Consider the following 57171-nt stretch of genomic DNA (forward strand, 5'->3'; position numbering starts at 1 on the left):
TTATGAAGAAATAGTCGAACAGGTTTCGCAAGCGTGGAATAAATTCATTTCTGTTCCTGATACGGTTAAAAGCATATGCTCTAGAGACTGGATAAAATTGACTTAATCTTTATGCAGATTGGTATTATACGTATAATACCAATCGACTTAAATATTTAACCATTCTAGCGAGCTAAATAAAGCGCTAACTGCGTTATAAATTAACAACTACATGTCAAAATTTATGCCTTGCTATCACTCTATTTATCTGTCGCTATAAATGGTCAGTAACTTAACACGATTGGTATAAGATCATTTTATTGTTTTGAAAAACTCGCAAACTCACTATAAAACTTGCGTTTAGGCCTCTACCTATGCGATAAAATCATTATATTTATCATACAAATAGTGGGGCTTCATGGCACGTAAAAAAACAACTAAATCAAAAGGTTCATCAGGACTCAATCGTAAAAACAGTGAAAGCTTCATAGTTAAATTTAGTAATCATGCTGATACTCAACTGTGTGCTTCTGGTTTGATGTATAAAGTAATAGATGAGATCTCTGGTGAGCGAGTAACTGACACAGATACCGTGGTCATCAATCAGCGTATTATGCTTGCTGATGGCAGCGTAATAGCTGATAGTTATAAAGCTGGAATGCCTGAAGTATTTACCTTAGATGAGGCAATCGAAGGATTACGAGAAGGTATTTTATTGATGTCGGTTGGTTCTCGCTATGAATTTGTAATTCCTGCAGAGCTGGCGTGGGGACGCAAGGGGAATGGTGGAAAAATAGGAGCTAATGCCGTTCTACATTTTGATGTGCGCTTAATCCGTTTAGGATGACCATTATGCTATAGTTAAAAGTACTTTTCTTTAATGTAAGAGGGTTTTATGCCGCCATTTTCTAGTCGCGTTTACTTATTACGCCATGGCGAATTGATTGAGCAAGGAGTCTTGGCCGGACAGACAGATTTTTTACTCAGTGAACTTGGCCGTGCGCAATTACATCAAGCGTGCAGTGAGCTAACTAATATTGAGCTTGTACAAAGTTCGACTTTGAAACGTTGTAGCGAATTTGCCAGATCTTTTAGCCATGCCCAGCAAATACCACTTTTTCTGACCGATCAGCTCCGAGAGTTTAATTTTGGTGATTGGGATGGCTGTAAATATGATGATTTGTGGCAACAGACGGACTCTCCTAGTATTGGCGATTTCTGGCAAAGCCCTTGGCAAGTAACCCCCCCTCATGGCGAAAGTATGAGGGATTTTTATCAGCGAATAGCAACGTGGTGGCAAACGTTACTAATTGATATTGCAAGTAATCGTACTCAAGCACAATTAGTTTTAACGCATGCCGGAGTGATCAAGCAACTATTAGGTATTATTTGTCAGTTACCAAAAGAGTCGAATCAGCAAAACATATTTTCAATCGGTTATGGGAAGCTCATTTGTATTGATATTTACATAGATGATAGCGATAAAGCATGGCCCAGAATTGTGTTTTAAAAGACTATTTTTAGCCGTCTAGAAAGATATTAATTGAAATATTTACTCACCCGCCCATAATAGAGCCTTATGTATTTTGGAATGGGGTGTAACTCCTCAACTGTTCCCGCAACTGTAAGTCGCAAGCGCGATAAGTCAGATACAAAATACGTTAATTTATTACCTATTGAGCGGGCTAACTCTTCTATTATCACCATGATCATAATGGTTTGTAGTGTATTGGGTTTAGCTATTGCTAGAGAGATAACACATTGCAAATACCAGCAGTAATTGATCCCCCTTTACTTGAAGTAGCTAATTTATCGTGGTCGGTGGCAAATACCGCCATTTTGCACGATATTAATTTTGCAATAAAACCAGGCCAATTTATTGGTTTGTTAGGGCCTAATGGCGCAGGTAAATCAAGTTTATTGCGTTGTTTATACCGTTACACTAAACCAGTGTGCGGTGAGGTTATATTTGCAGGGAAAAATATTTGGCAGCTAAGTGCGGATGAATATGCCAAGCAGGTTGCTGTGGTGCTGCAAGAAACACCTTCGCAATTTAACCTATCGCTTTTTGATGTAGTGAGTCTTGGCCTTACGCCGCATAAAAGCTTATTTAGTTCGACAACTAAAAATGATCAACAAATTATTTTTCAGGCGATTGAGCAAGTTGGCTTGAGCCATCATTTACAGCAATCGTTTGATTCCCTTTCCGGTGGCGAGAAGCAACGCGCATTGATAGCACGTTCAATTGTACAAAGCCCTCAATTATTAATTATGGACGAGCCTACCAGCCACTTAGATATTAAATATCAAATTCAATTAATGGAGTTGGCTAAATCGCTAAATGTAACGGTATTAGCGTCGTTCCATGATCTTAATCTTGCAGCAAGTATGTGTGATGAACTACTGGTGATAAAGCAAGGTGAGTTAGTTGCAACGGGTAGCCCGGAATATGTCATCACGGAAGAAATGCTCAGCGAAGTATTTGGTGTCTGTGCCGAAGTCTCGGCGCATCCACAGAGTAAACAATTAAATAAGGTCATTCCGCGTATTACCTATTTTTACGGTTATCAAGGTGGTGGCGTTGATGCAAAAAAATAATTATTTTGCAGTCAGCGTGGCGCTATTTTTTGCCTTGTCGAGCATTTTTATAGCACTTAGCTTTGGTGCTGCGCCCAGTAAATTCATTGATGTATACCACAGTATTATAGGTCAGGGAGATGACTCCTTTATAGCGCGGATCATATGGCAACTGCGAATGCCACGAACATTGTTGGCGTTTTTAGCTGGCTCTGGTCTAGCTATTGCTGGTTTAATTTTACAAACCGTAACCCGTAACCCGTTAGCCGATCCTTACTTATTTGGTATTTCATCGGGAGCCTCATTTGGTGTGGTATGTTTTATGACACTAACAGGAGCCAGCGCGGGAATAACAATGTCGGCCGCGGCATTTGTTGGTAGTTTATTGACTATGTTATTACTGGTTTTTATTGCCGGACGAGCAGGTCGCGGACAAGTTGAAAGCATGCTCTTGGCTGGGGTCGCTTTATCCTTTTTATTCAGTGCCTTTACCAGCTTACTTTTATATTTTAGTGATCCGCAGGCGATCACGGCTATTTTATTTTGGACGCTAGGCAGCTTTGCTCGCGCACAATGGTCAACGTTATGGTTACCCGCTTTAGTTATTATTAGTTGCACCGGGCTGATGATGGGTTTTCGTCGGCAACTAAATGCAATGTTACTAGGTGATGAAAGTGCTGCAACTTTAGGAATACCGGTACAGCGGTTTCGGTTATTAATGTTGGTATTGAGCTCATTGATCACTGCAGTGTTAGTGGCGATGTGTGGTGGTATTGGTTTTGTTGGTTTGATGATCCCGCATATAGTACGGTTTTTTGTGTCGCAAGGCACTATTACTGGTTTGATCATGACGGCTTTAGTTGGCGGTATATTTATGGTGTGGGTTGATGTGCTATCGCGTGTTTTACTTGCAAATCAAGAATTGCCAATCGGTGTTATTACTTCTGCAATAGGCAGTATTTTCTTTTTATCGTTACTTTATTTTCGCAAGCGAGAGAGTTAGTCAGATGTTTAATATACCCACAGTAACTAATCAATTTGGTCACCTCATCATTGATAAGATTAACCAAAAAACTAAACCGCTTGGTGCACTTGGACAGTTAGAACAATGTGCAATACAACTGGTTACTTTGTTTAGCCAAAAAGTGGCAAGCGAAGATGCTTTTAAAACCTTTGCACCTGCAATCAATAAGCCTACTTTGCTGGTATTTGCAGGAGATCATGGTGTTGCTGCACAAGGGGTATCGATAGCGCCCAGTGATGTCACCTCACAAATGGTAGCTAATTTTGTCAGCGGTGGTGCCGCTATTAATGTCTTTTGCCAACAGTTAGGTTGGCAATTAGAAGTGATTGATTGTGGTATTTTGCATCCAGTCACAGCGCCAAGTGTCCATAATTGCCGTCTAGGAAGTATAACAAAGCCACTTAATACAGACATGGCAATGAATACCGCGCAGGTACAGCAAGGCTTTAATAATGCTAAACAGCTGGTGCAACAGCTCAGTCATAGTGGTTGTAATACAATTGCCTTTGGCGAAATGGGCATAGGTAATACCACCAGTGCAGCAGCGATTATGGCAGCTATGCTGAATTTACCTGCACAGCAGTGTGTTGGCAAAGGCACGGGTGTTAGTGATGATATTGTTACGCGTAAAATAACAGTTGTAGAGCAAGCGCTGGTATTGCATCAGTTACATTTAGCAGATCCTATTTCACTACTTGCAGCGTTAGGTGGCTTTGAAATTGTGCATATTACGGGAGCTATGTTGGCTGCGGCTGAGCAAGGCATGGCTGTAGTAGTTGATGGCTTTATTTGTAGTGCTGCGGCAATGGCCGCAATTAATATTAACCCAGCAGTGAAAGATTATTTAATTTTTGCACATTGCTCAAATGAGCAAGGCCATCGACTGATGTTGAACGTACTCGATGTTAAGCCACTGCTGCAACTTGATTTACGCTTGGGTGAAGGCACTGGCGCTGCGTTAAGTTTACCATTATTGCAAGCCGCACTTGGTTTTTATAATCAGATGGCTAGTTTTGCTGATGCTGGTGTTAAGCAGGTTGTCAGTTAATGCCTAACCCAGAGGCAAATAAAGTAACGCAATGGCAGTTACTGTTATTAGCAATTAGCTTTTTAACCCGGCTACCGGTGCAGTTGCGCTTTAATGTAAGCGGTGCTCATTTAAATCAAGCAAGTCGCTATTTTGCTTTAGTGGGTTTACTGCTTGGTGGATTATTAGCACTCAGCTACGGCGTTTTTCAATTACTGTTACCAGCATCAATAAGTGTATTACTAATGATGGCGGCCGGGTTGTTATTAACAGGCGCATTTCATGAAGATGGCTGGGCCGATGTATGGGATGGTTTTGGCGGTGGTTGGCAGGTGTCGCAAAAGCTTGCCATTATGAAAGATAGTCGTCTTGGTACTTATGGTGCTGCGGCATTATTTATTATGCTGCTGGTTAAATTTCAAAGCCTACTCTTTCTTAGTGAGTCATTGATTACTGTATTGAGTGCAATTGTTATCGGGCAATGTGTAAGCCGAGTAGTGGCAACCAGTTTAATTATGGGGATGGAGTATGTAAGTGAAGATGCGACTTCAAAAGTAAAGCCGCTTGCTATGCACCTATCGGTCACTAGTTTAGTTACGTTACTTGTAACCGCCGCTACTTTACTGGTTAGCTTGATTGCTGTTGGTGTATTGTTATGGCAAACCGTATTCATTCTTGTAGCAGTATTACTGATCCTAAGAGTCATTTTGATCCGCTGGTTTAAACAGCAGTTAGGTGGTTACACTGGCGATTGTTTAGGTGCCGCGCAGCAGCTAAGTGAAATTGCCATTTACTTAACTTTTGTGAGTGTATTATGAACGCTAACCACACATTTATTTTAGGCGGCGCACGCAGTGGAAAAAGCCGCTTTGCTGAACAGCTTGCACAGCAAAGCAATAAAAGCGTTATTTACCTCGCAACGGCGCAAGCCCACGATACTGAAATGCAAGATCGTATAGTCCATCATCAACAACAGCGCCCTGTCGATTGGCCGTTAGTTGAGGAGCCAATTGCATTGGCTGAAGCGTTACAAACACACAGCAGCAAAGATAACTGTATTTTAGTTGATTGCTTAACCTTATGGTTAAGTAACTGTTTATGTCACGCCACAAGTGATTGTTGGGATGAACAGAAATCAGCACTACTAAATACCCTTGAAAATTTACCGGGGCAAGTGATTTTTGTCAGTAACGAAGTTGGCCACGGTATTGTGCCTTTGGGCGAGCTAAGCCGCCGGTTTGTAGATGAATCAGGCTGGTTACATCAAGCCATTGCCGCAAAAGCTGCGCGAGTTGAATTTATAATGGCAGGTCTTGCCTTAACACTGAAAGGGCAGTCATGATGAAAACATTAATGGTACAAGGTACTACTTCTGATGCAGGGAAAAGTACTTTAGTTGCAGCATTGTGCCGAGTATTTGTTGAACGCGGGATCAAAGTTGCTCCATTCAAACCGCAAAATATGGCCTTAAACAGCGCTGTAACAGAAGATGGCGGCGAAATAGGTCGTGCGCAAGCACTACAGGCGATTGCAGCTAAAGTGGCGCCACGGGTTGATTTTAACCCCATTTTACTCAAGCCCAATAGTGATACTGGCGCTCAAGTGATAATTCACGGTAAAGCCATTAGTAATATGGAAGCAGGTGCTTATCATGATTATAAAAAAGTCGCGATGGATGCGGTACTGGCTTCGCAACAGCGTTTAAGCGAAGAGTTTGAGCTACTGGTAGTTGAAGGTGCGGGCAGTCCGGCTGAAATTAATCTACGTGCGGGTGATATTGCTAATATGGGTTACGCCGAAGCGGTTGATTGCCCCGTGATCATTATTGCAGATATAGATAAAGGCGGTGTGTTTGCGCATTTGGTCGGTACTCTTGCGCTATTAAGCGAGTCAGAACAAGCCCGAGTAAAAGGCTTTGTGATCAACCGTTTTCGTGGCGATATAGGCTTATTGCAAGGTGGCCTTGATTGGCTTGAAGAGTACACCGGTAAACCAGTGTTAGGGGTGTTGCCGTATTTACATGATCTCGCCCTAGATGCTGAAGACGCGGTAGCGATAGATAATCAAGTAAGCCAAGCAAAAATAAAAATCGCAGTATTGCTACTTCCTCATATTAGTAACCACACTGATTTTGATGCGCTGCGTTTAAACCCGCAAATTGACATTAATTACATTCGCCATACTCAAGCAATTCCACACGTTGATCTGATCATCATTCCTGGCAGTAAAAATGTTATTAATGATTTAGCCTTTTTAAACAATGAAGGCTGGGGCGAGCAGATTCAGCGTCACTTGCGTTATGGCGGTAAGTTATTAGGTATTTGCGGAGGTTTGCAAATGCTCGGCACAGATATTTATGACCCTGAGGGTGTGGAATCAAGTAAAACACACTGTAAAGCTTTAGGGCACGCTGATTTTACCACTCATTTAGGGCAGCATAAAGTACTAACTCAAGCTGCTGGTGTGATCCATCTTGGCGGTCAACAAGCAAAAGTGGCAGGCTATGAAATACACGCCGGTTGCAGCGCTGGCCCAGCATTTAAAAAGCCTTTTTTACAATTTACTCAGCATCCACAGCATGTTGTGCAAGATGGTTTTATATCAGATGATGATTGTATAGCAGGTACTTACTTACATGGCTTATTTGATAGCAGTGCAGCTACGCAACTAATACTGGATTGGGTATTGCCAAATAGTGGTATTACCCAATTAATAGATATAGACACACATCGCGAGCAGCAATTAACGCGCTTAGCCACGATGTGTAAAGAACATTTAGATTTAGACAAAATAACGCAAATTTACCAAAACTGGGAAGGAGTTAATCATGAGCGACACACATAACGACAAGCACCAACAACGCCAACAAAAAGTAAAAGATAAAGTTGATGAGCGTATAGCCGCAGCACAAACTGAGAAAGGCGTTTTTCAGGTGATCACTGGTAATGGTAAAGGTAAATCAACCTCAGGGTTTGGCACGGTAACACGTTGTGTAGGCCATGGCATGAAAGCTGCTGTGTGCCAGTTTATTAAAGGTACTTGGCCGTGTGGTGAGCGTAATGTATTGCAAGGCGCAGGGGTTGAATTTGCCATTATGAACACAGGTTTTACCTGGGAGACGCAAAATAAAGAATCAGATACCGCAGCGGCGCAAGCGACTTGGCAAGAAGCAAAACGTATGTTGGCTGACGAATCAATTAATTTAGTATTACTTGATGAAATTACTTATATGATCACCTACGGCTACATTGATTTAGACGAAGCACTCGAAGTGATCGCTAATCGTCCGCCAATGCAATCTTTAATTATTACTGGCCGTGGTGCGCACCGCAAGTTAACTGACTTAGCTGATACTGTTAGTGAAGTGCGCAATGTTAAGCATGCATTTGATGCTGGTGTTAAAGCGCAAATAGGATTTGATTATTAATGGCTACGCTTAGGCTTGTACTCGTTTTATCGCTGGCTCTGTGCTGCTTTAAGCTCGTGGCTGATCCTAACAAGCAGCAATTAAGAATTATCGCCTTGGCCCCGCATATTGTTGAAAACCTCTATACCATCGGAGCTGGTGAGCAAATCGTGGGAACCGTGGAATATGCTGATTTCCCTGCTGCGGCCAATGATATCCCACGTATCGGTGGTCACCAAGGTATTCAAATAGAAAAGCTACTGGCCCTCAAACCTGATTTAGTTTTAGCATGGAAAACGGGTAGCAAAGCTGAGGATTTAGCACGTGTTAAAAGTTTTGGTATTGATATAATTTACAGTGACGCGAGTGAAGTAGATAAAGTACCCAATGAACTGCGCCGTTTAGGTGAGCTTACTGGACGTGAGCAATCAGCCGAGCAAGCCGCACTTGAATTTGAGCAAAAAATTGCTGTAATCAAAGCCAAGCAGCAAGGTAAAAGTAAGGTCGCGGTATTTTACCAGCTATGGGCAGAACCGATGATGACGGTGGGTAAAAATACCTGGATCAATCAGTTAATCGAAATTTGCCAAGGTCGTAATGTATTTGCTAGCAGCCGAACTGATTACCCTCTGATAAGTATTGAAAATGTGATCGTGGCAAAACCAGAGATCATTATATTGCCTAATGAAAAGTCACAAGCGCAGCAAACTGTGATTGATTGGACACAATGGCCCGAAGTACCCGCGGTAAAGCACCACCAGTTTATTAGCGTCAATGCTGATTTACTACACCGCTTTACCACGCGTATGTTGGATGGTCTTGCTGATATGTGTACTAAAATAGATGATTCACGCGTTGCAATTAAGGAGCCACAATGAGTGATTGGCAAGACTTTTTAAAAACCGAATGTGCAAAAACTTATATGCAGCAGACGTTGGATACAGTTGCTCAAAAGCGCAGCGAAGGTATTGCTGTATATCCGCCAGAGCAGTATGTATTTAGTGCATTTGATGCAACACCGTTAAGTAATATAAAAGTGGTTATTTTAGGACAAGATCCTTACCACGGCGAAGGACAAGCACATGGTTTGTGTTTTTCGGTATTACCAGAGGTTGGTAAACTTCCTCCCTCATTAAAAAATATCTATAAAGAGCTGGCTACAGATATCGATGGTTTTCGCGTGCCTACGCACGGTTATTTACAACGCTGGGCAGAGCAAGGGGTGTTTTTACTTAATACCGTACTGACTGTTGAGCAAGGCCAAGCCCATTCCCATAAACACTTAGGTTGGGAGCAGTTTACCGATAAGGTTATTGCCCATATTAATCAACACTGTGAAGGTGTGGTATTTATTTTATGGGGTGCTCACGCACAAAAGAAAGGTAAAGGCATTGATAGTACGCGTCACCATATTTTAAATGGCCCGCACCCATCGCCGTTGTCTGCGCATCGTGGCTTCTTTGGTTGCCAGCATTTTTCCGCTACCAATCAGTTATTAACACAGCAAGGGCAAACAGCGATCGATTGGCAAGTTTAGGAATTGTAGGTGCGAGTTTATCCCGCGCAGAATGTTAAGCTTGTCGCGATGTAAAATCGCAGCTACGGATCTAGGCGGGGGTTATTATTCTGCGCAGAATATACGTTAACTGATAAAAACAAAGGCCCTTACTTTATCGGTAAGGGCCTTTTAGTTGGTTAGTAGCTATTGCGAAATTAAAAATCTAATTCATCAATCGCAATATTGTCTGTAAAAAAGTCTAGTTCCTGTAGTTCTTTACGTAAACGTTGCTTGTCTTTTAAAGCTTCGATTTCGCGCCATTTTCTCTTTTTATTTTTTTGAGAGGTCTTTCTTGTTGTATCAGGACCTTCTAATATCTCTAAAATATCGTCTAGGCTATCCATGAACTTCTCCTATTGAATTTTTTGAACCTCGAAAATACCTATACCACAGGCCACACTAAAATAGAATAAAAAAGTGACATTTATGTTACAGGTAAGTGATAAATTAATGAATAGAGATTATTTTCAGGCATAAAAAAACGCCGCAAATGCGACGTTTAATTTAAACGATAAAAGCGATTACATTGCTTTAAAACGTGCTTCTAGTTGCTCTTGTGCATCAGCAAAAGAACGAATACCTTCAGCTAGTTTTTCTGTCGCCATGGCATCTTGATTATGTAACCAACGGAACTGAGCTTCAGTTAGTGGTGCAGGTTTAGGCTCTTTAGCAATATCACTTTCAAGTAAATACTCCTGTGCACCTTCAAGGTTGCCTAGCTCTTCTAAAAGGTTAGGACTGATGGTTAGTTTATCGCAACCAGTTAGTGCGATGATTTCACCGGTGTTACGGAAACTTGCGCCCATAACAACCGTTTTATAATCATGGCGCTTATAAAATTCAAAAATACTGCGTACTGATTGCACGCCTGGATCTTGTAATGGATCGGTTGGTTTTTCTAAGCCGTTAGCAACGTGCCAATCTAAAATACGGCCAACAAATGGTGAAATCAAAAATACGTTAGCATCTGCACAAGCACGGGCTTGAGCATCACTAAATAGCAGCGTTAAGTTACACTTAGTACCTTCTTTTTCAAGTTGCTCTGCGGCTTTAATACCTTCCCACGTTGAGGCAACTTTGATTAAGATTTTATCTTTGCTCACACCTTCTTTTTCATAAAGGCTTAGTAATGTGTGTGCTTTAGCAATTGTTGCTTGAGTATCAAATGATAAACGCGCATCAACTTCTGTTGAAATATAACCCGGCACAATGTCACTGATCTCTTTACCTAGTAATACAGCAAAGTAGTCACAGGCTAGTTCTAATTGTTTAGCAGCGTCTTGCTCGGTTTCTTTAGCATAACTCCACGCTTTATCTAAATACGGCTTATAGGCTTCAATTTCACTGGCTTTTAATAGCAATGAAGGGTTAGTTGTTGCATCTTCCGGTTGGTGTTTTTTAATCGCTTCAATATCACCAGTGTCGGCCACGATAGATGAATGTTGTTTGAGCCTTTGTAGAGCTGAAGTCATTTGCTTTCCTCATTCCAAGCAAGTTAAAAGAAAATCTACTGTAACTACCTTATACTGCAGCACTGTGACAGCGCTTAATAGGTCTTATGTCCGTATCAGTGAAGAACGAAGGTGCATAGCATAATTTGCTGTGCGAATAAGGTAGGTATCATACCAATCAATTCTAACTAATTGATATAAACAAAACGTGCTTTTCGTTTCATTTAATGTTGAAATTGACATTAAATAATTTCCAAGTCAATAGCTAACTATGATCACTGTTATTTCACCTGCAAAAAATTTAGATTTCGAGAGCCAAGCAAGCACTGATAAATTCACGCAACCTGAGTTACTTGAGCACAGCGAAGAGTTGATGACGGTGTGCCGCGAATTAACGCCGGCACAAATTGGCAGTTTAATGAAAATTAGCGATAAGCTTGCAGGCCTTAATGCTGCGCGCTTTAGTGAGTGGTCGCAACCGTTTACTACCGACAACGCTAAACAAGCCGTGATGGCTTTTAATGGCGATGTATATGGTGGTTTAGATGCAAACAGCTTAACTGCCGGGCAACTTGATTACGCGCAAAGTCACCTACGTATTTTGTCAGGCCTTTACGGGTTATTAAAACCACTTGATTTAATGCAAGCGTATCGCTTAGAAATGGGCACTAAGCTTGATAACAGCCGTGGTAAAAACCTCTATGAATTTTGGGGCAGTATTATTGCTGATAAACTAAATAGCGTACTCGCTGAGCAAGATAGCCAATATCTAGTAAATTTAGCATCAAACGAGTATTTTAAAGCGGTTGATAAAAAAGCCTTAAACGCGCAAATCATTACTCCACACTTTAAAGACTGTAAAAACGGCCAATATAAAATTATCAGCTTTTATGCTAAAAAAGCGCGCGGCTTGATGGCTCGCTACATTATTGAGAATAAAGTTACCCAGTTAAGTGATTTAAAAAAGTTTACTGTTGATGGTTACTACTACAGTAGCGAAGCGACCCAAAAAGAGCTGGAGCCAGTATTTCTAAGAGATGAACAAAACTAGTTATTAATCTGTTTAAAAGCCCTGCAATGCATGGCTTTTTAGTTTTGGCGCTTATTTTGCAATAACCTGACACTATTTATAAAATAATCAAGGTTAAGCAATGCTAAAAATACCTTCTATCAGCGATGCCGAAAAACTTATTGAAGAAAAACTCGGTGGCTGGTTTGATGTCGTAATAAGTCATATACCTAATTTTATAGTGGCGGTGATCATCGCCATTGTTTTCTCAATTCTCGCGCGTTTTTTAGGTTCGATGATGCGCAATGTTTTACGCCGCTCGTTAGACTCCCAACAAATTGCAGACTTAATGGCATCGATATTCAAGATGATAGTACTGTGTGTTGGGTTATTTGTTGCCCTCGATTTTATAGGGCTAAAAGGCACTGTAACGTCATTACTGGCTGGTGCTGGGATTGTTGGTCTAGCAATTGGTTTTGCCTTTCAAGATATGACCGAGAACCTAATAGCTGGTATTGCTATGGGTATTCGCAAACCCTTTAAAACAGGCGATGTTATAAAAACCGATGATGTGTTTGGCAATGTGCGCTCAATAAATTTGCGCAACACGCTTATCGAAAACTTTTATGGGCAATTGATTTTAGTGCCTAACAAAATACTTTTTCGTAATGTATTACGTAATTACAGTACCTTAGGTGTACGCCGCATTGAAGTGCCGGTGGGCATTTCATATGGTGATGACCCAGAGCTGGCAGCCGAGGTGATAGTTAAAAAAATCAATGAATTTGATTTTGTAATTAAACAAGACGAAACCGCTGTTTATGCCGAAGGGTTTGGCGACAGTAGTGTCAACTTACTGGTGTGGTTTTGGATCAAATATCCCGGCGAGGCAGACTTTATGAGCGTACGCCATAAAGCAATTGTGGCAGTCAAACAAGCGCTAAGTGACGCTGATATTAGTATTCCATTCCCAATTCGCACCCTTGATTTTGGTATTAAAGGCGGTGAAAAACTCGATGCGATGATCACTGAAAAGCGCCAGCACTCAGAACAATAAATGGTTCTATCAACAGGTAATATTTACCTGTTGATAGTGCTAATTTACACAAATTTACAGCTGGTAATACAGTTGTTGATTGGCGCATATTTACCAGTATTAAGTTTTCTACTGATAGACAGCATTTATGGCGAAGCATCAAAACAAGTAAAAGGCAGTGGTCATAGTTTAGTTATCGCTAGCCGATTATCGACTTTACTTATTAGACACTAGCTAAAACTAAGGCTAGTGTCTAATAAGTAAAGTCGAAGGTAAAATTAATGAATAACATTAAAGTGAGCAATGAAGAACCAAGTAGCCCATGTATTCGGCATTGTTGTTTAGATAAAAACGATACCTGTATCGGTTGCTTTAGAACCCTTGATGAAATTCTCGCGTGGCACAGTGCAAGCCCTGCGCAAAAGCTGCAAGTTCTTAATGAATGCCAAAATCGCAAAAACGCGCAACATAAATAATCACTTTGTAGAGCAGTCTGCAAAAGCTAACCACAAACTTCAAGATTAGTACCATTTAATTCGTAATAAAGATAAAAACCGTATACTAGTTTTTACCGCTCTGTACTGCCCGTTAATAAACACTCCAACACACACAAAGAATAAGTTAGCGATACACTCGTGCCACTGCATTTGTGCTAAGCATCCATAATCGATGGTGTTTTTGAATTTTTGATTGCATACGTATTCAATTTTCATTTTGTGAGAATCCCTCTACTGTTAATTCTTTGTAAATGAAGAATGCCTATTACTTGACAACACAACGGAACACACAATGAAAATTAAAAGAATAGTAACCACTATTGGGCTAAGCGTTGCCCTAAGTGCTACGTCGATTGCAAATGCAACACCAACAACATTCGTCCATCTATTTGAATGGAACTGGCAAGATGTAGCCCTCGAATGTGAACAATACCTAGGACCTAAAGGCTATGCTGCGGTACAGGTATCGCCGCCTAATGAACATATACAAGGCAGCCAATGGTGGACGCGTTATCAACCTGTCAGTTACCTATTGCAAAGCCGAGGCGGTAACCGCGAGCAGTTTATTGATATGGTTAATCGCTGTAATGCCGCTGGCGTTGATATTTATGTAGATACTTTAATCAATCATATGGCTGCAGGCAGTGGTACAGGTACCGCTGGTAATACCTATGGTAATAAACAATACCCAATTTATAGCCCACAAGACTTTCACACCAGTTGCACCATTAATGGCTCTGACTACGGCAACGATCGTTACCGAGTACAAAACTGTGAGTTAGTTGGACTCGCAGATTTAGATACCGCTGCAACGTATGTCCAAAACACATTAGCGGCTTACATTAATGAATTACAAGCCATTGGTGTTAAGGGGTTTCGGTTTGATGCCTCTAAACATGTTGCAGCCAGTGATATTCAAAGTTTAATGGCGAAAGTGAATGGCTCGCCAGTGGTCTTTCAAGAAGTAATTGATCAAGGTGGCGAGGCTGTTGGTGCCTCTGAGTATTTAGCGTCAGGTTTAGTTACGGAATTTAAATACAGCACTGAACTTGGCAATACCTTTAGAAATGGCTCGCTCGCATGGTTAAGTAATTTTGGTGAAGGGTGGGGGTTTATGCCAAGTGCATCAGCTGTAGTATTTGTAGATAATCATGATAATCAACGCGGTCATGGTGGTGCCGGTAATGTAATTACCTTTGAAGATGGCCGCTTGTACGACTTAGCAAACGTATTTATGTTGGCTTACCCGTATGGTTATCCAAAAGTAATGTCTAGTTACGACTATCATGGTGACACAGATGCTGGTGGTCCAAGCGTACCTGTGCATAACAACGGTAATTTAGAATGCTTTGCGAGTAATTGGCAATGTGAGCATCGTTGGGCATACATTGCAGGTGGCGTAGATTTTAGAAATAATACAGCTGATAACTGGGCAACAACCAATTGGTGGGATAATACTAACAATCAAATAGCCTTTGGTAGAGGAAGTTCAGGTCATGTTGCCATTAATAAAGAAGGCTCAACACTCAATACTACCGTGCAAACAGATATGGCTCCAGGGCAATACTGTAACGTGCTAAAAGGAGCGCTGACTAATGATGCAACAAGTTGTACTGGTGAAGTTATTACTGTTAATGCAAATGGCACTATAAACTTAAATGTAGCCGCGTGGGATGCAATGGCTATTCATAAAAATGCCAAGCTAACCACTAATTCAACCCCTGATCCTCAGAGTGATTGGCAGCGAACTGTGATATTTATTAACGCACAAACGCAAACTGGCCAAGATATGTTTATTCGCGGCGGGATTGACCATGTTTATGCGAACACAAATCTTGGGCGTAACTGCCAAACAAGCAACTTTGAATGTGCTATGCCAATTCGCCATAATAATTTGCAAAGTGCCACTACCAGTCCTTGGAAAGCAAACGATAATTACCTAGATTGGTATGGTATTGAAACGGGCCAAAGTAGTGAGGCGCAAGGGACCGCAACCGATTGGACAACTAATATTTGGCCAGCAACTTGGGGAGCAGAAAAAACCGTTGCTAATGATGGCTTTGGTGTTACACCACTGAATATTTGGGGGGAACATTACTGGCTGCTTGATGTTGATATGGATTGCAGCAAAGCGGTTAATGGATGGTTTGAGGTAAAAGCGTTTATTAAAAATGGTCAGGGCTGGGAGGGTAATATCGCGCAAGTAAACACCCCTTATGCTAGTACTAATCATGTTGCTCAATGCGGCAAAATTAATAAATTTGAGTTTAATAATTCAACGGTAGAAATACGCAATTTCTAATTTTATTACAGATAAATCCCAGCTAAACCATAAGTATGCGTTTAGCTGGGATTTTACTTTGTAAGTCATGTTTTGGAGATTTGCGTTTTCTGTGTTTTAAGTAAACCTAAGTTGAATCACCAGAAAATCAGTTGCTTTAACTCTTTAATCTTTAGCCTAGCAGCTTTAAACTCTTCAATCTCTCACCTGCATTTTATTTTCTATGATTGCTACACCTTGGGTGTTTTCTAAAAACTTTTGTGCCAGTGCGCGTTCAAAGCCGGTTTCGGTTAGACCATAAATGGCTACTTTGTTGCCATCAACGTGTACTCGCAGTTGCGAGAGGTTTAGGTTTGGATTGCTGCGCAGTTTATCAATTATAGTCTGCTGTAGTGTTGGTTGAGGAGAAACGCTGCTGATCATAATTGTACTAGTGGCTGCACTGACTTGCGTTGCGCAGGCGAGTAAAAATACACAGCATAGTGATACCAATGATACAGTTAATTTGAAGCGACTCATGATTTCCCTCATAACATCTATTGTATGTGTTTAGTGAATAGTAAGCCTACTGTTACAATATTTATTCCAACTTTAACGCATTGAAATTGAAGGGGTATTTTAAGTTCGGGTAATGTTTTTGGAATTTTTTACATTCAACTGAGTAAAAAGTACGGCGATTAGCTAACTAATTTAGATTTGTAGTTGTTGTTTAGTGCAGCTAGAGCGATGCAATATATTTTATTGCTAAGTGATGATCGTAGCTGCAAGATTGTAATGAGCAAGCTAAATGGGGGGCACAAGATAATTAATTTGCATGACTGCTATGAGAGGGTTTAATAATTTACTGCGAGTAGGTAAAACTGAATGTAAAAAGCCGAGACTATGATAAGTCTCGGCTTTTTATGTAGCGTCAAAGCAGATGAATTATTTCTTTTTCTTGGCTTTTGCTTTGGCCTTTTTACGGGCTTTGATTTTTACCGGATCTTTATGTTTTTTGATTGGCGCTTTAGCTTCTTTATGACGCGGCTCAAATCCTTTAACAACACGGCGTTTAAGGCGCAGCTCAATGTAGCGTTCAATTTTGGCTAATACTGCAATGTCATGGGCTTCTACTAACGAAATTGCAATGCCTTTCTTACCTGCGCGAGCAGTGCGGCCAATACGGTGAACATACACGTCTGCTGTGCGTGGCATATCAAAGTTGATCACATGACTAATATCAGCCACATCAATACCGCGGGCGGCAACATCAGTCGCAACTAATATTCTTGTACGGCCACTGTGGAAATTTTCCATTGCCTTCATGCGTTTGTCTTGTGGCATCTCGCCACGTAACCAGGCTGCGCGAACCCCAGCATTGGTCAGCTCGCCGACTAATGTTTCTAGGCGATCACGGGTTTTAACAAACACAATAGCTTTGCTTAAGTCTTCACTGTTTAGTATTTCAACCAACATTGCTAATTTATGGTTGTAATCATCAGCAATGTGTACCCATTGGTGGATTTTAGCTTTTTCTTTACGTGAAGATTCAGCTTCTAATAGGGCTGGATCTTTTAAAATTTGCTCTGCAAATCGTTCAACGCTATCGCCTTCAAGAGTGGCTGAGAATAAAAAGCACTGACGACGATTTTTTGCTTCTTCGCAAATACGCATCATTTCTTTACGAAAGCCCATGTCTAACATGCGGTCTGCTTCGTCTAAAATAAGCATCTCGACGTTTTCGGCATGAAAGTTTTCGGTTTCTAAATATTCCATTAATCGCCCTGGTGTGGCGATTAATATATCGTTATTTTTTTCAAAAATTTCTTTATGCGTACCGTAGTTAATACCGCCAGTAACAACACCAATTTTAAGGTTAGTGCCTTTAGCAAGTAGTTCACACTGTTCATGAATTTGATAAGCTAACTCGCGCGTTGGAGTCATGATCAAAACACGGGCAAAACCAGGCTCGCGACGCGGGAAATCAAGTAAGTATTGAATCGCCGGGATCAAAAATGCCGCTGTTTTACCAGTACCGGTTGGTGCAGAGGCTAAAATATCACGGCCTTGCAGCGCTTCAGGGATCGCTTGTTGTTGAATGCTAGTTGGGGTTTCGTAACCCATTTTAGCAACGGCTTGTAGTATCTTGTTATCAATATCAAAATCAGAAAATTGCATAGAGTGTCAAAAATAGAGGACAATTGCTGGTAATTATACGCGCTATCCGCCAGTTGGTGAATGAAAAGGTGAAAAAATGTCAGGCTTTGTGTTTAAACAATTTAAAGTAGCGCAAACGCGCAGTGCGATGAAGGTCTCGACGGATGGAATTTTACTCGGTGCATGGGCTGACTTAACTACTTCACAGCGGTTACTTGATATTGGCACAGGTACTGGGTTGTTGGCATTAATGTGCAAGCAACGCAAACCAACTATGCAGGTTAATGCTGTTGAAATTGATGCCAATGCATGTGCTGATGCGCAGCAAAATTTTACAAATAGCCCATGGTCCGATATTAAATTGATGCAAAAAGCTATTCAGCAAGTAACCACCACAACTGAGTTTGATGTTGTGATCAGTAACCCTCCGTATTTTAATGCCAGTTTAAAAGGGCAGGACTTAGCCCGTAATACCGCACGTCATACAGATAGCTTAAGTTTTAGTGAGTTAATCACTGCATTCAAACACCTTAGTCACCAAAATGCTTTTTTAAATGTGATTCTACCTTGCCCAGAAGCGCAGTTGTTTATTGCACAAGCGCAATTACAAGGTTTGTATTTAGTGCGCCATTGTTTAGTACAAACTACTGCCACTAAAGCGCCGAGCAGGAGCTTAATGTGCTTTGCTTATCAGATGCAAGAATGCGAGCTGACCAGCTTAACGATTCATGGTCAAGGGGCTCAATATAGCGATGAGTATATAGCTCTGTGTAAGGATTTTTACTTGAAAATGTAATCATCATTGAATAAAAGGTACATTTATCGCACACTGATGAAAAACCTGAGTGATAGATATGGATAATCAACTACCTAAACCTTTTATTTTTGTACTTTCCTTAGTGCAAGGCATTGTTCTTACTTTGTTATATCGTAGTGTTGAAAATCAGCTATGGCCTGCGACAGAGCCAGTTTGGTTGTTTTCTTTAGTTACTTTTACCATTAGTTTTGTGCTACTGACTTTACTTGCTGTAGAGCAAGCTAATATTAAAAAACTGCTTAGTTACTTGTTACCATTTAGTCTGTTGTTATCACTCCTTGGTGCTTATATTGGTGCTCAGCAATACCCTATTGCGCTGGTTAATAACGATGCTTTAACGGCCATTTTTATATTCACAGCCTTAATTGCCAGCTTTAAAGCACTTATGTATATCCAACAACTGATTGGTAATGAAGCAATTAGTTATAGCCAATTATTCAAGCTCTCATGGCGAAACTTTATTTTATTTGCAGAGTGTTGGTTATTCGTTTTAATTTTCTGGGGAATTTTGCAGTTAGGAGCGGCGCTATTTAATGCGTTAGAGATTACATTTTTCTCTGAGCTACTCAAAAAAGACTGGTTTTGGATCCCAACTTTAACCTTAGCGTTCGGTTTTGCCACGGTGATCTTTAGAGGGGTTATGCATATAGAAGATAACATCTCATTTTTATTGCAAACCTTGATTAAGTTTTTACTGCCAGTACTTACGGTTATTTCTTTAGGCTTTTTAGCGACGCTACCGTTTACGGGGCTAGATAAATTATGGCAAACAGGCAGTGGTAGCTCGTTAGTTTTATGGTTACAGGTACTCACTTTATTTTTTGTGAATACGGTTTATCAATACGCTGCTGATCAGCGACCTTATAAAATTGTAATACACAGGTTAGTATTTTTTGGTATTGCTTTATTACCAATTTACAGTGTGATTGCCGCTTATGGCATTTGGCTTAGAGTTGAACAATACGGGATCACGGTGGGTCGCTGCTGGGCTATTTTAGTGTGTCTTTTACTTGCGTGTTTTTCATTCGGGTATTTAGTCGGGATCGTTAAAAAGCGCGATGCATGGCAACAAGTGCAAAGCAAAGTTAATATTGTGATGGGGGTAGTGATTTTAATATGCATGCTACTAGTGAACTCGCCAGTTTTGAATTTTCAGCGTTTATCTACCGAGAGTCAAATCGCGCGCTTAAATGAAGGTGACGTGAGTATTGAAGAATTTGATTATTATTACTTCTCAAGTAATTTAGGACGCCAAGGCTATCTTGCAATGCAAAAGTTACAAGCGCAAATTCAGAGTACTCATCCAGAGCAAGCAATGATTATTGAGCGAATGTATGTCAACCCAGATAATCCAGAGTTTAAGGCTTTAGCCGAGCAAACATCAATAACAGAGTTTGTTACGCACTCGAAGTTTTGGCCTAGGCAGCAGGTGTTTTCGGATGAGTTGATTCAGGCTGTATTCGAGAGCTTACATTTCAACCGCTGGACACCGCTTAAAAGTCATTCATTTTATTTTATCGCCATAGATTTAAATCAAGATGAACAACTCGATTATGTATTTATAGATGAAACGAATAACTCAACTGAAGCTAATCTGTGGTTGCATGATGGTACTCAATGGCAATCAAAATACATGACTATCGATAATCCCGAGCAAATTAAATTACTAAAAACACTGATTGATGCAGATAACATTGAGGTTGTACAACCCAAATATAATGATTTGAAAATTGGCGATGTGCTGTTTAAAGTCAGGAGTGATATTGATTACTAAACAGGGTTTAAGGTCAGAGTGTTCAAAATATTAGTTAGTAATTCAATATAAAGTTCAACGCAATAACGTTTAGCGTAATACATTGAATCACCAAACTAATAAATATTGTTAGGCTAAGTAACAGCAGGAGCATACAGAAAATTATTCTGCTATAGCTCCTGGTATTTCGGTAATTACAGCCAGATACTGGCTTTAATTGGCATCAAATAACTCAAATATTCGGTTGTCACCAGGAGCCGTTTTTACCACTTGCAACAAGGCATTTGCCACGTTTTCACGGCTGACTTTTGCATCTTTACGTTCACTTGGCCGTTGTGTGGTGATTTGCAATGAAGCACTGTCGTTGGTAAGTGAACCTGGGCGTACAATAGTATAATTTAGGCCGCTATTGATTAGATGTTCGTCAGCCATATGTTTAGCAACTAAGTAAGGTTTTAAATCGCTTTCTGTTGCATCAGGATCATCTGCGCCAATCGAACTGACCATAATAAAGTTTTTAATATCATATTGCTTTGCATAATTTACGGCTTTAACCGCAGCCCATAAATCAATTAATAATGTTTTATCATCGCCGGTATTTCCGCCAGAACCGGCAACAAAAATTACCTGTTCGCAGCCTGCAAATGCTTGGCTAAAGTCACCCTCGAGATCTTGCTCAGTTACGCTGAGGTAGGGACTGCTTAAATCGCTTAACTTATTTTTATCACGTACGAGAGCGACAACCTGATGCTGATCATTAAGTAGTAACTGTGTCGTTATTTTACCAATCTGGCCACTTGCGCCTATGATTAATGTTTTGCTCATCATTAACTCCTTCAAAAAATAGCTAAATTGCTCACTGTGTTTATAGACCTTGGGGGAGATATTTATTTTTAAAGGGCTAGAACCACTTTATTACTTAAACCAGAGTATTTAGTTTTCATTTTTGTAAAGCTGACTTTCAGCTGATATCGACTAACCTTTATTTAATAAGGTCACATATTTGGAGCGTAAAATGACGGTTTCAGCAATACCAAAGGGGTATCATGCAATTACTCCTTACTTGATAATTAACGGCGCAGCAAAAGCAATCGAGTATTATGAGAAGGTATTTAATGCCCAGCTCATTATGCAAATGCCGCTGCCAGATGGCGGGATTGCTCACGCAGAAATTAAAATTGGTGATTCGCATATTATGCTTTCAGATATGTGCCCTGAAGCGCATTTTAAAAGCCCTGATGAGCTTGGCGGCACGCCTGTGAGCTTAATGCTTTACGTTGCAGATGTAGATGCCGTATTTGCTAATGCGGTTGCCTTAGGTGGTAAAGAAATACGCCCAGTACATGACCAATTTTACGGTGATAGGGCCGGTACATTACAAGACCCATTTGGCCATGTATGGACAATAGGCACTCATAAAGAAGACCTTAGCGATGACGAGATTAGTCAACGCATGGTTGATCTGATCAGTAAAGAAGAAGACGCATAAATTATAGTGGCTGATATCTGATCTCATAGTTTTGAAAAATAGGTTTATATTTCATCTGAAAGACAGCTATGAGCGAGAAGCAGCCATTAAAAAAGTTAAATTTATTCCTGTGTTTTGAGTAGAAATCTAATTTTGTCCAATAACATTATTAAACGCCGTTTTGGGGCAAAATAACATGCTTAATTTCTAGATGTTTTAATTACTTGTTTACAAAGGTAATTATTGGTGAAATTATCATGGTATGTAATATACGCCGTTTTGGTGTGTTATAAACCACCAAGATGGTGTTCAATGTAGGAGTATCGATGAAAGATCTATTTCCAGGACACTTTAAAGAGTCCCAAGAAAACCTAAGGGAAGTATGGGACTCATGTGTTTTTGTATTTGATGCAAATATATTGCTAAATTTATATCGATACTCAGATGCTACTAGAAACGAATTTTTGAGCCTATTAGAAAAAATAAATGACAGGGTATGGTTGCCACATCGAGCAGCCGAAGAATACTTAAATAACCGATTATCAGTAATAGGTCAGCAAGAACAATCCTACGATTCGACGATTAAATCTATTAACAGTCTTAAAAGTGACTTGGACAATGCTAGGCAGCATCCTTTTGTCAGCGCACCGACAATGCGTAAAGTTGACTCTGTGTTTAATAGCTTATGCGAGGAATTGTTACGCAACAAAGAATTTCATACAAGGCGAATATCGAATGATGAGATAAAGGATTCACTATCAAAAATATTTGAAAATAGGGTCGGCGAGCCTTTTGAAAAAGAAAAATTAGAGAAGTTGATAATTGAAGGCGAAGAACGCTATAGACAAAAGATTCCGCCAGGATTTAAAGATGGATCAAAATCCAAGGATTCTGAGGTATTTTCTGACAAGTGTCGCGAGTTTGGTGATTTGATAGTTTGGAAGCAAGTTTTAGAGCACTCTATTGAAGTTGATAAAGGTATCGTACTTGTTACTGATGATAAGAAAGAAGATTGGTGGGAAAAGTTCAAAGGCAAGACGGTTGGCCCCCGTCCTGAGTTGGTGAAGGAGTTTAAGGATAACGCTAAAAATACCTTTCATATGTATCAAGCTGATCGCTTCCTTGAGCTAGCTAGGGAAAATCTTGGTGAGCAGGTTAGCCCAGAGATTGTTGAAGAGATTCGTGAAGTAAGGCGCCGAGATAGAATGGCGTTTCGGAAAAAACAAGAATATGAACTACTCAACCGCCAAAAGTCTAAGATTAATCATATGATGCAAGAACTTGAGCACACTCGTCATCAAATGATGAAACATGAAAGTGAAATGTCTTCTCTGCAAGAGAAGCGTCATATGTTAGACGCTGAAAGAATGGAGTTGAGAAAATATAGAGAAAGCTATTCAGAGGATGATCGTGAAATAGATATGGAGCCGTTCATGCGTCACTATTCAGATATAAATGAGAATTATCATTCAGTAAGAAGCAGACTAGAAGAGTCAAAAGGCAGGTATGAAGAGCTGCAGCACCGCACAATGCAGCTTGAGCATGAATTGGCTCGCCACATGAAATACATTGAACAAGAAAATGCAGCAGACTCGTAAACTCGCCGCTGATTTTGGCGTTGAGGCTGTAGAATTACTCTTTTTTAAGAAAAACAGCCCGTTTTATGGGTTCCAAATGCATTACCTAATGCTTTAAACACGCTTAGAGTTAATTTCAGGAGCTCGTTTTTTAATTGAATGTGGCTGTTGGAGTTATTCTACAGCCTCGTTAGGCGCATTAGTGTCGCGGGTAGAATTAATAAGTATATAAATTGTAAGGACTAAAATGATTTCATCTAATGAGTTACTAAAAAATCTTTACCAAAAATCATTAAATGATTTTCAGTGTTTTACTGATAAATTTAGTGAAGAATGTCTTCATGGTCCATTATTGATTAATCCAAAAGCATATTACGGTCAAGAAACAAAGTTACTGATCATTGGTCAGGAAACCTATGGTTGGGCATCAGAATATACTGATATAAATGCGCAAATCTCATGCTATGAAGAATTTAATGTAGGTAAAAACTATGTTAGTTCACCATTTTGGAACGTGACAAGAAAAGTAGAGAGGCTACTTAACATTGAGCCTTATTCATGTGCTTGGTCAAATTTGAATCGCTTTGATCATAATGGAGGCTCTCCCGTTGGTGATGTTGAGCTTGAAATGCCACAGTTTGACAGAATCCTAGTTGATGAAATTAAAATTCTTAAGCCAGATATTTGCCTGTTCTACACGAATCATAAATACGACTGGAGATTAAAGAATATTTATGACGGTTTGCTGATGGAGGATATTCACGGATTGCCTACGAAACATTTCTGCAAGCTTTCGCACCCAAATTTACCGTTTAAAAGTTACCGAACTCCTCATCCAAAGACAATGAGAATGCAAGGGTGGGAAAGTCAGTTCATAGAGTATCTAATAAATATAAATGGAGTGTAATTCGCCTAACAAGGCGTTTAAAAATCGGAAAAAATACAGTTGGTTATTTTCACTCCGTTCAACATTGTAACCAACTATATTTAGCCGTTTAACGCGGAGTTGCCTCCGTTGGCGTTTAACCAAGGCGATAATTGTGACTATATCGAGTGTGATTTTATTTTGTTGTACATTGATGACCCCTCTTATTATTTTATATACTTCTTTGTATTATGAAAAACGAAACGCAGTAAAAGTGGTCTCGTATTATAATCATTTGGTAAAAACTCGTTTGCGAGGCGAAGAGCTTAGTTCAGTCATAATCATGGAACTAGATCCAGTCAATAGAATTAAATTTACTATGGGCATGATTAAATTTATTCCTTACCTTCCATTTGCTAACTTGATGAAACATCTAAAAACCTCGCTGGAAAAAAGTGAAGTGTTTGTTAAAAAGTGCAATGAAAATGATGGTTTTATTCATGAAGCTAGTGTTCAAGACTTGGTATCTCAAAGGGCAGCTTGTTTACAGTTCTATTTTATTGCTGAACTACTCACTTGTAATTCAATTCGATATCGAATCATTTACAAAAAGTGGAGTGAGGATTCTTCGTATTATTGGGAGTACTGGAAGAAAAAAATTCTAGACTTAATCATAGTTAAGAGGCAAAAGGCATAACAAACAATTTAAGCGTGGCTCACACCTTAATTGGGCGGTTACCGAACGGCAGTTTTTGGCACTTAAAACTCAAAGGGGTCACCCATTAGAAAGTTCCGGTCAAGCAGGCAGCTGTGTTTTCTTGATCTTTTTATTCAAAAAACCAAGTGTTGTTACTTTTTAAACTCACTTTAAATATGACTATGCATCCAGTAATGACGTCGATTGGTGTGAATATGCACCAGTCACCCATATGAATTTAGGCAGTTTAATTAAGCATCATTGATGATTAATTAAGGCCCTTGGCTTTCGCCTCAGTCATCGTTTAGTAAATAAAAGGGGTCAAATCTTGACTTCAGACATCAAAGGTCTAGATTTATAGTTTACTATTCATTGAGTGAATTACTATGTCTAGGCCGCTGCGAATAGAGTATGAAAATGCGTTTTATCATGTAATGAATCGAGGGAGAGGGCGCGAAAATATCTTTTTAAGTGATAACGACTTTAAGTATTTTTTACATTGCATTGAGCAAGCAAGTATTCGCTTTAATATTGAAGTGCATTCATATTGTTTAATGACCAATCATTACTACCTGCTAATCAAAACCCCTGATGCAAATTTAGGCCGAGCCATGAAGCATATTAATGGCCTTTACACCCAATACTTTAATAGAGTACATAACACCGATGGTGCGCTGTTTCGAGGGCGCTACAAAGCGGTGCTGGTGGATGCTGATAACTATTTATTGCATGTTAGTCGGTATATTCATCGTAACCCAATTGAAACGAACATACCGTTGGTAGAAGAGCTTGCTAAGTATAAATGGTCTAGTTATCCAGCTTTCATTAAAAGGGGAGCGACGCCTAAATGGCTAGTCCGAGGCTTTATATTTTCGCTGCAAGGCAAAAAGCGTAAATATGCTGCTTATAAGCAATTTGTTGAATATGAAAACAATAAAGAAATAAGCGCTTTTTATAGTGCTAAAAAGTTATTGTCGGTTTTGGGTTGTGAGGACTTTATTGAAAACATAAAAGACTATATTGTTAAATCAGATAGCGAAAGAAAGCTTGTTAGTAAAAAACGCTCAGCAGATGATGTTATAGCTTACTTAGCTAAACACTTTAATGTTGAAGTTGATGAGATTATAACGGTTAAAAAGGGGCGAAAAGAGAAAAATTTACCACGCTGGTTTGCTATAAAATTATGCCAAGATTTAACGGGATTAAATTTGCAGGCATTAGCAGATGTTTTTAATGTTAAACACTATTCGGCGATATCAAAAACTGTCGGTAGATTAAATGCATTAATGATTGAAGATAAGAAGGTTGAATTACAATTAGAAAAACTTCGAGATTGTTTGATATCTGAAGTCAAGATTTGACCCCTTTTGGTTTTTTGGCATCTTTAGATAAGGTCGAATGTCTGTAAATTGTTTATTTATCTAAACCTTAAAAGCAGATAGTAGAACTGTGGTATTTTAACGGTCGAAAATTTCAGAAGGTGTATAAATAGTGAAGTTGTGGCTTAAGGATGATTTGGACTCAAAAAAAACGCTTATTCAAAGAGCGATGCTATTTTCTGTGGTCACCTTAGTAATATTATTCTTGTTTCAACCTTTTGGCACGCACAGCGATACTATTTCCTATAAATATCTGCGTCTGTCTGGTTATGGTTTAGTGACTTTTTGTGCTTTATTGCTGGCTGGGTTCATAGAGATATTATTAAGCCGTAGACGGTTAAATAGCCACATTAGAAAAGGCCTTATTGCTACTTTGTATATTGGCTTTGTAGCGGTATTTAATCACAGTTATTTTGTGGTGGCCATATTAGGTGTTTGGCATTGGCAGAATCAATTGTTGTTTGTTTTTTATATTTTAGCCATTGGTTTGTTTCCGATTATTTTTATGTTTTTAGTTAATCGACATTCAGTTGCTATTACTCAGTCTCAGCCAATTGCCCTTGAGTCAAGCCAAGCGAAAAACGCTACGCTAACCTTAGAAAAACAAATAACCTTAAGAGGTGACAATAAAGATGACATTGTACAAGTCAGTTTGTCGCAGATTTTATTTATCAAATCTGCGGATAATTATTGTGAGCTTGGTATGCTCGAAGATGAAAATTGCAGTCGTAAGTTATTGCGCGGCTCGTTAACCAAACTGTTAAAACAGCTTCCAGCTGACGCTCAGGTGGTACGTTGTCATAGATCTTATGCAGTAAATCTTGGTTTAGTTAAGTTATGGCAAGGTAACGCCGGTGGTTTGCAATTGACTATGCAGGCTGGCGATTTGGTAGTGCCCGTCTCTAGAACCTATGTAGAAGCAACAAAAAAGGCCTTGTCATTCGCCCCTAAGGCTTGTTAATCACCGCAAATTTTTGTCACTAAACCCTAAATAATCAGCTTTAGCCCTAACTCATCGCCATGATGAATTGGGCTTGGCATGCTTAGCTCGAATTTTGAATTTCTTACTAAGCAGGTAACTATGAATCACACAATCAAATCACTAATATTATTAACCACCTTTATGTTCTGTCACTATTTTATGCGTGATTTTTGGGGCGAGAGTTGGAGCGAAGTATTACTTAACCTAGATCAACAAACTTATCTTTTACACACCTTGGCGAAATATCTATTTATCTACGGGCCACTTGTCTTAGTGGCGGTCTTATTATTTAAACAACACCCTTGGTATGACGTAATAGGTGTAAACGTGTCTGGCAGTCAGCACTACTTATTGGCAGCTGTAGCTTGTTGTTTGCCTATGACCTTAGGGTATGCATTCTTAAGTACCGAATTAGACCTCTCACTGCCTGGCATTATTACCGGCTCAGTATATGCTGGGTTGTTTGAAGAAATTATCTTTAGGGCAGCGTTATTTGGGGTGTTATTTCACTTTTGTCGTTGGGGATTTATTCCTGCCGCATTAATTAGCTCGGTTATTTTTGGTCTAGGGCATATTTACCAAGGGCATGATGTTATGTCTGTTGTTATGGCGCTAACCATCACAACTATCGCTGGAACATGGTTTGCGTGGTTATATTGTGAATGTGGATACCGCATTTGGTTTCCTATGTTTATGCATATTTTCATGAATGCAGCTTACGGTATATTTGGCATGTCAGGCGGCGCCGCTGGTGACCTAGAAGGCAACCTTTTCAAGGCCACTGCCATTATTCTAAGTATAATTTATGTGCATATACTGGTGCGTAAAGGGAAAACACGGGAAATAGCCTTTAAAACACTATGGCGCAACAATGGCGATGTTAATTCACAACCTCAATCAGAACTAACCACTCAAAACAGCTACTAGGAGAACCACTATGTTTGAATTATTTTTAGTTATGCTAGCCCTTACCTCACCGATTTTAATTATCATCTTTGTGCGTAATTATTTTAATTACAAATCTGAGGTCAATCAGAAGATATTAGCGCTGCAAAAAGACACAGATACCGAAGCGGTGAATAACATGCAGAAAAGGGTAGAGCAGCTGGCTAAAAGAGTGATAGTGCTTGAAAAAATAGTCACCGATAGCAAGTTTGAGTTGGGGCAGGAAATCAGCCAATTGTGATTGATGTAACAGACAACAATAAACGGCTCATGTTGAGCCGTTTTTTTGTTTAATAATTTAGTAACCTGGAGGAGCGCTATCTAACAAATAAACTTAGTTTCACGTTACAAAGTTTTATGGTCGGCTAATAGATAAAGCCAGAGGGGTCAAATCTTGACTTCACACATCAAGAATCATCAATGTCCGCTTCTACCACTTTGCCGATATTACGGCTGTGAGCGATAACCCTCAAGATTTCAAAAATGCTGTTTATATTTCATAGTGCCCTTAACTGGGAAGCAGAGAATTATATTGAGAGTGTGATTACTTAAAAGGTTTAGTTATTAAAATATTTTCAAATAAACTTTTTTGGAACATGTATAAGGCGTTTTTCACAATAGGTGTTTTTCAATAACGTGACCCAAAGCGCTGTGACTTTTATTATCTTGCTAGGGTGATTGATTGCAGCCAATCCATAAAGACAGTTAGGCGTTTAGTTGGTTGTCTACGTGATGAATAGAGTAAAGACACCGGCATTGGCTCGGCTTCAAATTGAGGTAGGACAGAAATGAGCTGGCCTTTCTTGATGAGGTTTTCTGCACCAATCGCGGGGAGTTGGGCAATGCCAAGCCCTGCTAAGCAAGCATCTAAATAAGCATCTGTGCCATTAACCGCTAGGCTACTTGGCATGGATTGTTGTTTTACCTTGTCGCCTTCCATGTATTCAAATTGGGCATCGAGATTACCAAGCGTATGAGAATATTCGATCAGTTTATGATTGGCTAATTCTGCAAGACTCTGTGGAATACCATATTTTTCAACATAGCTTGGCGACACACAGTTTACGCTTCGGTACAGCGTTAATGGGCGAGCGATAAGGCTGCTATCGTCAAGATTACCCACTCGAATGACGCAATCAATGCTTTCTTTAATCATATCTACTCGATAATCTGCGCTGCTGATCTTTAAGCGTATGTTCGGGTATTTTTCAAGGAAGTCGGATAAATGCGGAATGACAACCGTAGTGGCAAAACGACTCGGCATGTCTACTCTGAGTACCCCGCGAACATCATCAGAGTTGCGTTGGAACTGGCTTGCCAAAGCGTCTAACTCGGCGAGCAGTACTTGGCACTGTGGTAAGTAAGTCTCGCCGTCTTGAGTTAAGGTGACGCTGCGCGTGCTGCGATGAAAAAGCCGCGTGCCTAATTCACTTTCAAGCCCTTGAATAGCACTTGATACGCTTGACTTTGGTAGGCCAAGTGCGTCTGCTGCCTTGGTAAAGCTGCCAAATTGAGCAACCAATACAAAGCGCTGCATGGCTTCAAACTTGTCCATATCTTCTACCTTTGTTTGTTTAATCCGAACAATGTTATCACTTTTATCATGTATATCGATCACAATAAATTATCTACTCTGTTCAACGTGGCCAGAGCCGCTGTGGTTTAAGGTTTTAAAATTCTTATAGAATAGATTGGAGAGAGTGATGAATAAATTAGCAATTATTACTGGTGCTAGCCGAGGGTTAGGAAGAAACAGTGCTTTAGCGTTAGCTGACAAAGGCATAGACGTTATTTTTACTTATCACAATAATGTTCAACCGGCACAAAATGTGATTGAAGAGATTAAACAAAAAGGTCGAAAAGCCTTTGCTCTTCAATTGGATTCGCGCGATTTTGATGCCATCCCTGAATTTGTTAGTCAGGTTAAGGGGTTGTTGAGCAATGAATTTGCACGAAGCGATTTCGATTATTTGTTAAATAACGCTGGCACAGGTTTGCGTGCAAGTGTGGAAGAAACCACTTATGAAGAGTTAGAAAATATGCTGGCAATCCATGTAAAGGGACCTTTCTTTTTAACCCAAGCATTATTGCCACATATTAAAGACGGCGGTCATATTCTTAATATTTCATCTGGCTTGGCACGGTTTAGTATGCCAGGTTCAAGTGCCTACGCGATGGCCAAAGGTGCAGTCGAAGTCATGACGCGTTATATGGCAAAAGAGTTCGCAAACCGACAAATTCGCGTAAATACCTTGGCACCTGGCGCCATCGCGACAGACTTTGGCGGTGGTAATGTGCGTGACAACCAACAAGTGAACCAAATGGTGGCATCTGTTACCGCTTTGGGTCGGGTTGGGGAGGCTGACGATATTGGTAAAGCCGTTGCCATGTTGCTTAGTGAAGGCAGCGGCTGGATTACGGGACAGCGAATTGAAGCGTCTGGCGGTATGTTTCTTTAATTTTCAGCTAATCTTGGTGCTCTGCCGCATTATTTTTTATAAGGATTCAAAGCCCTCTGCGTGAGGGCTTTCATCGCTACTATAAAGCTCTTAATATATTGTCAGAATTAGTTAAACTCGAGCAGTGTTTACTGGCTCAGACTTGCTTTGACAGTTCAAGTTAAGACTTATTCACATAAATTACAGTGGCTTTTTTTTATCTGAATTTTGCTTTAGCTTTTTGTATTAACCCAGCCCTATTATTACAGGCTGGGCAGAAGGTAATTAAGGAAAGGTAATTTCAACTGTTGAGGCTTTATTCAATAGTGGTAATAAGGATTTTTCGCGTCTTAAGTCCTTTAACTCACGTTCTAATTGGCGTTGCTGTGTATTTAGCTCTTTACGCTGCGTTTGCGTGATGTTATTGCTGTTTAATTGCTGATTAAGTTCAGAGAGTTGTTGTTTTAGCTCGGTTATACGGTTATCAATTTCTATACGACGTTGTTGAATTTGATAACGGTCGTTACCTTCTTCCCACGCTTTTCGAAATGCACGGCTGTTACATACACCGTTATACGAGACTCCACGCATAGCAAGAGTAAAGCCGTTTTCAGGTTGACAATACACCGCTAAACCACGTTCGTAGCTACTTTTAAATTGTGCTATATTTGGGGTAATATTGTAATCGTTACACGCCGCGATCTTTGTTATGCCATCGGCATAATCACCACCGTTTACGCCGTGCTCATAACCTAAACTTTGCCAATTAGCGACTTTGCACTCATCTTGACTTAACGTTGTGCAGCCATTAATGCAGCCATTAAGTAGTGCTATACAACTTAATATAAATAAACGATTTGGCATAACTATCCTGTTATTTCGCTCTGTATCAATACGGTATAATACGTTTTATCGTTATTAAAAATCTACAATTTAAGCTGATTTGTAGACTATTTTAAGTAAAAAATTATGTGTTTTATTTAGTTTAATTGCCACAAAGCGCATCTCAACTAGTGGCGTTTTTTACTGCGAGGAGCGCCTAGTACAATCGCTATTTGGCAGACACATATCGACAAAAATCCACTTATGCCCAAAGCTCCGCCAAAATTACTAAGGTAAGGCACTAAATTATCAAACAAAATCGAAAAAATAACACTGGCAGAAAACAGCGTGTAAATACCAAAGCGTTTTGGTGCGCTCATGCCTATAAATGTTCCACCAAAAAAAATGCTGCTATATAGCTCTGCGTTGAACTCGGTGGTAAGTAAAATAAGGTAAGCGATAATAGCTAAAATTGCTGACGCTCTAATCGCATCTAGACGGTTATGCTTAGCTAAATAAAAGGTCAAAAACGCGCCAAGTAAAGCAAGTGTTACTGATGATAAACTCATGCCGCGAGCCCTTTAGCTAATACAAACAAAGCAACACTAATAAAGGCAATACTTCCTAATTTACCACCAAAGCCAGTAAACACTTTAGTCGTCAGTACGTATAAAATAGCCCCAATCAATGAAATAATTGCTAATTCCCAATAGGTATTAATCAACCCCTGAGAGCACATTCCAGCAAAACTACCAGCATAAACAGCTGCGTAAGGATGATTTGCATACTGTTTTGGAAAAGGAATAAAGCTGCCAATAAGTCCGGTTAGGCAAGATGCAATAACCGCAGGCACTGCAAATTGCGTATGAAGGGTAAAACAAGCGACACATCCACTAAAAAAAGCGATGTATTTTAGGAGAAAAAATTTAGTCATAGAGTCGGTGATTTTTCTTAACTGAAGTACTTAATTCTGAATGAAGTTAGTGCTAGCTTACTATGCTTGGCACTAACCATTATGCAATTAATCAAGGTGCAATTAAACTAGATGCAATTAAACAAGATATAATTAAACAAGGTGTTGCTCAAAAAATGCTAAAGTTCGTTGCCATGCAAGTTCTGCATTCGGTTTATCGTAACGGCCCGTTGAGTCATTATGAAAACCGTGATTGGCATCTTTATACATATACATTTTGTAATCTACATTGAGACTTTTTAAATCGCGCTCATAGTCAGGCCATGTTGCATTTACGCGCTCATCAAGCTCGGCTAATTGGATCATTAACGGGGCTTTAATATTTTTGCGCAGAGCTTCGCTGGCGGGCGTGCCGTAAAATGGTACTCCAGCGCTTAATAATGATGAATCAACCGCAGCTAGGTAATTGACAATATAACCGCCAAAACAAAATCCAACGGCACCAAGTTTACCATTACTGAGTGGGTGTGATTTTAAATAGTGGGCTGCTGCAACAAAATCATTTTGAATTTTCTCTTTATCCATTGAGCTTTGCATGGCTCGCCCTTCGTCATCATTACCCGGATAACCACCTAGCGGAAATAGCGCATCGGGTGCAAAAGCGACAAAACCCGCTTTGGCTAAACGACGGGCCACATCTTTTACATAAGGGTTTAAGCCTCGGTTTTCATGCACCACTAAGACTACCGGGCGCTTGCCCTTTAATTGCGTTGGCACTACTAAATAACCTTGTCCTTTGCTATGACCATTGGGAGAATCAAAACTTTGATAAGTTGCTTTAATTGATTCATCATTAAACGAAACTTGTTCGGCTAAGGCATAATTTGGTAATAACGCTGACGTGAGCACTGTCATTGAATAACCAAGGGCGACTAAGCCACCAAGTTTTTTCATAAACGTGCGTCTATCCATTTTGCCATGAGCGTATTCATCGTACCAATCAAAGGCTTCTTGAGGAATGTGATCTGAATGTGGGTTATTCATTGCAGTGCCTATATGTTATTGATTTAAGATTTAATAACATAGCTGAGAGAACTCAAAATGTATATTGCTGTATGCTTAATATACTTAGCTAACTTCTTCACCGGCATGTTTTGCGGCTAATTCATCAAGTTCTGCGCAAGTGTAATCAAACCCCGCGCCATCGAATTGATAATTTACTTTAACGTCAAAACCACCATTAAGAAGTTTTGTTTTTACTCGGGCGACAGGCCAATGCTTTAATTCGTTTAAAAAACGATTAGCGATTTGACCAGATTGGAAGCGATAGCGTATTTCTGAATTCATATAAAGTAAGTATAATTTGGGCTGTTAACTTCGCAGTTTGTGGATTTAGCCGATTTAGTCAAGTTTTTTGTTCTTTAACATGCTTGATAAGTTCAATTGTGCGCTTATTAGCATTGGTTTTCGTCTGCTTTTGCTTTAACGTAAGGGTCTGTCAGATAAAATAGTTTGCGAGAAGATTACAAGGTATGCCTAAGTACGGTATAAGAGTGTCATGAAAACGCCAAAACAGATTTTACCGTTAATAGAAGACGGTATCGTTGATGAAGTCATCAGCCAATTAATGAGTGGAAAAGAAGCCTCGGTTTATGTGGTTCGCTGTGGCGAGCATATTCGCTGTGCGAAAGTGTACAAAGATGTACAACACCGAAGTTTTAAACAAGCAGTAAAATACCAAGAAGGACGTAAAGTACGCAATAGTCGCCGCGGTCGTGCGATGGAAAAAGGCTCTAAGTTTGGTCGTAAAGAACAAGAAAACGTGTGGCAAAATGCGGAAGTAGATGCGCTTTTCACGCTTTCTCGGGTTGGCGTAAAAGTACCACAACCTCATGGTTGTTACGATGGTGTACTGATCATGGATTTAGTCACCGATAATGATGGTGATGTTGCGCCGCGTTTAAATGATGTGAGTTTAACTGCTGAGCAGGCAATTGAAGATCACGCTACTATGGTTCATTACATTCGCTTAATGCTATGTGCGGGTATTGTGCATGGTGATTTGTCTGAATTTAATGTGTTAGTAGATAGCTACGGTCCGGTGGTGATTGATTTACCGCAGGCAGTAAATGCGGCGGCGAATAACAATGCGCAAGAAATGTTTTTACGTGATGTACGCAATATGCGCTTGTATTACGGGCAGTACGCACCAGAAATACTCGATACGCGTTTTGGTGAAGAAATGTGGGCTTTGTATCAAGCGGGTGAATTAACAGCAGAAACTGTTCTTTACGGTGAGGTTGCAGATAACCATGCTGAGGCTGATGTTGATTCAGTGCTTGATGAAATCAAAGCTGCATTTGAGCAAATGCAAGAAAACCAAGAGCGAATAAAAGCAGCACAAGCACCTGAAGACGACTAAAGTTTATTAGCTTCATTATCGATTTTAAAGATGCGCGCTAACAGCATTAAATTCTGTTAGACTGCGCAGCCTTTAGCTACTCGCGGTGAGTTGCTTTAAATGACAGTTAGGAACGCAGGTGTCAAAATTTTTCTATCGTGGTAAGCCCGATATTATGGGTAAAAATAATCAAGGTACTTATCAGCCTAAACCGAAAGTAAAACCTGGTAGCGAAGAAAATCCGCTCGTTTTACAGGTGCAAAGCGCTGCACGTGAGCTTGAAATAAACGCTATTTTGATAGCTAATGATTTATTTGCAGATATTCGTGTTGATAGTACGCTTGCTGAAGATATTACTCCTTTAGATATTGTACTTAATAAACCTGTTACTCAAGTTTTTGAAAAAACACCACAACGTAATGATCCATGTTCGTGTGGCAGTAATAAAAAATACAAAAAATGCTGTGGTTAAAATACCTTGTTTAGGTGTGTAAACTCAGGTTGGTGCTGGTGTTAGGAACTTAAAAAATCAGCTCCAGTGATATAAAACGGCAGTTGTATTTAAAAGCTATATATTCATTAGCTTGTGATAGCGTTATTTAATATAGCGCTCACTTAATCAGCGAAACGTGTATGAAATACAGTGATAATAAACTTCAACAACAAACTGCAAAAAACACCTTACAACCCGTGTTTTCAGCTGTATTTGTAGTTACTCTGTTTTTAATAGTTACCTCGTATATTTATTTCTATCCTGAATTAGATAACAGTATTTTTTTTAATGGTGTACTTACCGACGCAATTAACCTATTAATTGTGGTGGCTATTTTTATCATTGTCCAAAGGGCCAACTTATCAGTTTTTGCTTATGTTAATTTAAGCATCGGTTTATTATTGTGGTCAGCGGGTTTAACCTTTGATCTACTTGATGAAGTGCTGATCCAGCCTTTGTTTATTGGTATTTATGTTGAGGATGTTTTACGTACTGCAGGCATGTTGTTTACTTGTTATGGTTTAAAGTTAACTATAGGCGATTTAACAAGTGTGCAGCAGCAGTTATCAAAAGAGCTGATCACTGATTACTTAACCCAAATAGCGAACCGCCAATTTTTTTATCAATATATGCAAAAAAATCAATCAGCCCCGTATACAATTTTGCTTATTGATATCGATTTTTTTAAAGTGATTAATGATCAGTTTGGTCACGATAGGGGGGATCAAGTACTGATCGAATTATCATCTTTATATGCCAAAGCTTTACCTAATAATAGTGTCTTTGCACGTTTAGGTGGTGAAGAGTTTGCAATATACCTGCCCGGCGATGACCGACCAAAAGCCTGCGATTTAAGTGAGCAATTACTATCACTTGCACATACCATTGAACTTGCTGCTAATCGAACGGTAAGTGTAAGTATTGGTGTGTCATTTAAGGCCCCAGAAGAAGCGTTTAATGAGGTAGTTAAACGTGCTGATCAAGCCTTGTACAAAGCGAAAAATAGTGGCCGTAGCCAATATTACATTGCTTAATCCCTAAGCGATTGATTACAGTAAAATTTACAATTTTAATTGGGGGTTTTTACACTATCAGTTAAATTTATTTGCCTGTTCCTGTTAATATTTATTAAAAAATGCTTATAAAACAATGCACTTATTTATTATGCAAGGCTGGTATTGAGCTTGCAATATGCTTATAAATATAACTTATAAGCACTACCAAGGTGATACTATGGCTGTTATGCAGCGCTTAAAGCAAAAAACACGACAATTTATTGATTCAAAGCATATGTTAACCAGCATAACGGCGGCTTCATTTTTAGAGTCAACAATAGTTCCTATTCCTCTTGAAGCAGTATTGGTGCCGTTGATGCAAGCGCGGCGTGAAAAGCTTTGGCTAATCGCCTTAATGGCGACTTTAGGCTGTATTATTGGGGCTTTGTTTGGTTACGCGCTTGGCTATTACTTGTTTGATGCGGTTGGCGATTGGGTGATCAATACCTTTTCAAATCCAGAGCAGTTTGAACACGTAGAACAACAAATGCAGCAGCAAGGTTTTTGGTTTGTAATAATGTTGGGGATAGTGCCAATTCCTTTTCAAATAGCTATGCTCGCAGCGGGTGCCACCAAATATTCATTAATAATGTTTTTAATTGCGACGACTATTGCCCGTTCAATTCGGTATTTTGGTCTGGCGCTGGTGGTGTATTATGCTGGCAATCAAGCAGAGCGAATTATCACAAAACATAAAACCAAAGCAATGCTTGGTTTGACTGTGTTGGTGTTAGTTATTTGGTGGTTAACAACGGTAATATAGCCGCCAAGTGACGGCTATATTTGTTTCGTTTACTTAACGTCGCCATGGATAAGTGAATGTACTTGGCGCCAATCCACCAGTTTAAAATTTTGTGGCTGCTGTGGCATACGATTGTAGCCATCTTGCACTATTAATACGCCAAGAGGGTAGCCAGGCAGCGGTTTGGCTGTAACGGTTAAGCCATCGGTTTCTGACACGCCATCAATACCGTTATTTAAGTTTGCAAGAATATTAAACTTACTGACAAACTCAAGGGTAGGGTGTTTTTCACCTTTATTTATGCGATACACGACATAACTATCGTCACCTTGGCTAGATACCACTAATAAGCGCTCGTCTTTACCATGATAAATCTCCATACCTTCTACATCATCAACTAGCATTTCATTCACGGATTGCAATAAAATAGGCGCTTGCTGTGAATCAGGCTCTGCTTGGATAAACCAAATACCAGCGTCTTCCTCACCGGCAAAAAGTTCGCCGTTTTTATCATCACTACTACAACCTTCTGGCTGGCTAGGTAGAGTAAATTCGCGCACCAGTTTGCCCGAGACTTGTTGCTGTTGGCTGGTTATTTTATATTGCTGATATAACCCTGATTTATCATTCACAAATACATAGTCACCAGATTTCGATGAATACATGCATAAGCCATAAATCTCACTCAAATTGGTAGCCACGCTACCTAAGTGGTGTACGCTGCTTTGTATGTCGACAGTGAACAAACTAATGCTATTTTCACTGCGGTTACTGGCTGCAATTAGCGTGTGAGTTGGGTTGTTGATATTACTACTTTGACGAACGTCAACATTGTTAACTCTACCTACGTCAAGGTTTTGAATTTGCTCTCCAGCTAAGTTATAGATCATCAGTCCGCGACGTTTATCGGTGCCTATGATCAAGCTTTTAGCGGCGTCGGTTGGATGCGCCCAGATGGCTGGATCGTCTGCGGCATCACCAAATGCTGCAACTGGTGTCGTTTGCACGTTTGCATACACATGTGCTGTTTTTGCCGTGGTGGTGTTGGTTTTTGTCGTACTGGTGATTGGGTCTAAAATTAACTGGCTGCTGCGGTACGCGCCACTTTCATCGTCATACATAATGGCTTGAGCAGTAGTGGCGTTATTATCAATTACCACAGAACCAATACTGAGATCTCCAGAGACACGCCACTTTTGTTGTATACCTTGCTCTGGATTATATCGGTATAGGGTGTTATTGCTGCTGCTAGTAAACCAGAGGCTGCCATCAGTGCTGGTGGTTAATGCGCCAATACCGCTGGCCAGTTCACCAAAGGGAGCAACCATGGTAAGGGGTTGTTTACTCGCTGAAGATTCTGCATTGGCGTTCATTTGCCAAATGCCAAGTTCTTCTTCACTGATAAATAATTGTTGGCTTACATCATTAACCGCACAACCCGCAGCTTCATTTACACCGGCAAATTCTCGGACCGCAATGTTAGTGGTTTGCTCTGTGGCAAAGTTATAAATTAAGGTTTCGCGCATTAAGCCGCGAACATCAGCAACAAAAGCAGAAATACTCCCCGTATTGTGATTGTTAAATAGGCAGACCGCTTCAGGTTTTGCTTGCGGTGCAACAATCGGTGTGTGCTCCGTTAGCTGCCAGTTGCCGTTACTTTTAGTTAGGGTGAAAACGGCAACCAGATCACGTTCGTTATCAATACTGGTCACTAAAAAGCGATTATCGCCAATAGTACGCACTGACAGAGTTTCAAAGTTACCCGCGTTAAGTACTTCGCTATGTTGTTTATTTTGCTCTACTACAATTAAGCCTTGGCTTTCACTGGCTAGTAACCATGCATCATCAAAAAGCCAAGCAGCTTGCGAACCTTGAACATTATTTTGTTGCCAAAATGGTGCGCTGTTAAGCTTTAGTGTAGTTTGGCTTGGTTGAGTGGAATTAACATCTTGGCTGCTGCAAGCGCCTAATGTTGCTGTGAGTGTTAATATGCTCAGTGCATAAGCAAGTGGTTTAAGTGTTGGCACGAGTAAAGTCCTAAGTTAGCCATGTATGCGATGCAAGCTAAATAACTTTTATGACAAAACCGTGACAAAAGAAAGACTTCTGCAGTGAGAGTAAAGCTATTTAGGTTTCCTTTCATTCAATGCTTTTTATTTTATCTATCTGTTTTTATTGGTTTTAATTTTTAATTGTTAGTTTTAAAATGACCCATTAGGGCATCGCTTTCATGCTGAGCTGATGTGACCCTAAGCATAATATAGCGGTTATTTTTCTGTGATGGTGGTGTGTATTTCTGTTTTCATTTGCGCTAATGCTTGCAGCACGGAACGTTGCCAAATAGCTTTAAATGCCTTACTAAATAAATATAAGAAGAGCAAAGGCATGATAAATAATTTGATGATTAGTAACGACACTAAGTTTAAAAATTCAATAAATAAGCCCTCTAAAGAATTAGCCATATCTGTAATGCCAGTGGTAACGGTATCAACGACTTTGCTAATTAAATTGCCAGAATTACCTGCTAGTTGGTCGTTATAATCATGCAGCTGTTGTTGCAGCTGAGCTTTCTGTTGATATAACGCGGCGAACTGATTGTTGATAGATGCTTGTTGTTGCTTTAACTCGCGCTGTTTTTGCAGTAATGGTTTAGCCTCGGGAAGTTCTGTTAAGGTGAGTTTTTCGGCTAAACTGCGGGTCGTTTGAATGGCGTCAATTTGCTTATTTAAATGCTCAAGCTGCTGTTGGTTTTCTGTAATAATTACTTTTAATTGTTGTTGCTGAACGGCAATAAGTTCGAGTTCATCGAGGGTTGTTTGCTTGCCACTGTTAATTTTTGCGCTCAGTTGTGCTGATAATGTGGAGGTTGCATTAGCCTGTACGCTAAGTGTGTCAACGGTCTTTTCAACATATTGATTTTGATAATTAATTTCTTCATCTAGAAAGGCTTGGCTGGCAAGCCCAGTTGCAAGTACTACAAATGGAATTAAAAACCGCACTAAAATCAGGCTGGCTAGTAACTTTCCTTTAAGCTGTTTTAAATACCCAAAATAATCACAGACTAAATAACTAATGACGCTGGCGGTAAACAAGGCGCTAAAAAATACCCCTGATGAAATAGTAAATAAAATCCGCTGGATAAACAGTGAGCCTAATGATATGCGCATCGCATCGGCAATGTATTCGGCTAAATCGTTCACCGGATCAAGCAATTGCGCAGGCGCTATGCTGGCTATACCAATACCAACTTCAGCCGACTGTAATAAAGAAATAATGCCGTTAACACTGCGCGCAGAAGCATAAACTAATGATGACTGCACTAAGGTTTGGTCAAGAAAATCCATGACATAGCTGTTAAATTGCTCTGACCAGCAAAGTAGTAGCAGTATAAGTATGGCAATATACTTGATAACATCTCGTTGTTTACTTTGCATGTATTCCTCAATAACATTAGTTAGCTTGTTTGACGCTACACTAATTAGGTGTCACTACGCAATTATGTTTGATTGAATTATTATAGCTATTAATGGTCAATGAGTGACCTTCACGCAGTTTTTGAGAATTTATGAAAGAGTCCGCTTCACTTGTACAATGTTGTATTGATGATCTTGATCCCGTTCAAGATCTGGGTCGGTTAGTTGCTTATTTACGGTCAAATTTAGTAACCCATCTAGATGCTGGCCTTACGCCAATGGATTTAACTTCGGCGCAATATATTGTTGTGGTGCTATTAGCTCGAGGCAAAGTGCATACTTTGGCAGAGCTATGTGAGCATATGGTTTATGATCGTGGCGCGATGAGCCGTTTGTTGTCTCGTTTAGAAGAAAAAGGCTTAGTTGCAAAACAACAATCCGCAGAAGATCGCCGCTCTACGCTATTATGCCTTACGGAAAAAGGCCAACAGCTTTACCCTGAAATACTCCCTATTGTGAATAATATTTACCGCACAGCACTAATCGACTTTTCTGATGATGAAAAAAAACTGTTGGCAAAGCTGTTATTTAGAGCAATTCATAATTTGAAATCGTAAATCTAGCTAAGGGTTATATTGCTGTGAGTGCAGAGATTTGATAATATAGTTGCCTAGGCATTTATATTTAACAAATCGCAGGGTGTTATGATCGAAGCTACTTTATTAATGCAGTTACAGCAGCAATTTCCAGAACATCAGTTTGCAGCCGAAAATTTAAATGTTGTTCATACTGGACGTTTTGCAAATGCTATTGTCTATCGTTATACCGATCAGCAACTCGATTTAGTAATTAAAGATTTTCAACATAGCCCTTGGTGGATCAGAAAAACCTTTGCGCCTTTGTCGGTGAATCAAGAGTATAAAGGGCTGGCTCGTTTAGCTGGCATAACTGGAGTGAGTGGGCGATTTTTACGATTATCGCCGATTGCTGTTGCCTATGACTATATTACAGGCACACCACTTAAACAGTTAGTACAACAAAAAGAAGTGCTACCCGTTAGTTTTTTTAAAGATTTTGAACGACTGGTTGCATTAATGCATCGCCGAGGGGTTGTACATTTAGATTTGCGCAATTTGGGTAATGTGCTTTGTAGTGATGATGGTAAACCGTATATCATCGATTTTCAGTCGACGATACGATACGCGCGATTTCCTCGCTGGTTACAGCAATTTATGCGTGGTGCAGATATGTCGGGTGTTTATAAAGCATGGGCAAAGCTTGCTGATCAACCTCTGCCAGATGCCAAAGCTGATTATTTAAGTAATTTTAATCATGTTAGAAAGCGTTGGATTTTTAGAGGTTACCCGATCCAACGTGCATATATGTGGGGATGTGGAATAGCTACGCAAATCGCCTCCGCTATCATGGAGCGTTTTTTATAAAGCGCGTTATTACACGCTTTATAAATGTTGTTAAGTTGGCTGGTTTAAAATCTTGGCCAACCATTTGAGTCCCAATTTAGTATGCTGATCAATAGTTTTGGCACACCGTTGTCACCTTTATCATAAGCATGGCGAACCATTACATCGGTATTAAGAATATCTTGGCCGCCAGGTCCGGCCCACTGGCTGTTACCAGCATCTAAAATACTGCCACCACCAGAGAGCATATTGTTGCCATTCTTGTCTAAGTAAGGACCACGAATATCCGTTGCACGCCCATATGCGATACGATAGGTGCTATCGGTTCCTGCGCAACATTTACCAACAGATACAAATAGGTAGTAGTATCCTTGGCGATAGATGATCGTTGGTGCTTCAATGCCACCTGAGCGGCTAGCAAGGGAATAGAGCTCACCAAATGGTTTCATCGTTATTGGGTTGATCCGCATTAACTTGATACCTGAATTCCACGAACCGAATGTTAACCATGGCGCACCATCTTTGGCGACGACTAAATCTGGGTCAATCGCATTGTAGTTATTGCTGTTGGTGGTGTTTATCACTAAACCATCATCACGCCAATTACCGGCAGAGACAATACTTGCTGAGGTTAAACCAATTGCCGAAACACGCGAGCCAAAGGTTGATATTGCATAATAAAGCCAGCTGCGGCCATTGTAGCTTTTAAGTTCAGGCGCCCAAACATCAATGCCATCGTGTTCAGGCACATAGTTAGACCACCAATTTAAGCCATTAGGAAAAATCGCTGCCGCATCATTCCATGCTACGCCATCATTTGACCACTTTCCAGCGATGCCAGGCCCAGTTTGAAATATCCACCACGTACCATTTTCGTAACTGATGGTTGGATCGTGAGTGACTAAACTACCGGTTAATGGCCAATGATCCGTTGCGCCATTGGTAGTTGAAGGATCAAAGGGAGCGGATTCTACGTTGGCCAGTTTATTGAGCTGCCAAAGCTGTGCATCACTGCCATTGTATGCCCATTGGCTGATATTAGCCCCGTCATTGCCGTCAAAGTCATACAGGTCGAGTGCTTTTTGGCTATTGGCATTGATAAAGCTCACATAGCCGTTGCCTTCGTTATTAATTTGCCAATGCTGGGTTGCGCCAGCGCTATAGTCATATTGCACTACGTTTGCGCCATCATTAGTTGACCACTCAAAGACCTCCATTGCTTTACCGCTGTTAAGGTTTATTACAGAGTAGTTATTATTTTCAACCTGAGTAATGAGCCAACGTTGGGTATCGTGATTAGTATTAGCCCATTGGCTAATATTCGCGCCATCCGCAGTTGATGCATTGGCGACTTCGACAAATTTGGCGCTATATTTTGATTTTATGGTATAGACACCATTATCGATAGCGAATGCATTATTAAAAAATGGGCTGGCGGCTAAACTAAGCCAGCAAAGTAATTGTGTGGAAAATTTCATTTTATCTCCAAAGTACTGTGTGTGTATGATCCGATAGCTCAAGCAAATTTAGCATTCGATGAGCAGCTCAACGATTAACCTTTAAAAGGTTAATTATAATACTTTATTATATTATTACTTTTGTAAAGATAAATGGTGATTTAAGTTAAATAAAAGTTGGGTTTGGGTGGGCGTGGGAGCATGTTTTGCTCCCCATTGTTGTTAGTTAATAAACTGGCTTGGAATTTCCCAGCTTTGAACTAGCAATTCACCTTGCCACGTTTGGAGTGTGATCCATGCCTTATCTTTGCTGGTTATTAATTTTGGTGCAATAGCGTGCACATGTTGACCATGACGCGTGCCATGTAAAATACCTTCATCGGCTTTTGATAACTGACTAAGTGGTAAAGGAGTGGGGCCAATATTCATGTAACCTTGGCGTACATCTGCTATTTTTCCTTTATTAAACATTACCATAAAATCTTTAACGTATTCACCATGGTGGCTATAGGGGGGCGCCATATTAAGTGGCATGGGTGCAAGGGTAAACTCTCCCATTGTTTGCTCGCCCCATGAGTCAGGAAATATGAGAATCATTGATTGATATAAAAACCAAAATGGTAAAATTAAAATACTAGCATGTAGTAGATACTTATAGCGTTGCCACCAAGTACTTTTAAGTCGCGCCATTATTGTGCCTCCTGAATATAGTCAGTCGTTAGCAGCTGCGCCTTTGTTGTCTTAGCTAACTTACTACGCCACATCATAAAGCCTGTAATAGACATACCGCTTAAGATCACGCCAAAAATAAACCAAACTAGCTTGGTCCAGATCCCGCCAATTGTGCCGTAATGCAAAGGGTCTGCAATATGAGAAATAGTTTGTAGAGCGTTCATTGATCCGGGACTTTTAGTCTGTGCTAATTCGCCTGTCCAAGGATTTATCGTCGTTGAGAACGCATAGTCATCATAGAAAATAGTGTTGTTCGAGCCGCTGATACTGTACATGCCTCGGCTATGTTCTGGGAACATGATGTAATGAGGTTCAAAGTCAGTAAACTGCTGCTTAGTGAGCTGTAGAGCCTGACTTAGACTGATGGCCGGTACCGTTTTAGAGGTGGGCAAATCAGCTATGCTTACCAGCGGCGGATGCTCTTCAATATCAATTTCGTTATGCCACATAATTGCTTGAGTTAAATACCAAAACCCCGTTAAGCTCATAATGAGTAAAAACCACATAGACCAGACGCCAGCTAAGCTATGTAAATCTTTTAATAAGGTTTTTTTACCTTGATTGAAGCGCAATTTAGGCTGAGTAAAAGCACGCCAGAAATTTTTATAAATAATCAGCCCGGTGGCTAATGCGCCAAACATGACTATTGCCATTGCAGATACAAGATAATAACCGACGCTATAACCAGATTGCCATGGAAACAACAGCCAACCATGTAACGCGCGCATAAAACCAATAAAGGTGATGCCTTGATTAACTGCTTGTATTTGCCCTGTGTACTGATTTACGTAGGCAATTGCTTGGGGTTTATTGTGATCTGTAAAAATAATAGCGTTTACTAAATACGGTTCATACACCAATACTGATGTGATATCAGCAGTTGGATGTTGTTGTTCTACTGCTGCTATTAATTCATCGATTGGTTTTGCAGGCAAATTGTTAGGATTACTTGCTCGAGCAGCAGGGTTGGTTAACCAGGTAAGCTCATGACTCACTACAGAGAGAGTGCCTGTAATACAAATAAAACAGAATAAAACCCATACAGGCAATGAGAACCAGCCATGTAATTGAAACCAAAATCGCTTGCTTACTTTAGCCATAGTGAAACCTATTGTTAATGATATTTGTTATCATTCATATTGCATTTCAATAATTGTACTATTAAACTACCTTCAATTTCAATTTGTCCTAAGGAATATTAATGCAGTTAAGTGGAATAAATACACCGTTAAGTATTTTATCTTTGACTCTTCTTTCACTGTTAAATCCTTCTAATGCTGTTGCCGAACAGCATGCTGTGAGTGAAGATCACGATTTAGAAGTTATTACGGTAAAAAGCCAACGAGGTTTGATTTCATACATGAGTGCGTCTGGTGCAAAATCAGACGTGCCAATCATTGAAACTCCGTTGTCTGTTTCAGTTTTAACGCAAGAGCGAATTGAAGATTTAGGCGCACTAACTATTCAAGATGCAATTGGTTATGTGTCTGGTTTATATAATGGTCCATACGGTGTTGATACCCGTGGCGATTGGTCGGTTATTCGTGGTGTGTCGCCCGTACAATACTTAGATGGCTTAAAATCGTTGTATGGTAGTTATAATAATGTTCGTACTAACCCTTATGGATTGTCGCAAATTGAAATACTCAAAGGGCCGAGCTCAGTACTTTATGGACAGGGGTCAATTGGCGGGATTGTTAACTTAGTCAGTAAAAAACCAGAAGCTGAAACATCAGGGCAGCTTTGGGGGCAAGTTGGTAATTACTCGCGCAAACAAGTTGCGGGAGATATTACCGGTGCATTAAATGATGATGCTTCATTACAAGGGCGAGTAATTGGTTTATGGCGAGAGAGTGATACCCAAACCGATTATGTGCCAGATAACAGTATTGTGTTTTCTCCATCATTAACCTGGTATGCCACTGATGATACAAAAATAACGCTATTAACTAATTGGCAAAAGAATGAATCAGGCACGAGTACCTCGTTCTTACCTCACTCAGGCACTATTTTAGAAAACGAAAACGGCAAAATTCCATCAAACCGTTTTGTTTCTGAGCCGGGTTTTGATCGTTATGATACTGAGCAAGCGTCAATCACTGCGATTTTAGAGCAAAATATTAATGCTGATTGGCAGTTTAAACTTGCTGCGCGTTACACCGATAGTCATGCTGATTATCATACGATTTATGGTTGGCCACCTAAATTTTTAGAAGATGGGCGCAGCGTCAATCGAGTGTCTATCTTAGCTCTGCTGATTCGCGGGCTATTGCTAGTGATGCCCAGTTTCATGGCAATATAATAACCGGTAATATTGAGCACACAATAGTGATGGGGCTCGATTATCAAAATGCTTATACCGATAACGACTCTGTTTCTGGACTTGCTGGCACGCTCGATTTATTTAGTCCTGTATACGGTAAAGTAGATAATTTACCAACAGCGGGTGATTTGATTGACGCTCCCCCATCAAAGACTTATCAAACTGGCCTATATATTCAAGACAGCATGAAAATAGCCCAGCAGTGGATTGTATCAGCAGCACTACGCCGTGATAAAGCAACAACAAATCCTGAAAACGGCAAAAGTGAGTCACAGTATGCGACCACCGGTCGTTTAGGCTTGATGTATTTATTTGACTCAGGGGTTTCACCGTATGCAAGTTATAGTGAATCATTTGAACCATTGCTAGGCTATGATGCCTTTGGTAATGCGTTTGTACCAAAAACAGGTGAGCAAGTTGAAGCCGGTATCAAATATCAACCTGCCGGAACAGAGCATCTACTTACGGCCGCCGTATATCATATTGTAGAGCAAAATCGCACTACCCCATTTAATGCAGAGCAAGCCACAGATAGCAAAGTAATTTCTCCAAACGGCCAAGTGCAACAGGGCGAAGTGACGGTAAAAGGACTTGAACTTGAAGCACAATTAGCTTGGCAAAGTGTCGATGTGTATGCGTCATACGCATACAGCGATGGTTACGTCAGTCAGAGCAATAAACAACGTGAAGATGGTGCAACACTTGCAGCGTTACCAAAGCAGCAAGCATCAATTTGGACGACATGGCGACCAGAAACTATGCATGGTTTTAAAATGGGCTTAGGTGCGCGCTATGTGGGAGAGACATCTGACGGTAGTGTCTATGGTGAGCGAGATGGCTTAGTAGTTGATCCAATTAAAACTACCGATTACACACTCTTTGACGCTATGATTGGCTATGATTTTGGGCAATACAGTTTCAGTTTGCAAGCACAAAACATTACTGATAAGACCGTGATCACCTCATGTTTAGCGCGTGGAGATTGCTTCTATGGTCAACGCAGAACAGTAACAGCGAATGTACGTTATAAGTTTTAATGAAGTTAAGATTTAGTATAAATAAAGGGAGCAATTAGCTCCCTTTATTTGCAGTATTGCTAGCCTAGCTATCAATACTTTGTTGGTTAATTGTGACAATTCGTTGTGGGAATGGAATTTCAATATCCGCACCTTGAATCGCACTATATACGCCACCGTTTACGGCCAGCTTGGTTTCTATTATTTTCGTCGTCGGCACCCAGTAGCGGTAACTAATTGTTACTCCACTTTCAGCAAACCGTTCAATGCCAACTTGTGATAGCGGTTCACTTGCGACTAACTCATGGTCTTTCAATACGTCTTCTATAAGCTCTATAGCATGCTCAGCACTGGCGTTATAGGCAATATCAATTTCACCTTTGACCAATGAATAATTAAATGAGTTATGTAGTATTTCGCCAACGATATGTTTGTTAGGAATAGTAATCTCGACTTTTTCTTCGTTGATCAAAATGGTGTAGCCTAACTCAATGGTTTTTACTTGACCGCTGACATTTTTAACTTCAATCGTGTCACCAACAATAAAGGGGCGGGTGGCAATAATAGCCAAGCCTGCGCCATAATTTGATAACATCCCTTGCAATGCTAAACCAGCGCCAAGAGAAGCGGCACCAATTGCAGCAACAAAAGGTGTGACACTTATGCCAATTTTACCTAGCGCAATAATAATGAACATAACGATAAACAATACTTTCACTACATTACTGACAAAATTAGTGAGAGTAATATCAATATTGTTACGCGCCATTAAAGCGGCAATCATCTTAGATATTTTTTGTGCCACCCACAAACCAAAAATCAAGATCAACAATGCGCCAACTAATTGCATGCTGTACTTAACGAGGTACTCAGTGATCATGGTGTAGTATTTTTCAACTTGTTGGATTTCTGTACTGATCATCTATTATCCATAAATAAAGTGGTTAAACTATTTCATCATAGCAGAGCTTGACTCAAAAAAGGATAAAGTAATGGTACGATTAAAGCGGTAAGTAATGCGCTCAATGCCATTGCCACTGAAGCAAATGCACCAATACGCGGATGCTCAACAAGTGCGGCGGCGGTGCCTATTGCATGAAATGCAGTACCAATCGCAACGCCTTGTGCCTGATGGTTATAAATGCCCACCTGACGAAGAATAAGTAGCGCGAACAAAGCACCTAATAAGCCGATAAAAATCACCATCGCAGCTGCCAGCGAAGCAATGCCTCCGAGTGAATCAGTGACTAGCAGAGTAATGGGAGTAGTGACCGATAAAGCGGCAACAGATGCTGCTAATTGTGTAGGCACATTAAATGCAGCACTGAGTAAGGTTGCAACCACAGTGGCATTGATTATGCCCAGACTACAGCAGCCAACAATCAGCAAGAGATTTCTTCGTATATGCACAAATTGTTGATATAGCGGTAATGCTAGCGCAACAATGGCAGGCTCCAGTAAATAGCTTAATAGCTGGCTATGGCTAGCAAATTGCGAATAAGGCAGTGAAAAACTCACTAGTAATATGGCTATAAGCGTAATAGTGATAAAAACGGGATTAGTCAGCGCTTTTAATAAAGGATTGTTAATGGTTGTATTGAGCTTCCTTAACCCTAAAAACAGCGTGATAATTACAGGAATACTTAACCACCATAGATCAATCATGTTCAATCCTGCCTTTAAATACACTGATCACTGCTGCGATAAGCAGTAAGCTGGTCAATGGCACTAAAATGAAAACTGCACTGAGAAATTGCCATTGCAGGGCGATGATTTCAAGGTGTTCGATAAAACCAACCCCAGCAGGGATGAAAAAAAGCGGCATGACATTTAATAATGGCTTAGCACAGGGAGTTAAGTGATGCTCTTTAACTACGTTTGTTAAAAGTAACGTAAGTAGCATTAGCATCGCTAATAGGGGGGCTGGAAAGCTACCTTGCAGCCAGTGCATGATTATTTTTGCTATCGCCAAGCAACCCAAAATCAAACAGCTGCTGAGTAAATAAGGAAAGATTTTTTTAAGCACAGTTCGGGGATCCATTGATTATTTACTCACTACAGGTCGTATTATACTTCAGCATATTTGCTTGTTGAAAACTATGCGACTTATTGCTTAGCGTTGATATTAAGTGAATTTGTTACCAACGTTTACTATTTTGATACTCGATGTTGTCGGCGCCTTTGGCTTTTGCAATGGCCTTTTTTGTATTGCTGTTAATAAGCAGACGAATTTGGCTAATGGTTTCTTTTGCTAAAATTTGTCTTCTTGGAGTGTTAAAACTTTGTTGGGTAACGCGTTTGATTGCCGCTAAAGTATCCGGTGAGCGAGCTAATAAGGTATTGATCATTGCTAAACAGCGTTGCTTTGGATCCGCATTTACTTCGGTTATTAACCCTAATTGCAGCGCTTTATCAGCACTAATAGGATCTGCATGACTGGCAAGCCACATGGCATCGTCACGTTTTAGTAAGCTAGGTAGTACAACATTTGCACCCATATCAGGGCATAGTCCCCAGCGCGCTTCCATAATGGCTAATTTAGCATCTGGGTGCACAATCCGATAATCAGCCCCAAGAGCTATTTGCAGGCCACCACCAAAGCAATTACCTTGGACAACTGCGAATACCGGCACACTTAGTGATTGCCAACCCAGCACAACTTGCTGCGCTAAATTACAGTTACCCGGTAACCATTTAAATAGCAACTTGGCAATATTTATGGGACTTTTCATAACGGCAGCAACATCCAGTCCAGCACAAAAATGCTCACCATCACCTTGAATAACGACAGCGCGGATAGTCGGGTCTTTTTTAATTTTTTTAATGATACTTGTCAGCTGTTTGAACATGACAAAATTCAACGCATTTTGTTTATCTTTTCGGGATAATGTAACGAAGGCGATAGCCTGCTGTGTTTCAAAATTAATCATGTCAACTCCTCTGACCTGTTTCAGTTTAGCTTACGAGCTAATTGAATTGATGTAAAGCGTGGCTTTCTTGTTTGAAAAGCAAGCTATTTTATAGCCTGTTATTGTGAACCTCTGATACAAATGATTACAAAGTGGTCTATATTTTTAATCGGGTGGCTTGTTATATGATCGACCCATAATAGCCTCTGAACGTAACTTGGCGTTTAAACACAATTTAAAATAAACATATAAAGGTAGTGCGCGCAGCTACTAAGGAGATAAACCATGCTAAAAAGGTTCACGCCTAGCATTTTAGGAACTTACATGTCATTAGCGATCAAAGGGGTTGTTGGTACAACATTAATCGCTTTTTTAGCTGGTTGCTCAGATGATAATGCTACCAAACAAGTCGCTCCGCCTCCTGCGGTTTCAGTATTTAATGTTGTTACCCAAGAGGTGGGGAATTATCGAGAGTTTGTTGCTCGCACAGAAGCTCATCAGGAAGTGAAAATTCGCGCTCGTGTTGAGGGTGAATTAATAGAACGTCATTTTGATGAAGGCTCATTTGTTGAAAAAGGACAGCTACTACTAAGAATCGATCCAAGTGAATATCAATCTTCTGTTGCTGAAATTGAAGCGGACTTAAAAAGTAAGCTTGCTGGCGAAGATGGCGCATCTCGCGATTTAAAACGCGGTAAAGAAGTTGCTGCACAAGGGTTTATCTCACAATCTGATTTAGATAAATTAACCACTAAGTATGAGCAAGCTGCTGCGGCTGTTATCTCAGCAAGGGCAAGCCTTGAAAAAGCAAAATTAAATTTAAGTTACACCGAAATTAAAGCGCCGTTTGCAGGGCGTATTGGTAAGGTTAATTACGATGTAGGCAATATTGTTAGTCCTTCCTCAAATGAACTAGCGGAATTGACCGATGTGGATCCAATTTATGTCAATTTTCAAGTAGAAGAAGGTGATTACATTAGTTATCGTCAAAAACATCAAGACAGTGCTAATAACCCTCAAAATGTACCAATCGATTTATCCCTGCGTTTGCCAAATAACTCGGACTTGGGGGCTAAAGGGCAGTTAGATTTTGCCGATACGAAAATTGATCGCAGTACTGGCACTGTTGAATTAAGAGCGACATTTGCCAATCCACAAAACATTATAATGCCAGGCTTGTTTGTCACCTTAATTGTTGAAAGTAAAGATAAGAAATTACAAGCACTTATTCCTCAAGCAGCAGTACAAGAAAATCAACAAGGTAAATTTGTACTCGTGGTGGGTGAAGATAACAAAGTTGCTACGCGCATTGTGCAACTAGGACGGCGCATTAATGCGATGTGGGTCGTTCAATCGGGCCTTGAAGAAGGTGAGCAAGTGATTGTTGAAGGTTTACAAAAAGTACGTCAAGGGGTCGAAGTTAAACCAGTTGAAAAAAAGGTCGATCACACCACCGGTACAATTTCTAGTCAATCAGACGCTGCAAACTAAAGGAAACGCACATGATAAGTAAAACGTTTATCGCGCGGCCTAAATTTGCCCTAGTCATTTCGATAGTGATTACGCTAGCGGGTTTGATTTCCATGGGTTTGCTGCCAGTTAATATGTATCCCGAGATTACTCCACCGCAAATACAGATCACCGCAGTTTACCCAGGTGCCAGTGCGCAAATAGTGGAAGAGTCTGTGGTCAGACCCATTGAAGAGCAAGTTAATGGTGTAAAAGATATGATGTATATCGAGTCCAGCTCCAGCAATAACGGCACTGCTACGATAACTGCATACTTTAAGGTGGGCACGGATACTGATATTGCTCAAGTCAATGTACAAAACCGTGTCGCGTTAGCTGAGCCGGGGTTACCCAGCGAAGTAACACGCCAAGGTGTATCGGTTAAGAAAAAATCCAGTTCAATGTTATTGGGTATTAACTTGTATTCTAGCCAAGCAAACATTGATGCTATTTTTTTAAGTAACTATGCAACAAATTACTTAACGGAACCGCTGGGACGAATTAAAGGCGTGGCATCGGCTGAGGTTATGGGTGAGAAAACCTATTCAATGCGATTGTGGTTACGTCCAGATAAAATGGCGGCGTTAGGGCTGACAGTAGGCGAAGTTAGAGCAGCATTACAAGAGCAGAATACCATAGTGGCAGCTGGTAAATTAGGTGCTGCACCGAGTTTACCAAGTCAGCAGTTTGAATATTCAATTCAAGCTAAAGGGCGTTTAAAAACTCCAGAAGAGTTTGGCCAAACAATTATTCGTGCTAATCAAGATGGTAACTTTGTACGTTTAACTGATATTGCCCGCATCGAACTTGGCTCAGCTGATTACAGTATTAACGCTAAGTTAAATCAGCAAGATACCGCTTTTATAGTTATTTACCAATTAACCGATGCCAATGCAACGCAAGTGGCAAGTGATGTTAAAGCCACCATGGCAGAGCTTGCTAAGCAATTACCAGATGGTGTTGAATACTCAATACCATACGATACGACAGAGTTTATCAATCGCTCAATCGAAGAAGTGGTTATCACATTATTTCAAGCCGTTGGCCTAGTTGTTTTAGTGGTGTTTTTGTTTTTACAAAACTGGCGCGCGACACTTATTCCAACTATTGCCATTCCAGTATCGTTGGTGGGGACGTTTGCTTTTATGATGGCTATGGGTTACTCAATTAACTTAATCACCTTATTTGGTTTAGTGCTAGCGATCGGTATTGTGGTAGATGATGCAATTATTGTAATTGAGAATGTTGAGCGGATCCTCAAAGAAGAAAAGCTGCCGATTAAGGAGGCGGTCACTAAAGCGATGGAGCAAGTAACCGGGCCTATTATTGCGACCACGTTGGTGTTATTAGCCGTATTTGTGCCTGTAGGCTTTATGCCTGGTATTACCGGGGAGCTTTATAAGCAGTTTTCTGTAACGATTTCGTTTGCGGTATTAATTTCATCGGTTAACGCATTAACCCTAAGTCCAGCTTTATGTGCGCTATTGTTAACAGAAAAGTCTATGAAACCGATAAAATGGCTGGCGCCAGTCGAGCAAGGCATTGTTAAATCAACTTCCATCTATTCTAAAATCATCCACTTTGTTTTAAAACGCTCGGCACGAGTGGGTATTTTTGCCTTAGTTATTTTTGTGGTGGCAGGCTGGCTGGCTAAAAGCGTTCCAACAGGATTTGTGCCAGCCGAAGATCAAGGTTTTGTGTTTGTAGATGTGCAATTACCAGATGCGGCGGCTTCTGGTCGCACTGCTGATGTGATGCATAAAATAGGTGACATTATTAAACAAGAACCTGCAGCAACTGATTTTATTGCGGTATCCGGTTTTTCTTTGATTGGCGGGGCGGGCTCAAATAATGCTTTAGGTATTGTTATTTTAAAAGACTGGGAAGAACGCACTAGTGCTGAACTAGGCTTAAAGTCAGTGATTGGTCGTTTGATGGGAAAAATGTGGGCCATGCCAGATGCGCAGATAATGGTATTTAACCCGCCGCCAATTCCTGGTTTAGGTAATAGCGCTGGTTTTGAGTTTCGCCTACAAGACAGTGAAGGTCGGGATCCGACTGAATTGGCGCAAGTACTTAATGGTCTGGTATATGAAGCGAACCAACATCCAAGCTTGAGTAATGTGTACAGTACTTTTAGAGCAAATGTACCGCAGTACTTTTTAGAGATAGATCGCAATAAAGCAAAGGCTCAAGGGGTTGCATTAAGTGACATATTCTTAACGCTCCAAGCCCAGCTCGGCTCATTATATATTAACGATTTCAATCAGTTTAGTCGTACTTATAAAGTAATCATGCAAGCTGAGAGTGAGTTCCGTAAAAATCCTTCCGACTTACAGCATTATTTTGTGCGTAATAATGAAGGCGACATGGTGCCATTAACGACACTTGCTAAACTTGAACCAATTCTTGGGCCAACAACCCTTAAGCACTTTAATTTATATCGTAGTGCGAGTATCAGTGGTCAAGCAGCTGCGGGGTTCTCAAGTGGTGATGCAATAGCTGCCATGGAAGAGCTAGCTAAGCAGTTACCTAATGGCTATGTATTTGAATGGGCAGGGCAATCTAAACAAGAAATTGAAGCTGGCAATATGGCACCGTTGCTATTTGCTTTGGCCGTTATCTTTGTTTACTTGTTCTTGGTTGCACAATATGAAAGTTGGACGATCCCTTTTTCAGTTATAGCCGCAATTCCACTGGCGATGTTTGGCGCAATGTTAGCGTTATACGTACTGGGTATGGAAAATAATATTTATGCACAAGTGGGGTTAGTACTGCTTATTGGTATGTCGACCAAAACTGCAATCTTGATTGTAGAGTTTGCGATGGAAGAACGGCTTGCCGGCAAGAGTATTTTTGATGCGGCTCTTAGTGCAGCCAAAATGAGGTTTCGTGCGGTATTAATGACTGCTCTTTCATTTGTATTAGGTGTATTACCGTTAGTATTTGCAACTGGCGCGGGTGCTGGAAGCCGCGTATCGCTTGGTGTCACTGTGCTAGCCGGCATGTTAGCCGCGACTATATTGGGTACTTTGCTGGTGCCATTATTTTATAGTTTGGTGCAGTCAATGCGCGAAAAAGTAAAGGGCACAGCGACAACGCAAACGTAAAATAAGCCCTGTATAAAAAAAGTCAGGGAAACCTGGCTTTTTTTTGTCAAAAATTTGCTGAGGTTTGATACTATATCTGGCATTAGCATCATGAAAGGTTTATGGCAATGACAGGACCCCGTTTATACAGTGAAGAAGAAGTAACGCATCAAGCTTACGATATCTTTTTAGAGTTAGCCCCAGATAACCTTAGTGAGCAAGATGTTGATGATTTTAACCAGCATCGTGAAGAGCTTGGCTTTATTGAAGAAGGTGAGCCTGATGACCAATGGCAAGATTTTGTCGCATTAGAAATAGAGCCAGAATTATTTATTCAGGTGTTAGTGGGACTTGAATTCGATAATCAAGATATTTTATTTGCTAAAATTTTGATTAGCCGTGATAAAGACGCGCCGTTTTGTCATATATTATGGAAAGATAGCGAATAATCTCGATGCAGTATCTTAGTGAAAACAGCCTTGTTTTAAATATCAACACAGTGAGCGAACAGTGATTAGGTTACTGCTGTTGTTGGGCTGTCTGCTTAGCTTTAGAGTCTGGGCGGTTGATCCTTTTGAAGACTTTCATGAGTATGGTCAACTCTCAGATGAAGAGATCCATAAAATCCATCAAGGCGAACTATTATACGGCGATACTGAATTTGGATTTATTGTTAGTCGCGGTAATACTAATTCGACCAGTTTTAAGTTCAAAGGTAACTTATATCAAGATCTTGAGAATTGGCGTAATCAATTCAAAATAGATAGTTTATATAAACGTGATCGTAACGACACCACTGGCAATGATGAAGTCTCGGCAAACCGTATATTTTTCTCTGCGCAGGGCAACTATAAAGTTGGGGTAAAAAATGCCTCATTCTTTATGTATGGTGATTATGAAGAAGATGAATTCAGTGGTCTTGAGTTTAAAAGCACACTTGCGGCAGGTTATGGTAATCGTTTATATCAAGGGGTAAAAAACCAAGTTGATTTTGATATAGGGCCTGGTTTATACCGCTCGGTAGCACAAGATGATGCTGAGCTTGAAGATGAGCAAGACAAAACCAAAACCGGTTATTTATTACGTTTAGCACTGCAGTGGGAGCGTACGGTCTCGACTCGAACACGTTTCAATCAAGATTTAAGTATTGAACAGTCATTGTCAGGATTGAACTCACGATTAAAGTCAGAAACATCACTGATCAGCCAACTAATGGGCGCTGTATCATTAAAGTTTACTTATTTATATCGTTATAATTCTAAGCCGGAAGACGATAAGTTAAAGTTTGATTCAGAACTAAGTGCGACATTAGTTTATAGTTTTTAATATTTTAGAGAGTGTTATGTATCAGCATAAGCAATTTGCACTGTTCATTTTTGTTATTCTAAGTTGGATTGCCAGCTTTGTTGGTTTAGCTTGGTATTTAATTGGTGCCGATATGCCGTTAATGGTATTTGCAGCGATTTTAGTGCTGGTGGGGTTTTTGTTCCATGGTTTAACCATTAAAGTTGATGACAGCCAAATTAGCTGGGGGTTTGGTCCTGGTGTGTTTGGTGATAAGTTACAGTTAGTGGATATTATTGAAGCTAAAGCGGTAGAAAACTCTTTTCGTCATGGTATTGGCTTACGTATTACCCATGATGGTTGGGTATACACAGTGTCAGGATTTAGCGCGGTACAGCTAACTTTAAAAGATGGCAGCCAATATCGCTTGGGAACTAACGACCAAGATGGTTTACTGGCAGCGTTGGCGGGTAAGATAAGTGAGCCAATAGCAGAGCCTACACCCGTTTGATTAAATTATAGATATAAAAAAAGCGCAGTAGCGCTTTTTTTATTGTCGGTTTAGTCCACTAAGTCGATATTAGTGGTCGTGACCACAGCCACCATCACCATGGACATGGCCATGCTCTAGCTCGTCTGCTGTTGCATCACGCACTTCAAGTATTTCTACATCAAAGTTTAAAGTGATGC

General features: G+C 40.2%; 60 protein-coding genes and 1 riboswitch (1 of these 61 only partly in view). Of the genes, 39 read left to right on the forward strand and 21 right to left on the reverse strand.

What is annotated here, in order from left to right; translation table 11 throughout:
• Positions 1 to 397 precede the first annotated feature (397 nt).
• The 11 genes from H5186_RS01540 (at position 398) to ung (ending at position 9550) form a co-directional block, all read left to right on the forward strand.
• Complete coding sequence (locus tag H5186_RS01540) at positions 398 to 826, forward strand: FKBP-type peptidyl-prolyl cis-trans isomerase (RefSeq protein WP_149983394.1); 429 nt, start codon at positions 398 to 400, stop codon at positions 824 to 826.
• Between the two features lie 48 nt (positions 827 to 874).
• Positions 875 to 1489 carry a histidine phosphatase family protein gene (locus H5186_RS01545; protein WP_182794046.1) on the forward strand — a complete coding sequence of 205 codons (615 nt, stop codon included), beginning with the start codon at positions 875 to 877 and terminating at the stop codon, positions 1487 to 1489.
• Between the two features lie 40 nt (positions 1490 to 1529).
• Positions 1530 to 1655, forward strand: a riboswitch (cobalamin riboswitch).
• A gap of 85 nt (positions 1656 to 1740) precedes the next feature.
• Positions 1741 to 2577: an ABC transporter ATP-binding protein gene (locus H5186_RS01550; protein ID WP_220496367.1), complete on the forward strand. Its 837-nt coding sequence runs from the start codon at positions 1741 to 1743 to the stop codon at positions 2575 to 2577.
• A complete protein-coding gene (locus H5186_RS01555; protein WP_182794047.1) occupies positions 2564 to 3559 on the forward strand; it encodes an iron ABC transporter permease in 996 nt (331 codons plus the stop codon). The genes H5186_RS01550 and H5186_RS01555 overlap by 14 nt, the downstream gene beginning before the upstream one ends.
• Positions 3560 to 3563: 4 nt before the next feature.
• Positions 3564 to 4628, forward strand: coding sequence for a nicotinate-nucleotide--dimethylbenzimidazole phosphoribosyltransferase (gene cobT / locus H5186_RS01560; RefSeq protein ID WP_182794048.1), 1065 nt, complete (start codon positions 3564 to 3566; stop codon positions 4626 to 4628).
• On the forward strand, positions 4628 to 5425 hold the full coding sequence (locus H5186_RS01565; RefSeq protein ID WP_182794049.1) for an adenosylcobinamide-GDP ribazoletransferase: 798 nt from the start codon (positions 4628 to 4630) through the stop codon (positions 5423 to 5425). The genes cobT and H5186_RS01565 overlap by 1 nt, the downstream gene beginning before the upstream one ends.
• Positions 5422 to 5949, forward strand: a complete 528-nt coding sequence (gene cobU, locus H5186_RS01570) for a bifunctional adenosylcobinamide kinase/adenosylcobinamide-phosphate guanylyltransferase (protein WP_145242903.1) — start codon at positions 5422 to 5424, stop codon at positions 5947 to 5949. Before H5186_RS01565 ends, cobU begins: the two co-directional genes overlap by 4 nt.
• The gene (locus tag H5186_RS01575) at positions 5949 to 7451 is read left to right on the forward strand and encodes a cobyric acid synthase (RefSeq protein ID WP_182794099.1); all 1503 of its coding nucleotides are present in this window, start codon (positions 5949 to 5951) and stop codon (positions 7449 to 7451) included. The genes cobU and H5186_RS01575 overlap by 1 nt, the downstream gene beginning before the upstream one ends.
• Positions 7435 to 8034, forward strand: a complete 600-nt coding sequence (cobO, locus tag H5186_RS01580; protein ID WP_145242905.1) for a cob(I)yrinic acid a,c-diamide adenosyltransferase — start codon at positions 7435 to 7437, stop codon at positions 8032 to 8034. The genes H5186_RS01575 and cobO overlap by 17 nt, the downstream gene beginning before the upstream one ends.
• Positions 8034 to 8891, forward strand: a complete 858-nt coding sequence (locus H5186_RS01585) for a cobalamin-binding protein (RefSeq protein WP_149983399.1) — start codon at positions 8034 to 8036, stop codon at positions 8889 to 8891. The genes cobO and H5186_RS01585 overlap by 1 nt, the downstream gene beginning before the upstream one ends.
• Positions 8888 to 9550: a uracil-DNA glycosylase gene (ung, locus tag H5186_RS01590; protein WP_145242908.1), complete on the forward strand. Its 663-nt coding sequence runs from the start codon at positions 8888 to 8890 to the stop codon at positions 9548 to 9550. The genes H5186_RS01585 and ung overlap by 4 nt, the downstream gene beginning before the upstream one ends.
• A gap of 176 nt (positions 9551 to 9726) precedes the next feature.
• Here ung and H5186_RS01595 read toward each other — a convergent pair whose 3' ends face one another.
• Together H5186_RS01595 and tal are read right to left on the reverse strand one after the other, a co-directional pair.
• A complete protein-coding gene (locus tag H5186_RS01595; RefSeq protein WP_145242910.1) occupies positions 9727 to 9915 on the reverse strand; it encodes a DUF3545 family protein in 189 nt (62 codons plus the stop codon).
• Between the two features lie 177 nt (positions 9916 to 10092).
• Positions 10093 to 11043 (reverse strand): transaldolase, encoded by a 951-nt coding sequence (tal, locus tag H5186_RS01600; RefSeq protein ID WP_145242912.1) that lies wholly within the window; start codon positions 11041 to 11043, stop codon positions 10093 to 10095.
• Between the two features lie 250 nt (positions 11044 to 11293).
• Here tal and yaaA point away from each other — a divergent pair, with 250 nt between their 5' ends.
• The 4 genes from yaaA (at position 11294) to H5186_RS01620 (ending at position 15866) form a co-directional block, all read left to right on the forward strand.
• Positions 11294 to 12073, forward strand: coding sequence for a peroxide stress protein YaaA (gene yaaA / locus H5186_RS01605; RefSeq protein ID WP_149983400.1), 780 nt, complete (start codon positions 11294 to 11296; stop codon positions 12071 to 12073).
• A gap of 100 nt (positions 12074 to 12173) precedes the next feature.
• Positions 12174 to 13088 carry a mechanosensitive ion channel family protein gene (locus H5186_RS01610; RefSeq protein WP_182778533.1) on the forward strand — a complete coding sequence of 305 codons (915 nt, stop codon included), beginning with the start codon at positions 12174 to 12176 and terminating at the stop codon, positions 13086 to 13088.
• A 260-nt stretch (positions 13089 to 13348) separates the two neighbouring features.
• Positions 13349 to 13543: a DUF1289 domain-containing protein gene (locus H5186_RS01615; protein ID WP_145242920.1), complete on the forward strand. Its 195-nt coding sequence runs from the start codon at positions 13349 to 13351 to the stop codon at positions 13541 to 13543.
• Positions 13544 to 13856: 313 nt separating this feature from the next.
• A complete protein-coding gene (locus H5186_RS01620; RefSeq protein ID WP_182794050.1) occupies positions 13857 to 15866 on the forward strand; it encodes an alpha-amylase family protein in 2010 nt (669 codons plus the stop codon).
• 174 nt (positions 15867 to 16040) lie between these two features.
• Here the strand turns inward: H5186_RS01620 and H5186_RS01625 are convergent, their stop codons facing one another.
• Positions 16041 to 16364 carry a BON domain-containing protein gene (locus H5186_RS01625; protein ID WP_182794051.1) on the reverse strand — a complete coding sequence of 108 codons (324 nt, stop codon included), beginning with the start codon at positions 16362 to 16364 and terminating at the stop codon, positions 16041 to 16043.
• A 405-nt stretch (positions 16365 to 16769) separates the two neighbouring features.
• Positions 16770 to 18002, reverse strand: coding sequence for an ATP-dependent RNA helicase SrmB (gene srmB / locus H5186_RS01630; RefSeq protein ID WP_145237725.1), 1233 nt, complete (start codon positions 18000 to 18002; stop codon positions 16770 to 16772).
• 76 nt (positions 18003 to 18078) lie between these two features.
• Here srmB and H5186_RS01635 point away from each other — a divergent pair, with 76 nt between their 5' ends.
• Positions 18079 to 18777 (forward strand): tRNA1(Val) (adenine(37)-N6)-methyltransferase, encoded by a 699-nt coding sequence (locus H5186_RS01635; RefSeq protein ID WP_149983404.1) that lies wholly within the window; start codon positions 18079 to 18081, stop codon positions 18775 to 18777.
• 58 nt (positions 18778 to 18835) lie between these two features.
• Positions 18836 to 20572 (forward strand): DUF4153 domain-containing protein, encoded by a 1737-nt coding sequence (locus H5186_RS01640; RefSeq protein WP_182794052.1) that lies wholly within the window; start codon positions 18836 to 18838, stop codon positions 20570 to 20572.
• Positions 20573 to 20764: 192 nt separating this feature from the next.
• Here H5186_RS01640 and H5186_RS01645 read toward each other — a convergent pair whose 3' ends face one another.
• Positions 20765 to 21376, reverse strand: coding sequence for an SDR family oxidoreductase (locus H5186_RS01645; RefSeq protein WP_182740692.1), 612 nt, complete (start codon positions 21374 to 21376; stop codon positions 20765 to 20767).
• A 190-nt stretch (positions 21377 to 21566) separates the two neighbouring features.
• Here H5186_RS01645 and H5186_RS01650 point away from each other — a divergent pair, with 190 nt between their 5' ends.
• From H5186_RS01650 to H5186_RS01685, 8 genes are all read left to right on the forward strand, one after another.
• Positions 21567 to 22040 carry a VOC family protein gene (locus H5186_RS01650; RefSeq protein ID WP_145237712.1) on the forward strand — a complete coding sequence of 158 codons (474 nt, stop codon included), beginning with the start codon at positions 21567 to 21569 and terminating at the stop codon, positions 22038 to 22040.
• Between the two features lie 305 nt (positions 22041 to 22345).
• Positions 22346 to 23617, forward strand: coding sequence for a PIN domain-containing protein (locus H5186_RS01655; protein ID WP_182794053.1), 1272 nt, complete (start codon positions 22346 to 22348; stop codon positions 23615 to 23617).
• Positions 23618 to 23843: 226 nt separating this feature from the next.
• Complete coding sequence (locus tag H5186_RS01660; protein ID WP_220493439.1) at positions 23844 to 24503, forward strand: hypothetical protein; 660 nt, start codon at positions 23844 to 23846, stop codon at positions 24501 to 24503.
• 133 nt (positions 24504 to 24636) lie between these two features.
• Positions 24637 to 25158 carry a hypothetical protein gene (locus tag H5186_RS01665; protein WP_182719668.1) on the forward strand — a complete coding sequence of 174 codons (522 nt, stop codon included), beginning with the start codon at positions 24637 to 24639 and terminating at the stop codon, positions 25156 to 25158.
• A 386-nt stretch (positions 25159 to 25544) separates the two neighbouring features.
• Complete coding sequence (locus tag H5186_RS01670; RefSeq protein WP_182794054.1) at positions 25545 to 26519, forward strand: transposase; 975 nt, start codon at positions 25545 to 25547, stop codon at positions 26517 to 26519.
• A 130-nt stretch (positions 26520 to 26649) separates the two neighbouring features.
• A complete protein-coding gene (locus H5186_RS01675; protein ID WP_145237698.1) occupies positions 26650 to 27498 on the forward strand; it encodes a LytTR family DNA-binding domain-containing protein in 849 nt (282 codons plus the stop codon).
• A 120-nt stretch (positions 27499 to 27618) separates the two neighbouring features.
• Entirely contained in the window at positions 27619 to 28446 is an 828-nt protein-coding gene (locus tag H5186_RS01680) for a CPBP family intramembrane glutamic endopeptidase (protein WP_182762747.1), read from the forward strand.
• 10 nt (positions 28447 to 28456) lie between these two features.
• Complete coding sequence (locus H5186_RS01685; RefSeq protein ID WP_145237690.1) at positions 28457 to 28705, forward strand: hypothetical protein; 249 nt, start codon at positions 28457 to 28459, stop codon at positions 28703 to 28705.
• Between the two features lie 420 nt (positions 28706 to 29125).
• Here the strand turns inward: H5186_RS01685 and H5186_RS01690 are convergent, their stop codons facing one another.
• A complete protein-coding gene (locus H5186_RS01690; RefSeq protein WP_182794055.1) occupies positions 29126 to 30019 on the reverse strand; it encodes a LysR family transcriptional regulator in 894 nt (297 codons plus the stop codon).
• A 148-nt stretch (positions 30020 to 30167) separates the two neighbouring features.
• On the opposite strand from H5186_RS01690, the gene H5186_RS01695 reads away from it, so the two are divergent.
• A complete protein-coding gene (locus H5186_RS01695; RefSeq protein ID WP_220496368.1) occupies positions 30168 to 30923 on the forward strand; it encodes an SDR family NAD(P)-dependent oxidoreductase in 756 nt (251 codons plus the stop codon).
• Between the two features lie 264 nt (positions 30924 to 31187).
• Here the strand turns inward: H5186_RS01695 and H5186_RS01700 are convergent, their stop codons facing one another.
• The 5 genes from H5186_RS01700 to H5186_RS01720 all read right to left on the reverse strand — a co-directional run bounded on the left by H5186_RS01700 (position 31188) and on the right by H5186_RS01720 (position 33984).
• Complete coding sequence (locus H5186_RS01700) at positions 31188 to 31766, reverse strand: DUF2799 domain-containing protein (protein WP_182794057.1); 579 nt, start codon at positions 31764 to 31766, stop codon at positions 31188 to 31190.
• 146 nt (positions 31767 to 31912) lie between these two features.
• A complete protein-coding gene (locus H5186_RS01705; protein WP_149980924.1) occupies positions 31913 to 32293 on the reverse strand; it encodes a hypothetical protein in 381 nt (126 codons plus the stop codon).
• A complete protein-coding gene (locus H5186_RS01710; RefSeq protein WP_179959150.1) occupies positions 32290 to 32658 on the reverse strand; it encodes a hypothetical protein in 369 nt (122 codons plus the stop codon). Before H5186_RS01710 ends, H5186_RS01705 begins: the two co-directional genes overlap by 4 nt.
• Positions 32659 to 32790: 132 nt before the next feature.
• Positions 32791 to 33681, reverse strand: a complete 891-nt coding sequence (locus H5186_RS01715) for a dienelactone hydrolase family protein (protein WP_149980923.1) — start codon at positions 33679 to 33681, stop codon at positions 32791 to 32793.
• An 84-nt stretch (positions 33682 to 33765) separates the two neighbouring features.
• Positions 33766 to 33984, reverse strand: coding sequence for a hypothetical protein (locus tag H5186_RS01720; RefSeq protein ID WP_145237669.1), 219 nt, complete (start codon positions 33982 to 33984; stop codon positions 33766 to 33768).
• Between the two features lie 211 nt (positions 33985 to 34195).
• Here H5186_RS01720 and H5186_RS01725 point away from each other — a divergent pair, with 211 nt between their 5' ends.
• The 4 genes from H5186_RS01725 to H5186_RS01740 all read left to right on the forward strand — a co-directional run bounded on the left by H5186_RS01725 (position 34196) and on the right by H5186_RS01740 (position 37349).
• A complete protein-coding gene (locus tag H5186_RS01725) occupies positions 34196 to 35059 on the forward strand; it encodes a PA4780 family RIO1-like protein kinase (RefSeq protein ID WP_145237666.1) in 864 nt (287 codons plus the stop codon).
• Between the two features lie 118 nt (positions 35060 to 35177).
• The gene (locus H5186_RS01730) at positions 35178 to 35510 is read left to right on the forward strand and encodes a PBPRA1643 family SWIM/SEC-C metal-binding motif protein (protein WP_145237663.1); all 333 of its coding nucleotides are present in this window, start codon (positions 35178 to 35180) and stop codon (positions 35508 to 35510) included.
• 161 nt (positions 35511 to 35671) lie between these two features.
• Positions 35672 to 36565 carry a GGDEF domain-containing protein gene (locus H5186_RS22940; RefSeq protein WP_259398212.1) on the forward strand — a complete coding sequence of 298 codons (894 nt, stop codon included), beginning with the start codon at positions 35672 to 35674 and terminating at the stop codon, positions 36563 to 36565.
• Between the two features lie 199 nt (positions 36566 to 36764).
• Entirely contained in the window at positions 36765 to 37349 is a 585-nt protein-coding gene (locus H5186_RS01740) for a YqaA family protein (RefSeq protein ID WP_145237660.1), read from the forward strand.
• A 29-nt stretch (positions 37350 to 37378) separates the two neighbouring features.
• Here H5186_RS01740 and H5186_RS01745 read toward each other — a convergent pair whose 3' ends face one another.
• Together H5186_RS01745 and H5186_RS01750 are read right to left on the reverse strand one after the other, a co-directional pair.
• Positions 37379 to 39355: a phytase gene (locus H5186_RS01745; RefSeq protein ID WP_182794058.1), complete on the reverse strand. Its 1977-nt coding sequence runs from the start codon at positions 39353 to 39355 to the stop codon at positions 37379 to 37381.
• A 240-nt stretch (positions 39356 to 39595) separates the two neighbouring features.
• Complete coding sequence (locus tag H5186_RS01750) at positions 39596 to 40762, reverse strand: hypothetical protein (protein WP_182783797.1); 1167 nt, start codon at positions 40760 to 40762, stop codon at positions 39596 to 39598.
• 131 nt (positions 40763 to 40893) lie between these two features.
• Here H5186_RS01750 and H5186_RS01755 point away from each other — a divergent pair, with 131 nt between their 5' ends.
• Positions 40894 to 41358: a MarR family winged helix-turn-helix transcriptional regulator gene (locus tag H5186_RS01755; RefSeq protein WP_149980919.1), complete on the forward strand. Its 465-nt coding sequence runs from the start codon at positions 40894 to 40896 to the stop codon at positions 41356 to 41358.
• Positions 41359 to 41445: 87 nt separating this feature from the next.
• On the forward strand, positions 41446 to 42183 hold the full coding sequence (locus H5186_RS01760; protein ID WP_182794059.1) for an RIO1 family regulatory kinase/ATPase: 738 nt from the start codon (positions 41446 to 41448) through the stop codon (positions 42181 to 42183).
• 44 nt (positions 42184 to 42227) lie between these two features.
• On the opposite strand, the gene H5186_RS01765 is transcribed toward H5186_RS01760, so the two are convergent.
• From H5186_RS01765 to H5186_RS01775, 3 genes are all read right to left on the reverse strand, one after another.
• The gene (locus H5186_RS01765; protein ID WP_182794060.1) at positions 42228 to 43640 is read right to left on the reverse strand and encodes a family 43 glycosylhydrolase; all 1413 of its coding nucleotides are present in this window, start codon (positions 43638 to 43640) and stop codon (positions 42228 to 42230) included.
• A 201-nt stretch (positions 43641 to 43841) separates the two neighbouring features.
• Positions 43842 to 44309: a hypothetical protein gene (locus H5186_RS01770; protein WP_149980916.1), complete on the reverse strand. Its 468-nt coding sequence runs from the start codon at positions 44307 to 44309 to the stop codon at positions 43842 to 43844.
• Positions 44309 to 45451, reverse strand: coding sequence for a PepSY domain-containing protein (locus tag H5186_RS01775; RefSeq protein WP_182794061.1), 1143 nt, complete (start codon positions 45449 to 45451; stop codon positions 44309 to 44311). The genes H5186_RS01770 and H5186_RS01775 overlap by 1 nt, the downstream gene beginning before the upstream one ends.
• A 101-nt stretch (positions 45452 to 45552) precedes the next feature.
• On the opposite strand from H5186_RS01775, the gene H5186_RS23285 reads away from it, so the two are divergent.
• Both H5186_RS23285 and H5186_RS23290 read left to right on the forward strand, forming a co-directional pair.
• Entirely contained in the window at positions 45553 to 46653 is a 1101-nt protein-coding gene (locus tag H5186_RS23285) for a TonB-dependent receptor plug domain-containing protein (RefSeq protein WP_310737073.1), read from the forward strand.
• A gap of 26 nt (positions 46654 to 46679) precedes the next feature.
• Complete coding sequence (locus H5186_RS23290; RefSeq protein ID WP_310737074.1) at positions 46680 to 47711, forward strand: TonB-dependent receptor domain-containing protein; 1032 nt, start codon at positions 46680 to 46682, stop codon at positions 47709 to 47711.
• Between the two features lie 64 nt (positions 47712 to 47775).
• On the opposite strand, the gene H5186_RS01785 is transcribed toward H5186_RS23290, so the two are convergent.
• From H5186_RS01785 to H5186_RS01800, 4 genes are all read right to left on the reverse strand, one after another.
• A complete protein-coding gene (locus tag H5186_RS01785) occupies positions 47776 to 48612 on the reverse strand; it encodes a mechanosensitive ion channel family protein (protein ID WP_149980913.1) in 837 nt (278 codons plus the stop codon).
• 35 nt (positions 48613 to 48647) lie between these two features.
• The gene (locus tag H5186_RS01790) at positions 48648 to 49355 is read right to left on the reverse strand and encodes an LrgB family protein (protein ID WP_149980912.1); all 708 of its coding nucleotides are present in this window, start codon (positions 49353 to 49355) and stop codon (positions 48648 to 48650) included.
• Positions 49348 to 49731 carry a CidA/LrgA family protein gene (locus H5186_RS01795; RefSeq protein WP_182716996.1) on the reverse strand — a complete coding sequence of 128 codons (384 nt, stop codon included), beginning with the start codon at positions 49729 to 49731 and terminating at the stop codon, positions 49348 to 49350. Before H5186_RS01795 ends, H5186_RS01790 begins: the two co-directional genes overlap by 8 nt.
• A gap of 97 nt (positions 49732 to 49828) precedes the next feature.
• A complete protein-coding gene (locus tag H5186_RS01800; RefSeq protein ID WP_182716997.1) occupies positions 49829 to 50620 on the reverse strand; it encodes a crotonase/enoyl-CoA hydratase family protein in 792 nt (263 codons plus the stop codon).
• A gap of 303 nt (positions 50621 to 50923) precedes the next feature.
• Between H5186_RS01800 and H5186_RS01805 the strand changes: the two genes are divergently transcribed.
• The 5 genes from H5186_RS01805 to H5186_RS01825 all read left to right on the forward strand — a co-directional run bounded on the left by H5186_RS01805 (position 50924) and on the right by H5186_RS01825 (position 56992).
• Positions 50924 to 52090 carry an efflux RND transporter periplasmic adaptor subunit gene (locus H5186_RS01805; RefSeq protein WP_182716998.1) on the forward strand — a complete coding sequence of 389 codons (1167 nt, stop codon included), beginning with the start codon at positions 50924 to 50926 and terminating at the stop codon, positions 52088 to 52090.
• 11 nt (positions 52091 to 52101) lie between these two features.
• Positions 52102 to 55218, forward strand: coding sequence for an efflux RND transporter permease subunit (locus H5186_RS01810; RefSeq protein WP_182794062.1), 3117 nt, complete (start codon positions 52102 to 52104; stop codon positions 55216 to 55218).
• A 107-nt stretch (positions 55219 to 55325) separates the two neighbouring features.
• Complete coding sequence (locus H5186_RS01815; RefSeq protein ID WP_145237630.1) at positions 55326 to 55646, forward strand: HI1450 family dsDNA-mimic protein; 321 nt, start codon at positions 55326 to 55328, stop codon at positions 55644 to 55646.
• Positions 55647 to 55707: 61 nt separating this feature from the next.
• Positions 55708 to 56523, forward strand: a complete 816-nt coding sequence (locus H5186_RS01820; protein ID WP_149980906.1) for a DUF481 domain-containing protein — start codon at positions 55708 to 55710, stop codon at positions 56521 to 56523.
• A gap of 16 nt (positions 56524 to 56539) precedes the next feature.
• A complete protein-coding gene (locus H5186_RS01825) occupies positions 56540 to 56992 on the forward strand; it encodes a hypothetical protein (protein WP_182717000.1) in 453 nt (150 codons plus the stop codon).
• 69 nt (positions 56993 to 57061) lie between these two features.
• Here the strand turns inward: H5186_RS01825 and H5186_RS01830 are convergent, their stop codons facing one another.
• Positions 57062 to 57171, reverse strand: the 3' end of a protein-coding gene (locus H5186_RS01830; protein WP_182717001.1) for a peptidylprolyl isomerase. The gene runs 376 nt beyond the window's last position; only the last 110 of its 486 coding nucleotides appear in the window; the start codon falls outside the window, past its right edge; the stop codon is at positions 57062 to 57064.

It is taken from the genome of Pseudoalteromonas sp. SG41-2 (assembly GCF_014164535.1).
GTDB lineage: Bacteria > Pseudomonadota > Gammaproteobacteria > Enterobacterales > Alteromonadaceae > Pseudoalteromonas > Pseudoalteromonas rhizosphaerae.

What these genes read in the sequence shown, in the direction of transcription:
- H5186_RS01765 (WP_182794060.1), bottom strand. Translation starts at nt 43,640, where the DNA reads ATGAAATTTTCCACACAATTACTTTGCTGGCTTAGTTTAGCCGCCAGC.
- H5186_RS01705 (WP_149980924.1), bottom strand. Translation starts at nt 32,293, where the DNA reads ATGAGTTTATCATCAGTAACACTTGCTTTACTTGGCGCGTTTTTGACC.
- H5186_RS01755 (WP_149980919.1), top strand. Translation starts at nt 40,894, where the DNA reads ATGAAAGAGTCCGCTTCACTTGTACAATGTTGTATTGATGATCTTGAT.
- H5186_RS01595 (WP_145242910.1), bottom strand. Translation starts at nt 9,915, where the DNA reads ATGGATAGCCTAGACGATATTTTAGAGATATTAGAAGGTCCTGATACA.
- H5186_RS01660 (WP_220493439.1), top strand. Translation starts at nt 23,844, where the DNA reads ATGATTTCATCTAATGAGTTACTAAAAAATCTTTACCAAAAATCATTA.
- H5186_RS01685 (WP_145237690.1), top strand. Translation starts at nt 28,457, where the DNA reads ATGTTTGAATTATTTTTAGTTATGCTAGCCCTTACCTCACCGATTTTA.
- H5186_RS22940 (WP_259398212.1), top strand. Translation starts at nt 35,672, where the DNA reads ATGAAATACAGTGATAATAAACTTCAACAACAAACTGCAAAAAACACC.
- srmB (WP_145237725.1), bottom strand. Translation starts at nt 18,002, where the DNA reads ATGCAATTTTCTGATTTTGATATTGATAACAAGATACTACAAGCCGTT.
- H5186_RS01695 (WP_220496368.1), top strand. Translation starts at nt 30,168, where the DNA reads ATGAATAAATTAGCAATTATTACTGGTGCTAGCCGAGGGTTAGGAAGA.
- H5186_RS01740 (WP_145237660.1), top strand. Translation starts at nt 36,765, where the DNA reads ATGGCTGTTATGCAGCGCTTAAAGCAAAAAACACGACAATTTATTGAT.
- H5186_RS01750 (WP_182783797.1), bottom strand. Translation starts at nt 40,762, where the DNA reads ATGCAAAGTAAACAACGAGATGTTATCAAGTATATTGCCATACTTATA.
- H5186_RS01615 (WP_145242920.1), top strand. Translation starts at nt 13,349, where the DNA reads ATGAATAACATTAAAGTGAGCAATGAAGAACCAAGTAGCCCATGTATT.
- H5186_RS01555 (WP_182794047.1), top strand. Translation starts at nt 2,564, where the DNA reads ATGCAAAAAAATAATTATTTTGCAGTCAGCGTGGCGCTATTTTTTGCC.
- H5186_RS01815 (WP_145237630.1), top strand. Translation starts at nt 55,326, where the DNA reads ATGACAGGACCCCGTTTATACAGTGAAGAAGAAGTAACGCATCAAGCT.
- H5186_RS01620 (WP_182794050.1), top strand. Translation starts at nt 13,857, where the DNA reads ATGAAAATTAAAAGAATAGTAACCACTATTGGGCTAAGCGTTGCCCTA.
- H5186_RS01700 (WP_182794057.1), bottom strand. Translation starts at nt 31,766, where the DNA reads ATGCCAAATCGTTTATTTATATTAAGTTGTATAGCACTACTTAATGGC.
- yaaA (WP_149983400.1), top strand. Translation starts at nt 11,294, where the DNA reads ATGATCACTGTTATTTCACCTGCAAAAAATTTAGATTTCGAGAGCCAA.
- ung (WP_145242908.1), top strand. Translation starts at nt 8,888, where the DNA reads ATGAGTGATTGGCAAGACTTTTTAAAAACCGAATGTGCAAAAACTTAT.
- H5186_RS01640 (WP_182794052.1), top strand. Translation starts at nt 18,836, where the DNA reads ATGGATAATCAACTACCTAAACCTTTTATTTTTGTACTTTCCTTAGTG.
- H5186_RS01715 (WP_149980923.1), bottom strand. Translation starts at nt 33,681, where the DNA reads ATGAATAACCCACATTCAGATCACATTCCTCAAGAAGCCTTTGATTGG.
- H5186_RS01725 (WP_145237666.1), top strand. Translation starts at nt 34,196, where the DNA reads ATGAAAACGCCAAAACAGATTTTACCGTTAATAGAAGACGGTATCGTT.
- cobU (WP_145242903.1), top strand. Translation starts at nt 5,422, where the DNA reads ATGAACGCTAACCACACATTTATTTTAGGCGGCGCACGCAGTGGAAAA.
- H5186_RS01775 (WP_182794061.1), bottom strand. Translation starts at nt 45,451, where the DNA reads ATGGCTAAAGTAAGCAAGCGATTTTGGTTTCAATTACATGGCTGGTTC.
- tal (WP_145242912.1), bottom strand. Translation starts at nt 11,043, where the DNA reads ATGACTTCAGCTCTACAAAGGCTCAAACAACATTCATCTATCGTGGCC.
- H5186_RS01720 (WP_145237669.1), bottom strand. Translation starts at nt 33,984, where the DNA reads ATGAATTCAGAAATACGCTATCGCTTCCAATCTGGTCAAATCGCTAAT.
- H5186_RS01785 (WP_149980913.1), bottom strand. Translation starts at nt 48,612, where the DNA reads ATGATCAGTACAGAAATCCAACAAGTTGAAAAATACTACACCATGATC.
- H5186_RS01565 (WP_182794049.1), top strand. Translation starts at nt 4,628, where the DNA reads ATGCCTAACCCAGAGGCAAATAAAGTAACGCAATGGCAGTTACTGTTA.
- H5186_RS01690 (WP_182794055.1), bottom strand. Translation starts at nt 30,019, where the DNA reads ATGGACAAGTTTGAAGCCATGCAGCGCTTTGTATTGGTTGCTCAATTT.
- H5186_RS01760 (WP_182794059.1), top strand. Translation starts at nt 41,446, where the DNA reads ATGATCGAAGCTACTTTATTAATGCAGTTACAGCAGCAATTTCCAGAA.
- H5186_RS01795 (WP_182716996.1), bottom strand. Translation starts at nt 49,731, where the DNA reads ATGGATCCCCGAACTGTGCTTAAAAAAATCTTTCCTTATTTACTCAGC.
- H5186_RS01545 (WP_182794046.1), top strand. Translation starts at nt 875, where the DNA reads ATGCCGCCATTTTCTAGTCGCGTTTACTTATTACGCCATGGCGAATTG.
- H5186_RS01800 (WP_182716997.1), bottom strand. Translation starts at nt 50,620, where the DNA reads ATGATTAATTTTGAAACACAGCAGGCTATCGCCTTCGTTACATTATCC.
- H5186_RS01805 (WP_182716998.1), top strand. Translation starts at nt 50,924, where the DNA reads ATGTCATTAGCGATCAAAGGGGTTGTTGGTACAACATTAATCGCTTTT.
- H5186_RS01655 (WP_182794053.1), top strand. Translation starts at nt 22,346, where the DNA reads ATGAAAGATCTATTTCCAGGACACTTTAAAGAGTCCCAAGAAAACCTA.
- H5186_RS01810 (WP_182794062.1), top strand. Translation starts at nt 52,102, where the DNA reads ATGATAAGTAAAACGTTTATCGCGCGGCCTAAATTTGCCCTAGTCATT.
- cobT (WP_182794048.1), top strand. Translation starts at nt 3,564, where the DNA reads ATGTTTAATATACCCACAGTAACTAATCAATTTGGTCACCTCATCATT.
- H5186_RS23285 (WP_310737073.1), top strand. Translation starts at nt 45,553, where the DNA reads ATGCAGTTAAGTGGAATAAATACACCGTTAAGTATTTTATCTTTGACT.
- H5186_RS01610 (WP_182778533.1), top strand. Translation starts at nt 12,174, where the DNA reads ATGCTAAAAATACCTTCTATCAGCGATGCCGAAAAACTTATTGAAGAA.
- H5186_RS01540 (WP_149983394.1), top strand. Translation starts at nt 398, where the DNA reads ATGGCACGTAAAAAAACAACTAAATCAAAAGGTTCATCAGGACTCAAT.
- H5186_RS01650 (WP_145237712.1), top strand. Translation starts at nt 21,567, where the DNA reads ATGACGGTTTCAGCAATACCAAAGGGGTATCATGCAATTACTCCTTAC.
- H5186_RS01790 (WP_149980912.1), bottom strand. Translation starts at nt 49,355, where the DNA reads ATGATTGATCTATGGTGGTTAAGTATTCCTGTAATTATCACGCTGTTT.
- H5186_RS01625 (WP_182794051.1), bottom strand. Translation starts at nt 16,364, where the DNA reads ATGAGTCGCTTCAAATTAACTGTATCATTGGTATCACTATGCTGTGTA.
- cobO (WP_145242905.1), top strand. Translation starts at nt 7,435, where the DNA reads ATGAGCGACACACATAACGACAAGCACCAACAACGCCAACAAAAAGTA.
- H5186_RS01770 (WP_149980916.1), bottom strand. Translation starts at nt 44,309, where the DNA reads ATGGCGCGACTTAAAAGTACTTGGTGGCAACGCTATAAGTATCTACTA.
- H5186_RS01585 (WP_149983399.1), top strand. Translation starts at nt 8,034, where the DNA reads ATGGCTACGCTTAGGCTTGTACTCGTTTTATCGCTGGCTCTGTGCTGC.
- H5186_RS01825 (WP_182717000.1), top strand. Translation starts at nt 56,540, where the DNA reads ATGTATCAGCATAAGCAATTTGCACTGTTCATTTTTGTTATTCTAAGT.
- H5186_RS01575 (WP_182794099.1), top strand. Translation starts at nt 5,949, where the DNA reads ATGAAAACATTAATGGTACAAGGTACTACTTCTGATGCAGGGAAAAGT.
- H5186_RS01645 (WP_182740692.1), bottom strand. Translation starts at nt 21,376, where the DNA reads ATGAGCAAAACATTAATCATAGGCGCAAGTGGCCAGATTGGTAAAATA.
- H5186_RS01670 (WP_182794054.1), top strand. Translation starts at nt 25,545, where the DNA reads ATGTCTAGGCCGCTGCGAATAGAGTATGAAAATGCGTTTTATCATGTA.
- H5186_RS01680 (WP_182762747.1), top strand. Translation starts at nt 27,619, where the DNA reads ATGAATCACACAATCAAATCACTAATATTATTAACCACCTTTATGTTC.
- H5186_RS01635 (WP_149983404.1), top strand. Translation starts at nt 18,079, where the DNA reads ATGTCAGGCTTTGTGTTTAAACAATTTAAAGTAGCGCAAACGCGCAGT.
- H5186_RS01710 (WP_179959150.1), bottom strand. Translation starts at nt 32,658, where the DNA reads ATGACTAAATTTTTTCTCCTAAAATACATCGCTTTTTTTAGTGGATGT.